This is a genomic window from Proteiniborus sp. (genome assembly GCF_040308045.1).
GTDB lineage: Bacteria > Bacillota > Clostridia > Tissierellales > Proteiniboraceae > Proteiniborus.
On the sequence record NZ_JAWRHZ010000023.1, the window covers coordinates 1 to 41,665 of the forward strand.

The window sequence follows — 41,665 nt, forward strand, 5'->3', positions numbered from 1 at the left end:
TTTTGAGTTCCCTTCGCCCTTGTTAATTTTTCTTTAGCATTTTCTTATTTTTGTCAAGGGTGGCGGGAGAACCTACTAGAAATTTGCTTTAGATGCACTATTTTTTGACTCTTATTTTTTCATAGAACTTTTTACATTACCTTTCTATTTCTGTTTTTGGATTAATCCGCAGTCTCGCAGTACAAATTTATTTGTTCGCTGTCGCTCACATAAATTTGGTGCTCGTTGCGTTTGACCTACCATCGATTTCCTGATAAAAACATTCAGGAAATCGGGTTAGGTCATAAAAAAAACAGTCCAAAAGGACTGCTTTAAACTGGTGACAAAAAATATATTAAATATGTTGCCAACAGATTAAAACTTTCCTTTCCAAATACGGGAGGCATAAGAATTTCTCCTTATACCCATCGGCTAGTCTTCTTGGCCACTGGCTTTAGAAGTTGAAGCTCGGAAAATTTGAGTAGATATTCATTTTTTCTCCTCTGGCAAAGCCTATGAGAGTTATATTAAGCTCTTTTGCCAACTCTATAGCAAGGCTTGTTGGTGCTGCTCTAGATACAAGTATAGGTATTTCTCTTTTAGCTGTTTTTATAAGCATTTCAGAGGATATTCGTCCGCTAACTAAAAGTATTTTATCAGTTAATTTCACATCATCATTCAATGCTCTTCCTAATACTTTATCTAATGCATTATGTCTCCCTATGTCTTCTTCAAATATAAGTATTTCATTGTTATTACATAACGCGCAGCTATGAACTCCTCCTGTACTTAAAAAAAGCTCTGAGTTTTTACTAAAACTTTTTACAAGATTTTTTATCTCATCTAATGTAATAGACATTTTATTTTTGATTTTTTTAGATTTAAATGAGTCAAGCACATTATAAAAAAGAGTACCTTTCCCGCAGCCTGATGTTATAGTTCTTTTCCCATATAGCTTTTCTATTAAGGAGTTTTCATTTTTTATCTTTACATATGAAATGCCTTTTTCTTTATCGATTTTAATATCAATAATGTCTGAGGTAGAGTTAATAAAACCATCCGAACTAAGAAAACCTATTGTTAAATATTTGAGAGACTTAGGGCTACATAATAGTGTAATAAGTTCTTCGTCATTTACAAATATTGTAAAAGGATATTCTGAAACTACTATGTCCTCTTCCTCTAAAACATCGCTACCCTTCACTCTCAGTATCTCAATTTTCTTTGTGTCCTTCATATTTCCTACCTCATTATTTATTAACTATATTATTTAGATAATCATTTAAATCTTCTTTCGTATTTAAGTTGAGGAACATATCCCAATTAGGGCTATATTTTCTGGCATCTTCTTCTCTAATATAATGTACTTCTACTTTATCTAACAAAGAATTAATTGACCTTCGATTGTTTAATAAATGCTCTTCTATTTTTTTCTTTAGCTTCTTTGAATAGAAGGCATTAAAAGGCTCAATCCAATTCCCAAACCTAGTGATGCATGCACAAGCATCTAAGTTCCTAATTCTTTCCTTCATATATCTAATATATTCAATATTTATATTAGGCATATCACATGCTATGAAGTATACAAGCTCATTTGAGGATTCATTTAGCCCTGCGTGAATACCACTTAAAGGTCCTTTTCCTACTATTATGTCACTAATAATTTTGTCGCTAAGACCTTGATAGTATTCAGGCTTATTAGTCACGATAATGATCTCATCAAACTCCTGTCTAAGTTTACTTATGAGACTATCCATGAGCCTTCTTTCATTGATTTTTATAAACTGCTTGTCAAAGCCCATTCTAGCACTTTTCCCACCTGCCAATATAACAGCAGTACCGAAGTTTCCCATATGCATCACCTATCTGGCACACTCACCAGTTCTACCAGTTAATATTTCAAGTCCATGATGTAAGCTATCAATAATATAATCTAAAGCTTCTTTTACAGCTTTTGGGCTTCCTGGTAAATTAACAATTAATGTGTCTTTCCTGATTCCTGATACAGCCCTAGATAACATAGCTCTAGGTGTAATACTTAGACTATAGTATCTAATTGCTTCTGCGATTCCAGGAGCCATTCGATCGCAAACATTTATAGTAGCCTCTGGAGTCACATCTCTTTTGCTAAAACCAGTTCCTCCAGTTGTTAATATTAAATCTACCTTTAGATCATCAGACATATGAATCATTTCTCTAGATAAATCCTCTTCATTGTCTGGAAGAATTATATACTTTTCAACAATATATCCTTTTCTCTCTAAAATATCAGAAATAACCTTGCCACTTAAATCTTCTCTTTCACCTTTTGAGCCTTTATCGCTGGCTGTAATTATTCCAACTCTAAACATTTTATCCTCCCCACGGAAGATTCATGTATTCTTTCATTCTTCTATCATATTCTGATTTGAATAATTTTTCATGACCATCTTCCCACTTAGCTAGCTTTTCAAAAATTTCTTTTGCAATTTCATCATCAGCATTATCCGCTGCTTTTCTATAAAACTCAGCATAATCCCTTTCAATTAGATAAGCCATTCTTAACACAGTTAAATCTGGTATATCAGACTCCCTTAATGTTTCAGCTATGTGCTCAGATTTTTCTCTAGATTCAAAAATATTGCTTTCATCTCTATTGAACTTTTCTGAGTCTATTTTGAATGAATCTGTTTCAAGGTATTCATCAAGCTGTTCTTTAATAAAATAATAATGTTCCATTTCAACTTCTGCTAAATCTAAAAATAACTTTTCTGTAGTTGGATTACTGAACTTTTCAGCTTTCTCTTTAAAAAAGTTATGTCCATCAAGCTCCATCTGCATTGCATATCTCATTATTTGCTCGTACTTTTTCATAGATATCAGCTCCCTAACTTTTGAATTTTCACAGCGGCTACTTTTAGCTCAGGTATTTTTGCTATTGAATCTAGTTTACTGTTAGTAATATAGTTTGCCGCACCTTCCGCAAAGTGGAATGGCATAAAGAGTACACCTTCCTCTATTATATCAGTGACCTTTGCAATTGTAATTACTTCACCACGTCTTGAAGCTATTTTTATCTTTTCTCCATCAGATATGCCAAGTTTCATTGCAGTTACTTCATTTATTTCAACGTAGGATTCAGAAGATATCGCGTTTAATCCTTCTACTTTTCCTGTCATAGTTCTAGTATGATAATGATATAGTATTCTACCTGTTGTAAATATAAATGGATATTCTGAATCTGCAACTTCTGCACTAACTGTGTATTCTAGTGGCATAAATAATCCTCTACCTCTTGCTATAGAAGCTTTGTGAAGATACTTTGTACCAGGATGGTTTTTGTCTGGGCATGGCCATTGAATACCATTTCCATCTAATCTGTCATAGCTAATACCTGCATATGATGGAGTAACAGATGCAATTTCGTCCATTATTTCTGAAGGATTATTATACTTCTTAGTATATCCTAGTTCATTCATAATCTCCATTATTATTTGCCAATCTGGTTTTGAATCTCCAACTGGGTTTATTGCCTTTCTAACTCTTTGAACTCTTCTCTCTGTGTTAGTAAATGTTCCGTCTTTTTCTGCGAAGGATGCTGCAGGCAATACAACATCAGCAAGTTCAGCTGTTTCAGTTAAGAAAATATCTTGTACAACTAAAAAATCAAGATTATTAAGAGCTTTCTTCACATGATTTATATCTGGATCTGATACCATTGGATTCTCACCCATTATATAGAGAAACTTAACTTCACCTTTTTCTGACCCATCAAGAATTTCAGGAATAGTCAAACCAATTTTTGTTGAGAGTTTAGCATCCCATGCTTTTTCAAATTTTTCTATTACTTCTGGTTTAAACACTTTTTGATATCCTGTTAAGTCTGCTGGTAGTCCACCCATATCACAGGCACCTTGAACATTGTTCTGTCCTCTTAGTGGATTTACTCCTGCTGATTCTTTTCCAATATTTCCACAGAGTAGTGCTAGATTTGACACAGACATAACAGCATGAGTTCCTGTAGTATGTTGTGTTATTCCCATTGCATAATATATACCAGCTTTATCTGCTTCTGCGTAGATAAGTGCTGCTTTAACTATATCTTCTGAATTGACACCGCATATCTCAGCAACTGCTTCTGGTGTATAATCTTTAACAGCTTTCTCTAATTCTTCATAGTTTTCTGTTCTTTCTTCTATATAAGCTTTATCTTGTAATCCTCTTTCAATGATCACATTCATCATAGCATTTATTAAAGCAATATTAGTTCCTGGTTTAATTTGAAGGAATACATCTGCATAATCAGCTAATTCTATTCTTCTTGGATCTGCAACAATAAGCTTTGCGCCTTTTTTCTTTGCGCGCTTAATTAATGTTCCTATTATAGGATGGTTTTCGGTAGTGTTCGATCCAATTACAAACATTGCATCATTATTTAATACCTCTTCAATACTATTAGTCATAGCTCCGCTTCCAAGTGTAGTTGCAAGCCCTGCAACTGTTGAAGAGTGTCAGAGGCGCGCGCAGTGATCTATATTATTTGTACCTATCACTGCTCTGAATAGCTTCTGGAACAAGTAGTTTTCTTCATTGGTACATCTAGCAGATGTAAGTCCTGCAAATACATCTGCACCATATTCACTCTTTGTTCCATTTACTTTATCTCTTATAAGTTCATATGCTTCTTCCCAAGTAGCTTCCTCAAACTTACCGTTTCTTTTTATAAGAGGAGTTTTTAATCTGTCAGGATGATTAATAAATGGATATGCAAATTTACCCTTAACACATAAAAGACCATTATTTGATGGCCCCTTTGCTGGCTCCACTCCTACTACTTTATTGCCTTTCACTAACAAATCCATTTGACAGCCTACTCCACAGTATGAGCATGTTGTTCTTACTTTCCTTGTTTCCCATAGTCTAAATATTTCTTTTGATTTAGGTTCGAGTGCACCTACAGGACATACAGATACGCAGTTCCCACAAGAAACGCATTTAGATTCCGATAGTCCTTCATCAAAAGGAGTAGCTACTTTCGTAATAAATCCTCTATCGCTAAGGCCAATAGCATTTGTGCCTTGAAGCTCAGAACATACTCTCACACATTTACCACAAAGTATACATTTGTTTTGATCACTAATGTAAAAATGATTAGAGTCATCTATGGCATAGTTTTTCTTAGCTCCTTTATAACTCCCTTCAGTAATTCCATACTCATAGCAGTAATTTTGGAGACTACAAGATCCTGATTTTTTACAAGTAAGGCAATCAAGTGGATGATTTGAAATCATTAAGTCCAGAATATTTCTTCTCGCTTGCATTACTTTTTCGCTATGGGTTTGTATAACCATACCTTGTTCTACTTTTGTAGAACAAGCAGTCATAAGGTTTCTTTTACCTTCAATTTCTACTACACATAATCTACATGCTGCATGGGGTTCTAATCGATCATCATGACATAAGGTAGGTATATTTATCCCAATCTCTCTACACACTTCAAGTATTGTCTTACCCTCAGATGCTTCATATTGTTTCTTGTTTATGGTAATATTAACCATATATTATTCCCCCTTACCATTTTTCCCTTCAGCTAACTCAATCTTTTCAATAACCTTTGTCAGCTCTAACGCCTCACTCCAACTACTCTCAATAAACTTACCATCTTGCTTTGTAAAAGGCTGTTCGGGGTTGTCAACATGTATTAGTTCAGTAGTCAGCCTTCCTTTTAGGCATAAAGGTCTTCCAGTTCCCGGTTTCTTAGCTCTGATAGCAACTTTCTTTCCATTCTTTTTTATGACCTCGAAGTCGCAACCATATTGACAGCTTTTACATTTTACGTCCTCTATTTCAAACTCCCATGTTCTCCCTTTAGAAGTAGCTCTTCTATCAATTAAAGCACCAGTAGGACATACAGACACACATCTATTACAAGAAACACATTTGGATTCTTCTAAACTAAAATCTGCATCTGCTACTATTCTAGTTTCGAAACCTCTTTCTGCAAATGACAGCACTTGTCTATCAGACACTTGAGAACAAGTTCTTACACATTTGCTACAAAGTATGCATTTACTACTATCTCTTAAAATATAGGGACTAGATGTATCAGAAAACACCTTTCTTCTATCTCCATTATGCTCTCTGAACTTAACATCATATCTATATGCATATCTTTGAAGTAAACATTCTCCAGATTTTTCACAAGTTAAACAATCATTTGGATGGTTGTCAAGTAATAGCTGGAGAATAGTCTTTCTCATTTTTATTACTTTTTCGCTTTCCGTATATACTACCATTCCTTCTGACACAAGCGTAGAACATGATGTTTGAAGCTTAGGGCTTCCCTTAATCTCTACTATGCATAGTCTACATGATGAGACTATTTCTAAATCCTTATCATAGCAAAGTGCTGGAATTTCAATACCAAGCTTTTCAGCTGCTTGTAGAACAGTAAGGTTTTCAGGGACTGTGACTTTTTGGTCATCTATAGTCAACGTAATAAGGCTCATTTCCTATCCTCCTATTCTTTATTTTTTGATTATTGCATTTACTGGACATGCAGCTTGGCATGCACCGCACTTAATACATTTATCTGAATCTATTACATGGCGCTCTTTTACTTTTCCAGAAATGCATGATGCTGGACAATTTCTAGCACATTTAGTACAGCCAATACATTTATCAGTAATGAAGTATTGTAATAATGCTTGGCATGCTCCTGCTGGACATTTTTTGTCATAAACATGAGCTTCATATTCATGTCTGAAGTATTTTAGTGTAGATAATACAGGGTTTGGAGCTGTCTGGCCTAATCCACAAAGTGATGCTGCTTTTATAGTTTCAGCTAAACTTTCAAGTTTTTCTATATCTCCTGGTTCTCCTTCTCCTCTAGTTATTTTTTCTAGTATTTCTAGCATTCTCTTAGTACCTTCTCTACATGGAGTACATTTACCACATGACTCATCTACAGTGAAATCTAAGAAGAATCTTGCTATATCAACCATACAAGTGTCTTCATCCATTACGATCATTCCACCTGAGCCCATCATGGAACCAAGAGCAACAAGAGTCTCATACTCTATTGGAGTATCCAAGTGATCAGATGTAAGGCATCCGCCAGAAGGACCGCCAGTTTGAACTGCTTTAAATTTCTTTCCATTTGGAATACCGCCACCTATATCATAAATAACTTCACGTAAAGTTGTACCCATAGGTATCTCAACTAAACCAGTATTATTTATTTTACCACCCAATGCGAACACCTTTGTTCCAGGTGATCTTTCGGTTCCAACTTGTCTAAACCAATCTGCCCCATACAATAATATTTTTGGAACGTTTGCATAGGTCTCAACATTATTTATTAATGTAGGTTTTTGCCAGAGTCCTTTATTAGCAGGAAATGGTGGCTTATTTCTAGGCATACCTCTTTCACCTTCAATAGAAGCTATAAGAGCTGTCTCTTCACCACAAACAAATGCTCCAGCTCCAAGTCTTATCTCCATATCGAAGCTAAAATCAGTACCAAAAATATTTTTCCCAAGTAAACCTTTTTCTCTTGCCTGATCTATTGCAATTTGTAATCTTCTTACTGCTATAGGATACTCAGCTCTTATATAAACATATCCTTGATCTGAGCCAACAGCATAGCCTGCAATAGTCATAGCCTCTACAAGTGAGTGAGGGTCTCCTTCTAGAACACTTCTGTCCATAAATGCCCCTGGGTCTCCCTCGTCAGCATTACATAAAACATATTTTTTATCACCTTTAGCATCAGATGTAAATTGCCACTTTAGCCCTGTTGGGAATCCAGCCCCCCCCCTACCACGTAGACCAGAAGCTTTAACAATATCTATAACTTGTTGAGGAGTCATTTCTGTAACAACTTTTCCTAAAGCCTCATAACCATTGTAAGCAATATACTCTGTAATATCTTCTGGATTGATAACTCCGCAGTGGCTTAGTACTATTCTCTTCTGTTTGCTATAAAACTCTACTTGATTAAGAGATTTAATTGTATCTTCATCTATTGCGCCTTTATACAGTAATCTCTTTACTATTCTACCTTTATATAGATGCTCTTCTACTATTTCATTTACATCTTCGATTTTAATATGACTATAAAACGCACCTTCTGGATATACTATTACAATAGGGCCTGCTTCACAAAGACCAAAGCATCCTGTTCTTACGACCTTTACCTCGTTATCTAGTCCTTTTTCTTTTAATATTTCATTAAACTTGATTTCAATTTGATCTGATTTTGAAGAAGTACATCCTGTACCTCCACATATTAAGACATGTGACCTAAACATTTCCATTATTTTTCCCCCTTGCTTTGTTTGTTTCTAAATAATTTAAACTTTACAACATATTAATTAGTTAAACAAGAGATGTTAATAATTTAACAAGTTAAAGCTTCAACCTGTTTCACCTTTTGAATTACTAGTGTTTGTTTAATTTGAGATAACAATCTAAATTGATATTTCCTGTAACGTTCTCCTAGAATTAGAAATAGTCTTATCATAAGCAAACTTTAGCAAAACTACTACTAAATATTTTCTTGAGCTCCAATAGTATACTCGGTTACTATTCTACCGTTTACTATATGTTCCAATACTACTTTTTTTGCTTTCTCAGGATCCATATTAACATAAGTTACTTTTTCCTCACCTTTTCTATAGACTTCCACTATAGGCTCAAGTCTACAAACACCTATGCAACCAGTTTGTGTTACTGTAACATCGTCTAACTTTCTCTTATTAACCTCTTCAACTAGCGTCATTAGTACAGGTCTTGCACCTGCAGAAATACCGCATGTAGCCATACCAACTACAATTCTAGTATTAGAATTTTGCGTCCTTAGGTCTATCTTTTCTAATGCCTCATCTCTAATCTTTTTCAACTCTTCTAATGATTTCATTAATACACCCCCGAAAACTAATAGTTTAAAATTTCTATTCGACTTTTGCTATTTTGTCTTTTGTTATTTCATATATTTATCAATAATACCCTCAACATCTTCTACTTTTAATCTTCCGTATACATCCTCATTTACTGTCATTACTGGAGCTAATCCACATGCACCTATGCATCTTGTTGCCTGTAATGAAAATTTCCTGTCTGGTGTTGTCCCTCCTACTTGAATATTCAACTTTTCTTTTATCTTGTCAAGTATTGCCTGTGAGCCTTTTACATAACAAGCTGTTCCTAAACAAACTCCCACCTGATACTGACCTTTTGGTATTAATGTGAATTGTGAGTAAAATGTTACTACACCATAAATTTCTGCCAAAGGTACATTTAGGCCTTCTGATATTATCGTCTGTACTTCAATAGGTAAATATCCAAATAGCTTTTGTGCTTCATGAAGTACAGGCATTACAGCACCTTTGGTATCTTTGTGTTTTTCAATGACTTTTTTTAATTCATTAATCTTTTCCTCGTTTTGCTTCCAGTCAAACTTAAAATCCATTGAACAGAGCCCCCTTTATTTTTTATAAAATTAAATCTCACTTATAGATAATTAAATAGTGAGTAAGTGTGATTAAATTTTCATTAGTTTATATTAGTTGTCTATAAAAATGGTTAAAGTCAAATAATTTTTGATTAGTTTAGATAAGATTTTGGCTTTACTTTATATCAAGAACTGCGTAAATGATAAGTATGATAACATTAATGTATATTATATGAATATTCTTTGGTATATGATTTAAAGACTACTCAGTTTTTAGTTTCTATTTATTATATATAAAGAGAAAATATAAACTTGTTAGTCCTTCAATTAGCTTTAAGAACACAAAGATATTATACATTAGTTTCTAATTACTGTCAATCTTCCTAGCTTCTTGTTTAGCTTTTTCAATTACTTAAAAACAAGTTAAGAAATATCAATAAAACAAGGTATATTTAGAGAGATATTTATTCTCTCTAAATGTTGAGTCATAAGGTTTACAATTATAATTTAATTATACCTTCTATTATAATTATAGCCTTGCCTCCTACCTTAACTATGTTTCTTTTCTCATTGCTTTCAATTTTACATAGTATTTTACTTGGTCTATTCATATATTCTCCTTGATTTGCTATCATTGTATCTAACTTTAATACATTGCTCTTTTTTAAGTAGTAAATAAGTGCACCATTGGCTGTTCCAGTTGCAGCTTCTTCATATATACCTACCGATGGTGCAAAGTTTCTACAATGTGTTATGCCTTCATTGAAATCATCTAAAGCAAATACATGCATTCCCACAGCATTTTTACTAGCACAAAAGCCATCCATTTTCCAGAAATCAATATTAGCCGATTTCAATATTTTTTCATCCTTTACAGGAATAATAATATCTTTTAATCCTGTACTTATGATTTCTGGCTTTAAATCATGGCCTTTTAAGCCTAGTTCTTTTTTATTAATTCCAAGTATTTTTGATATTTCATCTAAATTATCAATTTCACCAAATGATTTAGGACTATCTTGATGCATTAGTACTTCAACAACATCGTCATTATCAAAATACAATTCTACAGGAAGTAAACCTATTTTAGTTTTCTGTGTTACTTCAACTTTTGTTTTACCATCAGGTCTAATGTATCCTTTTTTCCCTAATGCATAAAAGGTAGCTATAGTAGCATGCCCACACAAATCAACCTCGCTTTTAGGAGTAAAGAATCTAACTTCAAAGCAGTTTTTGTTAATTTTATTTACAAATGCTGTTTCTGGAAGATTCATCTCATTTGCGATTTTTTGCATATCTTTTTCAGATAGGCCTTTAGCATCTGGAACTACCCCAGCAGGATTCCCCCCGAAAGGCTTATCTGTAAAAGCATCTACTTGATAAATAATAGCCTCCATTTTTTACCTCCTATAACGAAGTTAAAACCTTATACTGATATGTAATTATATCAAATTTACTTAGCTTTAAATATGGAATTAATTTACGGTTTGTTTTTATTATCAAGACAACATAGTTGACTTCATTTTTACGTGTATTTGATAAGTTGGTTTATTATGTTTCACGTGAAACATGATTTATAAAAAATAAAAACAGAAAATGTTTCACGTGAAACATTTTATTTTGAAAGTAGTTCCAAAATTCTTTCTAGATCATCTTCGTTATAATATTCAATTTCAATTTTTCCCTTTTTTCTTCCTTTAGAAATCAACACTTTTGTGCCAAAAACTTTTCTTAATGATTCTTCAATTTCTAATATAATTGGGTCCTTTGCTTTCTGCTTACTTTTATTGTCAGAGGTTTTTTTTCCATTTTCATCTAAAAATTTTTTCACAAGTTTTTCTGTTTCTCTCACGCTTAAATTATTTTTGATTATTGCCTGGCTTAGATGTAATCTGGCATCCCTGTCTTCAACAGACAATAAGGTTCGTCCATGTCCACTAGAAATGCTTCCTTCGACTATTAGTTCTATAATCTCATCTTCGAGATTTAAAAGTCTCATTATATTAGATATATATGACCTACTCTTACCAACAGCTTGAGATATTTCTTCCTGAGTTAGTTTGTATCTTTCAGATAAATTCTTATAAGCCATAGCTTCTTCAATTGCATTTAAGTTTTCTCTTTGTATGTTTTCTATTAAGGCAATTTGAGTAACTTCAGCTAGATTCAATTCTTTTATTAAAGCCGGGATCTCATTTAGTCCTGCCTTTCTAGCTGCCCTCCATCTTCTTTCACCTGCAACGATTTCATAACCATCTTTTCTCCTTCTTACAATGATAGGTTGAATTACGCCGTGCCTTTGAACCGATTTAACAAGTTCACCAAGAGTATCTTCATCAAAATCTTTTCTTGGTTGCTCTCTATTTGGTTCAATAAGAGAAATATCGATAAAATGAATTCTTTCATCATTAGATTCTGTTTCAGCAATATCAATTAAAGGTTCATCTGGAATCAAAGCAGATAACCCCTTACCTAACCCTCTCTTTTTCACAGACACAAATAATCACTCCTCAATATATTCTAAAAATTCATTTGCCAATTCCATGTATGCTTCAGCACCCTTAGATTTTGCATCATAATCAATTATTGGAAGTCCATAACTTGGAGCTTCAGCTAATCTAACATTTCTAGGAATTATTGTGGTATAAACCTTACCTCTGAAAAATTTTTTCACCTCATCTACTACTTGAATTGACAAATTCGTCCTTCCATCAAACATACTAAGTACGACTCCTTGTATTTCAAGGTTAGGGTTTAAGCTGGACTTTACCAGCTTAATAGTATTCATGAGTTGACTAACGCCTTCAAGAGCATAATATTCACATTGAATAGGTATTATAACGCTATCAGAAGAAACTAAAGCATTAATTGTCAAAAGGCCTAATGAAGGTGGGCAATCAACAAAAATAAAATCATAATCATCTTTAACTGGCTCTAGTGAATTTTTTAAAGTAAGTTCTCTATTTTTTACATCTGTAAGTTCTATTTCAGCTCCAGCTAACTCTGTATTTGAAGGAACTATATCCAAATTTTCTACGTTTGTACCTTGAATTATTTCCTTTATATTCACTCCATTAATTAAGGCATCATAAATAGAAAAACTAATATTAGTCTTATTTACACCAAAACCACTGGTTGTATTACCTTGAGGATCAATATCTATAACTAGAATTTTTTTCCCTAAACTCGCTAAACAAGCACTGAGGTTTACATTTGTTGTTGTCTTCCCTACTCCCCCTTTCTGATTAAAAACAGAAATTATCGTTCCCATATATTACACCTCACTTTCTAAAAATCTTATTAAGTATATTATAATAAAAAAGTTCAAATATTCTCCCTAGATTATATTTCGTCAATAAAAAAAATAATCCTTCTCATATATTAAAAGTATAATAAGTTAAATAGACAAAAAAAGAAAAAGCTCCTATTTTAAGTTAAGGATAAAAAAAGCTTAGTATATCATTTGATATACTAAGCTAAAAAAATAACGACTAAGCGTTTTTCGCTTTTGGTATCTTTACTGTTACTTCTATAAAATCGCCCATGTCCTTCTGCTCATACCTTGCATCTACTCCACTTTCTTTAATTGCAGCAAAAGCATTGCGTAAAGTATTTAAATAAATTTTAAAATTAATCATTCCTTTAATATTTTGTTTATGTATTGTCTCCTCTTCTTTAGTTAAATCTTCAAGGATGCTTTTTATCAAACTCTCAGTCTTTTTAACAGTTAAATCTTTTTTTATAACTTTGTCCAAAACTTGAATTTGCATTTCCTCGTCAGGTAGTTTCAAAAGTGCTCTTGCATGTCTCTCAGTTAAAGCATTTTCGATTATTAACTTCTTAACTTCATCTGACAGCCTAAGAATTCTAAGTTTGTTTGCTATTGTAGACTGATTTTTCCCTACTTTTTCAGCCAATTCTTGTTGAGTAAGTCCATGATCATTAATTAAACTATAATATCCTTCAGCTTCTTCTATAAAATTTAAATCTTCTCGCTGTAAATTCTCTATAAGGGCGATTACAGCAGAATCCTTGTCCACAAACCTGACAACAATGGCAGGTATGGTTTCTAGCTCGGCTATTTCAGCAGCTCTAAGCCTTCTTTCACCTGCTACCAACTCATAGCTTTCTTCTCCAATCTTCCTAACACTAACAGGCTGAATCACCCCATATGTTTTAATAGATTGACTTAATTCTTCCAATGCCCTTTTACTAAAGTTCTTCCTTGGCTGATAAGGGTTAGGTTTTATAGATTTTATCGGAATGTAGTTAATCTCATTACTTAAATTATTCATAGTATCATCCCTCTCATGTAAGGTAACTCAACATTATATATTGTATTTCTATATAAATGTATTCTTTCCTTCTTGAAATATTGAATTTCTTAGATTTTCGTTCTACAATATAACCTAATTTTTTATATATTATAACGGATTTTTCTTGATCTTCCCTGCTTGTCTAGGGTATTTTGTCGGAGTATGACTTATTTTTCTTATTACTAATAGACTATGTATAATATTACTTTTAGGAATTCTTATGTTTATTTTATCTTCTATCTTACCACCTAATACTTTAATAGCCTTTTCAGCCTCTTTTATCTCTTCTTCAGATTCTGACCCTTTCATAGCTATAAAGTATCCATTTATCTTTACAAAAGGTAAGCAATATTCAGAAAGAATGTTTAAAGATGCTACTGCTCTCGATACTGCCACATCAAATTTTTCTCTATAGTCTTGATTATTCCCAAGATCTTCTGCTCTTTCATGTAGAGTCTGTATATTATTAAGATTAAGCTCTTTTACTACTTCATCTAAAAACTTTAACCTCTTTTTTAAGCTATCCAACAGCACTACTTCGACGCCTTCTTCAACTATTTTAATAGGAACTCCAGGAAAGCCTCCACCTGTACCAATGTCTATGATCCGTTTGCTACCTGAAATCTTGCCTGTCTTAAAAATAGTTAAGCTATCTAAAAAATGTTTAATATCAATTTCATTATCATCAGTAATAGCTGTTATGTTGATTTTTTCGTTCCATTCTTTTAAAAGGCTCTTATATATTTTAAATTTATCCAATTTATCATTATCTAAATCTAAATTAAGCTCAGAAATACCACATATTAAAGTATCTATATTGCTCATTGTTTTCACCTCAAACATTTATTCAAAAGCAGTGAGTCATAAGGTTAACCCGACTCACTTATTTAATCTTCTTTGTTGCTCTAGATATATTAGTAGCACATTAATATCTGCGGGATTAACTCCAGCAATCCTAGAAGCTTGCCCAACAGATTCAGGCTTCATTGAATTAAGCTTCTGCCTTGCCTCAAGTCTTAACCCTTTTATCTGACTATAGTCAATGTCCTCGGAAAGCTTTTTACCCTCAAGCTTTTTAAATTGCTCTATCTGTCTCATCTGTTTATCTATATAACCTTTATATTTAATTTCTGTTTCCACCTGTAGCCTAATTTCTCTATTTAAATTAGGTCTTTCTAAGTCTATTTCCTTTAATGATTCGTAAGTAATTTCAGGTCTTTTTATCATATCATGAAGTGAGGTTGGGGTTTTAAGAGGTGCCGATTTTAATCCAGTTAAGAATTCATTCGTCTCTTTTGTAGGAGTTATAACCACACTTTTAAGTCTATTTATTTCTATCTCTACTTGATTCTTTTTATTCAACATTTTATTATATCTATCTTCTGAAACCAGACCAATATCATAAGCTTTTTTAGTTAACCTAATGTCAGCATTATCTTGCCTTAAAGTAAGCCTGTACTCAGCCCTTGATGTCATCATTCTATATGGTTCAGTGATATCCTTTGTGACTATATCATCTATTAAAACCCCAATATAAGCCTCCGATCTATCTAATATTAATGGTTCTTCTTCTCTAAGTTTAAGTACTGCATTAATCCCTGCTACAATTCCTTGAGCAGCGGCTTCTTCATAACCAGAAGTTCCATTAATTTGACCAGCAAAAAATAAATTATCGATTTCTTTATGCTCTAAAGATCTCTTTAACTGAGTAGCATCTATACAATCATATTCTATAGCATATGCGGTTCTCATAATTTTAGCATTTTCAAGCCCGGGTATTGTTCTAAGCATTTTTTCTTGAATTTCTTCAGGTAAAGTTGTAGACATTCCCTGCACATACATTTCACAAGTGTCCAATCCTTCTGGCTCAATAAAAACTTGATGGTGAGTCTTATCTGCAAATCTTATAACCTTATCCTCTATAGAAGGACAATATCTTGGTCCTACGCTTTCCATTACCCCAGCATACATAGGAGATCTATCTATATTATCTCTAATTATTTTATGAGTTTCTTCAGTAGTATAGGTTAAATAACATGGTACTTGCTCTATTTCTAATTTATCATTCATAAATGAAAAAGGAATTAATTCTTCGTCTCCAGGCTGTATTTCCATCTTGCTAAAATCAATAGAATCTCTATGTACCCTAGCAGGAGTACCTGTTTTAAATCTTCTTATCTTAAGTCCTAGATTTTTTAAACAAGGAGATAGCTTATTTGCAGGATATAGTCCATAAGGACCACTTTCAAAGTTCACTTCTCCTATAAATATTCTTCCTCTTAAATATGTTCCTGTACAAACAATAATTATATCTGCATCATATATTGCACCTGTATTTGTCAGTATTCCTTTTACCTTATTGTTTTCAATAAAAATATCGAATACTTCTCCCTGCCTCAGATCAAGATTTTCTTGCTTTTCTAATGTATTTTTCATTATAGATTGGTATTGCTTTTTATCAGTTTGCCCTCTTAATGAATGTACCGCTGGTCCTTTAGATGCGTTCAACATCTTAAGTTGTATCACAGATTTGTCAATAACCTTTCCCATTTCTCCACCTAGAGCATCTACTTCTCTTACTAAATGTCCCTTTCCTGTTCCTCCAATATTAGGATTACAAGCAAGTAATGCAATAGCATCAAGGCTTAATGTCAGTAATAATGTTTTTTTTCCCAGCCTAGCAGTAGCAAGAGCTGCTTCACACCCAGCATGACCTGCACCTATAACTATTACATCATATTTTCCAGCAAAATATTTATAATCACTTTTCATAATAAGGATACCTCCTACATATCACTTGTTTCCAAACTACTTTCCAATACAAAATTCAGAGAATATTTTATCTATGATATCCTCTCCAACAGTATCCCCAGTTATTTCCCCAAGGTTTTCCCAGCTATTTTTTATATCAACTTCTATACAATCCAATGGCATATTTAATCCCAAAGAGTTAAGTGCATCATCAATATTTTCTTTAGCTTTTAACAGTTGATCCCTATGCCTTACGTTTGTTATTATTGTATTATTACTTATTTTAACCTCAGAAGATAAAAACATATCTTCTATAATCTCTTCTAGCTTATCAATACCTTCATTTTTTGACATAGATGTATTGATAATTCTTTTACCAGGTAAATATTTATTCATATCTTTTTCATCTATCTTGCTTGGTAAATCTGATTTATTCAATAATATTATAACTTTTTTATCTTTAATCAAATTGATGATGTCAAAATCTTCTTTTGAAAGTTCTGTAGATGTATCAAATACTGCAATGACCAAATCAGCCTCATTTAATAATTCCTTAGCTTTATCTACTCCTAGTCTCTCTACTATATCTTCAGTCTCCCTTATTCCAGCAGTATCTACTATCTTTAATGGTACACCATTAATATTAACATATTCTTCAATAACATCTCTAGTAGTACCAGGTATATCAGTTACTATAGCTCTATTTTCTCTTAAAATTGCATTTAGAAGAGAAGATTTTCCAACATTAGGCTTGCCTAATATAACTGTTTTTAAGCCTTCTCTTAATATCTTTCCTGTATATACAGTACTTAAAAGCTTATTTATCTTTTCAAGTACTAGATTTCCATTCTTTTGGAGTTCGTTATATGTTAGGTCCTCTACATCATCCTCAGGAAAATCTATTGATGCTTCTACATGAGCAAGCATGCCTAAAAGCACATTCTGAATCACTCTAACTTCACTAGAAATACTTCCTTCAAGCTGATTTAATGAAACATCAAAGCTTGAATCAGTCTTAGCACTAATAAGATCCATTACAGCCTCAGCTTGTGATAGGTCTATCCTACCATTTAAAAAAGCTCTTTTAGTAAATTCTCCTCTTTCTGCAAGCCTAGCGCCATTCTCTAAAACTACTTCAAGTATTTTTCTTACAGGTATTGTTCCACCATGGCAGTTAATTTCTACCACATCTTCTTTGGTATATGTATAAGGTGCCTTAATATATACCATTAATACTTCATCAATTTTTCTACCATCTTTCGGATCAATTGCATATCCATAATTAAGCTTTCTCTCTTCACATTGCTTAAGACTTAATTGTTTCTTATTCTTAAATATTTTATCTCCAACATCTATAGCATTCTTCCCACTTATTCTAATTATTCCTATTCCAGCTTCACCTGGTGCAGTAGCTATTGCAGCTATTGTATCAAAATCCAAATTAATCACCTCTATTAATCTATATTAAAAGTACTATAAGTTCGCCTTATATACTGTGCATTATTAGTATACCAAAAAAAGCTACCAAGTAACATAAAACCCAGTATAAAAATACTGGGTTTATTTAACGTTTAAATTCTATTACAACTCTTCTATATGGCTCTTCGCCTTCACTATAAGTCCTTACACCAGGATTATTTTGAAGTGCAGAGTGAATAATCCTTCTTTCATATGGATTCATTGGCTCTAGCTTCATAGTTCTTCTAAAAGTTTTTGCTTTATCTGCCATTTTATTAGCTAGTCTTATTAATGTTTCTTCACGTTTTGCCCTATAGTTTTGAATATCAACTAAAACTCTCAAATATTTTTCTCTGTCTTTATTTACAATAAGACTTAATAAATATTGCAGTGAATCTAAAGTATTTCCCCTTTTCCCTATAAGTATTCCCATATCAGAATTAGAAATATTATTAATATCTACTATTAAATCATTATCCTTTTTCTCAATTGCTACGGTAGCTACTATGTTCATCTTTTCAAATATAGAATACAAAAAGTTCTCTGCTAAAGAAATAGGGTCATTAGTAAGTGTAACTTTAACCTTAGCTTCCTTAGTTCCTATAAAACCAAACAATCCTTTACTTGGCTCCTCTAAAACTTCTACAATAACGTCCTCTTTAACAGTATTTAAATCTGATAATGCTAAACTAATAGCTTCGTCTACTGTTTTTGCTATTTTCACTACAGATTTCATATTAATTTAACTCCTCCTTGATTTTACCTATGGACCTGTTAGTAAAATATTGCTGCACTATTTGGAATAAGTTACTTATAGTCCAATATAGAGTAAGCCCAGCAGGATATTTTGCTCCAATCCATAATATGAAAATCGGCATCACAATATTCATAGTAGCTTGAGTAGACTTTGCTTGATCATTTTGACCTGCTGGCTGAGCGGCAGTCATCATTTTGCTTGACAAGTATGTTGTAATAGCAGCTAATATAGCGAGTATAGGTATATTATATCCACCCAAGCTTACACCATTCATCACACCATCAATCATAGTACTAGGTGCCAGTCCAATATCTTTTATCCAAAGGAAACCTCTATTTAAGCCTTCATATATAGCTTCGTTGTTTTCAAAAACATACTTAATTGGCATCTGCATTACTCTAAAAAAAGCTATAATTATTGGAAACTGAATTAATAAAGGAAAGCACCCACCTAATGGATTTGCTTTATGCTCCTTATAAAGTTCCATTGTCTTTTGATTTAAAGTCTGTGGATCATTTTTATACTTCTTTTGCAATTCTTGAACTTTTGGCTGTATCTCTTGCATAGTTTTCATAGATTTCATTTGTTTAAAAGTAAGTGGTAACAACAAAAGTTTAAAAATAATAGTTGTAATAATAATGGCAATAGCATAAGCTGATAAACTATTTAAGTCTAAACCAACAGCCACCGTCATATCATATACAAATTTTAGTAACTTTCCTAATGGCCATGCAAATATATCTATCATTAAATAACCCCCTTCTTACTCTAGAGGATCATACCCTCCAGGGTTAAATGGATTGCATCTTAAAATTCTTTTAATACTTTTAAAACTACCCTTAATAAAACCATACTTTTCAATAGCTTGAATCGAATACTCTGAACAAGTCGGATAAAATCTACAAGTTTTTGGTTTCAAAGGAGATATTAGTTTTTGATATAGCTTTATAAAAAAAACAGCTAGTCTCTTCATACTCATTCACCTTTTTTAAGCAAATCTGCTAATTTAAGCAGATGTAAAACGGCACTTTCCAATTCCTTATAACCAACTTCTTTTGCACCAATCCTCGATAAAAAGATTATGTCGTAACCTTGTTTTACATTAAAATTATTCAATCTATAGGCTTCTCTAATTCTTCTTCTGATCTTATTTCTAACTACACTATTTCCAAGCTTTTTAGTAACAGCTACTCCAATCCTATTATTATTCAATCCATTTTTTCTAAAAAAAATCACTAGATACTTATTTGCAAAGGATTTCCCTTTGTCATAAGTCTTTCTAAAATCTCTGTTACTTTTTAATCTAAATTTTTTTTTCATAAAAATAACTCCCTAGAGAATTGCTCTTAATTGAATAAAAAGGCCACATAACGCGGCCTTATGCTGACAAGCTTTTTCTACCTTTTCTTCTACGTCTCCTTAATACTTCTCTACCTGACTTTGTACTCATTCTTTTTCTAAACCCATGCTCTTTACTTCTTTGTCTCTTTTTTGGTTGATAAGTCATTTTCATACTAAACACCCCCTTCGAATAATACCACTTATATAAAATCGCTGAATTTTCATTTTCATCCGGAAAATACAGACACTACTATAAGATTATATTAGCATATAATCACAATGTCAAGAATTATAAATATTTTTATAATTATATTAGAATCCTAGAAAATCAAACAAAATCTTTATTGTTTTCCACAATTTTTTTGTCTATATTCAGTTTAAAATTCATCTTTTTAATTATTAACCCTGTTGATAACATTATTCCACAACATGTTTTATCTGTGGATATCTTAATATAGTTGTTGATAATTCTATTAATTTTTGTTATTATAAATTAAAATGTGGATTGTTTATTAACAATTCAAATACTTATTAACAATCTGTGGATAACCTTGTGTATAACTTTTTCTTTTTTAAATTTGTTAACCTCTTTTTATTGATACTACTTATTTTTTTATCCACACAATTTTAAATTTAAACATGTTAATATCTATCTGTTTCATTGATTTTTTTATTAGATAGTTATAATTATCAACACATTATTCACATTTTTTATAATTACCATGTTGATAATTATTATTCATTTAACTTAGTGCATTTTTTAATTAATCTGTTGATAACATTGTTAATATTTTATTCACTATTATATATTTTACTGTATTAATGTTATAAAAAACAGATTATTTGACAATAATCTGTTATGAATAGGAGGGGAAAAAATGAGTTTAAAATTGGAAGATGTTTGGGGGAATGCCTTAAAACTCATTAAAAATGAACTAACAGAAGTTAGTTTTAATACTTGGCTTAAAACAATAGAGCCCATAGCAATAAATGATAATTACATACTGCTTGGAGCTCCAAACGAGTTTACTAAGGGAATACTTGAAGCTAGATATCTTACATTAATTAAAAATGCAATAAAACAAATATCAAATATTGATTTTGATATTAAATTTCTTATTCCAGGAGAAGAAATCTCTAAAGATATTGGACAAACTATTGCAGCCGATTTAGCTGAAAACAACTCCTCAAGGTCTCAGCTAAATCCTAAATATGTGTTTGATACCTTTGTAATAGGAAACAGCAACAGATTTGCACATGCTGCATCCTTAGCTGTAGCAGAAGCTCCTGCAAAAGCATATAATCCATTGTTTATTTATGGAGGAGTTGGACTAGGCAAAACCCATCTCATGCATGCAATCGGACACTATATTCTTAATCAAAATCCAAAGGCAAATGTTATATATGTATCATCAGAAAAATTTACTAATGAGCTAATAAATTCTATAAGAGATGATAGAAACGTAGAATTTAGAAATAAATATAGAAATGTTGATGTTCTATTAGTAGATGATATTCAATTTATAGCAGGAAAGGAAAGAACTGAAGAAGAGTTTTTCCATACTTTTAATGAACTACATGCATCAAATAAACAAATTATAATATCAAGTGATAGACCACCTAAAGAAATAGCCACATTAGAAGATAGACTTCGTTCAAGATTTGAGTGGGGACTTACTGCAGATATTCAGCCACCAGATTTAGAAACTAGAATTGCTATTTTAAGAAAAAAAGCAAAGGTAGAAAATATTGATGTACCTAATGATGTAACACATTATATTGCAACAAAAATTCAATCTAATATAAGAGAGTTAGAAGGTGCACTAATAAGAATTGTCGCGTATTCTTCCTTGACAAATAAGGAAATAACTTTAGAGCTAGCTAGTGAAGCATTAAAAGATATTATATCTAATACAAGACCTAAGGAAATTACTGTTAAATTAATCAAAGAGATTACAGCTAAAAACTTAAATGTAAAGATTGAAGATTTTAGTTCTAAAAGAAGGACAAGATCAATCTCTTACCCTAGACAAATAGCAATGTATCTTTGTAGAGAGCTTACAGATTTATCCCTTCCTAAAATTGGTGAGGAATTTGGAGGAAGAGATCATACAACTGTAATCCATGCTTATGAAAAAATATCTTCAGATATTGAAAATGATATAGAATTAAAGCAAAAAATAAATAATATGGTTGATGAAATAAAGGGTAATTAATAAAAGATAAATGTTAATAACATGTTGATATTATGTTGATAAAAAAATATGTAATTATAAATTGTTTATATTAAATCTAGTATGTGGATAAATTCATCAAACATACTAACATATTATTAACAGCTTATTTAACGAGAATATCAATAGATTTTCGACTTATCCACATATTAACTGCCCCTATTACTATTACTACTAATGTATTTATATTTATATATCTCAAATCAAACAAAAGGAGGTTATCCACAATTGAAAATTCGTATACAACAAAAAGACTTATCCAGATGCATAAATGTCGTACAAAAAGGAATATCTTCAAAATCTACATTGCCGATACTCAGTGGAATTTTACTAGAAACAGAAGAAGGTAAGCTTAAACTTACTGGAACAGATTTAGAAATAGGAATAAAATCATCGGTAAATTGTGAAATAATTGAAGAAGGAACTATAGTAATAACTTCAAGAATATTTGGAGATATTGTTAGAAAACTACCTGATTTACCTATAGATATAAATGTAGATGAAAATAACAATGTACATATTATCTGTGGGAATTCAAAATTTAATATAATAGGTCAGCCTTCCATAGATTATCCACAGCTACCAGAAATATTTGAAGGTAGCTATTTTGAAATACCAAAGGATTTATTAAAGTCTATGATTAGACAAACAATTTTTGCTGCTGCACAAGATGAGACAAGACCAATACTTACAGGAGCATTATTTGAAACTAGCAATAATAGTGCTTCTTTAGTAGCTATTGATGGATATAGACTTGCAGTCAAAAAAGTACCTGTAAATGTAAATGAGGATATTAAGGTTGTCATTCCTGCTAAAACCTTAAATGAAGTAAGTAAAATACTTGAAGATGATGATACAGAAGTTAAGATAAGCTGTACTCAAGGTAATGTAATTTTTAATTTTGGAGATACTATAATTACATCTAGATTATTAGAGGGTCAATTTTTAAACTATAATGATATAATAAGAAATGAATATAAATTGAAGATTAGAGTTAAAACTAGAGATTTGCAAGAATGCTTAGAAAGAGCTTCATTACTTGCAAGGGAAGGTAAAAATAATTTAGTGAAGCTAGATATATCAGATGACAGGCTTGTAATAACTTCAAATTCAGAAATAGGTAATGTATATGAGGAACTACCAATAGAGTTAGAAGGAAATGATATAAGAATAGCTTTTAATTCAAAATATATTCTAGAAGGAATAAAGGCAATAGATAGCGAAGAAATAGTGATGGACATGATTTCGAATGTTAATCCTTGTATTATTAGGCCAGCAGAGGATAATAGTTACACTTACTTAGTATTGCCTGTAAGGCTTGCAGCTGAAGATTAATCAGATTGCCGAAATCTTTTTATGACCTAACCCGATTTTTTGAACGCTTTTATCATAAATCGTAGGTAGGTCAAATGCAATGAGAACCAAATTTGCACGACCGTAGGGAGTGAACAAATTTATGTTTCGAAACTGCTGATTTCGTGCAAGTAGCTTATGCAGTAGCTTAGACATAAAGACACCTATACTTATAGGTGTCTATTAAATTTAGAGAGGAGTTAGATAGAATGAATGAAATATCTATAAGTACAGAATTTATAAAACTTGATCAGTTCTTAAAATACATTGGCGTGGCAGAAACTGGTGGTCATAGTAAGGAAATAATTAAAAATGGTGAAGTTAAAATTAATGGTGAAGTTGTACTTGAAAGAGGAAAGAAAATCAGAATTGGCGATATAGTGGAAATTGACGGAAATGAATCTTATATTATTAAATAAGTAGTACATTAGACTAATTTTTAGATAGTATTATTACTAGTGTTATAAAAAAATGATATAATATATAAGATATAGTTGCAGTCTAAAGGAGTGCTTCATGTGTATGTAAAAAAAATAAAGCTCATTAATTTTAGAAATTACATGAATCTTGATATGGAGCTAAATAAGACCTTAAATATTTTTGTTGGAGATAATGCACAAGGCAAAACAAATTTGTTAGAATCTATATATATTTGTTCAAATGGAAAATCATACAGGACAAGCAAAGATAGAGAATTAATAAATTTATCTAAATCTAAGGCATATATAGGTTTAGATTTAGTAAAAAAAAATTTTACAAAATTTATAGAAATAAAGTTTGAAAAAGATACTAAAAAAAGAATAAAAGTAAACAAAGTAGAGCTGAATAGAGTTTCAGAGTTAATAGGTGTATTTAACGTAGTTGTATTTTCTCCTGAAGATTTAAGACTAGTGAAAGAAGGACCTAGTGAAAGAAGGAATTTTTTAGATGGAGAAATATCCCAAATTAGACCTAAGTATAAGTATAATTTGGCTAAGTACAATAAAATCCTTATGCAAAGAAACAATTTGTTAAAGAACCGAATGCATAATAATTGCGAGAATCTATTTGATGTATGGAATACTCAGCTTTCTCAATCAGGAGCAGATATTATAGTTGAAAGAATTAAGTTCGTAGAAAAGCTTGCAATAATATCAAAAGACATTCATAATAAATTAACCGGAGGCATTGAAAATCTTAAACTTGAATATTTGCCTTCATTTCAAATAGATGGTTTAAGTAAAAAAGATATACAAATTAGGCTAAAAAGTATACTTGAAAAGAATATTGAAAAAGATATACAAAAGGGAAGTACTGAATTTGGACCTCATAGAGATGATTTGGACATAATAATAAATGATGTATCTGCAAGAACATTTGGCTCACAAGGTCAGCAAAGAACATCAGCCTTGTCCTTAAAGCTAGCGGAGGTAGAACTAATAAAATCAGAGATAGGAGAATATCCTGTTCTTTTGTTAGATGATGTATTTTCTGAACTTGATTTAAATAGAAGAAAATACTTAATCTCAACTTTTAAAGACATACAGACAATAATTACTTCAACTGATGATATAGACCTAGAGGAATTAAAAGAAATAGAAAAAAAAGTATTTTTTATTAGACAAGGAAAAGTTTTGATGGAGGAGGAAAGTTAAGGTGTTTCTTCATATTGGAAAAGACTTAGTAATACCACTTAAAGAGCTTATAGCTATTATAGATGCAGAATCAGCATTAAAATTAGAAGATACAAAAAATTTTTTAAAAGTTGCTGGAGAAGAAGGATTTATATATGATATATCTGAGGGAAAAATAAAATCTTATATAATTACTGAAAAAGTAGATAAAGATAAAGATAATTTTTCAGAAGTTAGAAAAAGTGTAATATATGGTTCTAATATTTCATCAACAACTCTTTTGAAAAGAGCAGGCTTATTGATAATATAGAGTAATACTAATTATAAAACTAAGTAAAAATACAATGGATCGGGGGACAGTCAATGCACGATAATCAAAATAATAATAATTATGGGGTTGAACAGATTAGAGTTCTTGAAGGCCTTGAAGCTGTAAGATTAAGACCTGGAATGTATATAGGTTCTACAGGGCCAAGAGGATTACATCACTTAGTATATGAGGTTGTAGATAATAGTATAGACGAGGCTTTAGCTGGAAGATGTGATATTATAGGAGTAAAAATAAATAGTGATGGGTCAGTTACAGTTGTTGACAATGGAATGGGTATACCGGTAGAAACACATCCTAAAACAGGAAAATCTACTGTTGAAACTGTTTTAACAGTTTTACATGCAGGTGGAAAATTTGATAGCAATGCCTATAAAGTCTCTGGTGGACTTCATGGTGTAGGTGTATCTGTAGTAAATGCTCTTTCAGAATGGCTTGAAGCTAGAGTAAGAAGAGATGGTAAAGAATATATGCAAAGATTTGAAAGAGGAGTAGCTGTAACTGAACTTAATGTGATTGGAAAGGCAGAGGATTCAGGAACAACTATAACATTTAAACCAGATGCTTTAATTTTTGATGATACTAATTTTAAATATGAAACATTAGAGTATCGATTAAGAGAATTGGCTTTTTTAAATAAAGGTATAAAAATAATATTTGAGGATGAAAGAGCAGAGAAGAAGAAGGAATTTCACTATGAGGGTGGTATTAATTCTTTTGTTGAATACTTAAATAAAAATAGAGACCCAATTCACAGTAATATTATTTATTTTGAAGGTGAAAAAGATGGTTGTACTGTAGAAGTAGCAATGCAATATACAGACGATTATAATGAAAATGTATTTAGTTATGCAAATAATATAAATACCCATGAAGGTGGTACACATTTAAGTGGATTTAGATCAGCCATTACTAGGGTTATGAATGATTATGCAAGAAAAAACAATATAATTAAAGAAAAGGAAGAAAATCTTTCAGGAGAAGATGTTAGAGAAGGTCTAACAGCAGTTCTTTCAGTAAAATTAACTGATCCTCAATTTGAAGGACAAACAAAAACCAAGCTTGGAAACAGTGAAGTAAGAGGAATAGTAGATAGCTTAGTAGCAGAATATTTGAACGCATTTTTAGAGGAGAATCCAAAAGACTCAAAAAACATTATTGAAAAATCCTTAAGATCACAAAGAGCTAGAGAAGCAGCTAGGAAGGCAAGGGAGCTTACTAGAAGAAAAAATGTTTTAGAAAACTCAGCACTTCCTGGAAAGCTGGCAGATTGCTCAGAACAAGATCCTAGTAAATGCGAAATATATTTAGTCGAAGGTGATTCTGCAGGAGGTTCAGCAAAGCAAGGTCGTGACAGAAAAACTCAAGCTATACTTCCATTAAAGGGTAAGATAATGAATGTTGAGAAGGCAAGATTAGATAAGATGTTAGGCTCTGATGAAATAAAGGCTATGATAACAGCATTTGGATGTGGAATAGGAGAAGAATTTGATATATCAAAATTAAGATATGGAAGAATAGTTATTATGACCGATGCCGACGTTGATGGTGCTCATATAAGAACTCTACTATTAACATTCTTCTACAGATACATGAGACCGTTAGTAGACAATGGTAATATTTTTATTGCTCAGCCACCATTGTATAAAGTTAAAAAAGGTAAAGTAGAAAAATATGCATATAATGAAAGAGAATTAGAAAGCGTACTAAATGAAATTGGAAGAACTGGATATACAATCCAAAGATACAAAGGTCTTGGAGAAATGAATCCAGAACAGCTTTGGGAAACAACTATGAATCCAGAAACAAGAATAATGCTACAAGTAAATGTAGAAGATGCAGTTGCTGCAGATGAAATATTTACAACACTTATGGGAGATAAAGTAAAACCTAGAAGAGAATTTATAGAAGAAAATGCTAGGTATGTTAGGAACCTTGATGTGTAATTAGTTTTTTAAAACTGCAAATTATAAGGTAATAGCGAAAAAGGCAAAGTATTGTGTACTAATAATAGATACTTTGCTTTTCTTTTTTTATTTATAAGTATGTTATTATCACTACAATTTTTATCTAGCTATAATCAAAGTTTGTAATAATAAATAGCCAACTGAGTCCTATCCCTAAGGGATAATTTCTCTAACATAGAAGAGATGTAGTTTCTAACAGTACCTTCACTTAAATATAGCTTATCAGCTATTTCCTTGTTATTTAGTCCTTCAGCTACTAAAAGTAATATATCAAATTCTCTATCTGTCAAATCCGTATTAATATTTTTTTTACTATGATGCTGAATGCTAGATACTATTTTAGAATCAAAAACATGGTTCCCTGAGTAAACTGCATTAATTGCAGGGAGAATGCCTTGAATATTCTGTTTTAGTATATACCCCTTACACCCTAGTGACAATGCCTCAGATATGTATTCATCATCCTGGAAGGTAGTAATAAGTAGAATTTTAGCGTCAGTATCTATTCTTAAAATTTCTTTTGAAGCTTCAATACCATTCATTTCTTCCATTCTTATGTCCATAAGAATTAAATCAGGACTATATTCCTTATAAAGCTTAATAGCTTCCATGCCATTATGACCCACAGCTAAAACATCTATTCCACTAGCTGTTACAATTGTTTTTAAAGAATTAACTACTAAATGATCATCATCTACAATAATAACATTCACAAAATCACCCCTTCATTAAAGTAAGATGAATTTTAAAGCCATTATCAAACTCATAGTTTAAAAAGCCATTATATTTATGAGCAATTTCTTCCATGGAAAGAAGTCCTATACCCTTTGAAGAAAACCTGTCTATTTCATTGTAATCACTGCCATTATCCTGGATTATAATTGAATAAAATTTTGGTTGATTTAATAATCTGATTTTAAGCTTTGTTGCGTTAGAATGCTTAATACAATTAGTTATACCCTCCCTAATAACAGATAAAATGTCAAACTTCAGGTCATAGGGAAGGTTGTCTTCAAGCTGAAACTCAAGCTGAATATTTAAGTTAGGTGTGTCATCACATATTGCCTGAATTCTACCTTCCAAATCAAAGGATTCATTATATAGATTATGTATGCTGTTTCTTATATCATTCATTCCATTATTTAAGGTATTTTGGAGTAAGTTTAAGCTTTCAGACAAACTATTATCTGACACTACCTTCAAGGCTTCAACTTGTAAAATACTACTACTTAAGGCATGACCTATAGAGTCATGTAATTCCCTTGCAATCCTATTTCTTTCTGTAAGTATGGCAATATGTATATTTTTTTCTCTATCAATTTTTAATTGTTCGTTATATTTTTTTAAGTAAATGGTGTCTTCTTTTAGCTCATCTCTTACAGCCTTATTTTGATTTTGAAGGTGATTAAAGCTTTTTGTCATAATAGACAAGTAAATTGATATACAGGAAGTAAAAATACCTAATAATGATAAATCCATTAAAAGCAGTGGAATTGAGAGTAATATATATAAACCATAATCTATATATAGATTATATAGTATGAGCGGTAAATAATATAAAAATAACGGGAAAGAAAAAGAAAGAAAAAAGAATATGAAATAAAGAAAAATCCTGACTTTCTTATGAGAAAACAAATCTAGGGCAAGGGAAAGCATGAGAGCTATTAGGAAATAAATCACCAATTCTCCAGTGGGTCGAATTTTATATGTATTATATAAGCAAAGGGCAACAATAAATAACTTTTCAATGAATTTCCTCATAACAATCCCCCATTTCTCATAATCAAATTATACTAAGATTTTACAAAATAAACAAATGAATATATGTCATAATTTCATATGACAAATGTCATATAAGATTATGATTCTATACACTACAAGAAAATCCCAAAAGTAAATATAATGGAATCAAGATAAGAATGGGAGTGAAGATTATGATGGTAAAAGTTAAAAATCTAGTAAAAAGATATAAGGAGTTAATCGCATTAGATCATTTTAATATGGAGATAGAGGAAGGAGAAATACTAGGACTTCTTGGACCTAATGGTTGTGGTAAAACTACTGCCATAAACTGTATTCTATCATTATTAAATTTTGACAAAGGTGAGATAGAGATATTCGGAAAAACTATGACTCCAAACTCCTATGACATAAAGAAACAAATAGGAATAGTACCTCAGGAGGTTTCAGTTTTTGAAAATCTAACTGTAGAAGAAAATATAGATTACTTTTGTGGTCTTTATATTGAGGATAAAAGCACAAGAAAAAAATATGTTAAAGAAGCTATAGATTTTGTAGGATTGAAGGATTATAAAAAATTTCTCCCAAAGAAATTAAGTGGAGGACTTAAAAGAAGATTAAATATTGCCTGTGGAATAGCTCACAAGCCTAGGCTTATTTTTCTTGATGAGCCAACAGTAGCAGTAGATGCTCAAAGTAGAAACTTCATACTAGATGGCATTAAAAGATTAAATCACGAAGGAAGCACTATAATTTATACTACCCATTATCTAGAAGAGGCGGAGCAGCTATGTAATAGGATTATTATTATGGATAAGGGAAAAAATCTAGTATCTGGAACTAATGAAGAACTAAAGGCTATGATAACTACTACTGAAAAAATGGTGGTAGGGTTTGGAAGTAGCATAGAGGATATTATACAAAAATTAAAATCTCTACCTCATGTAATAGACATAGAGAAAAAGGAAGATGATTATATAATAAAATTTGAAAATGGTCTGAACAATTTATCTAATCTTTTAGACTTTATAAAGGAAAACAATCTAACCTATACTAAGCTTTATAGTCAATTGCCTACTCTAAACGATGTATTTTTGGAGCTAACAGGGAAGGAGCTGAGAGATTAGATGGGAAAAATATTTAGAAATATATTATACCAAGGAAGAAACTTCTATAGAGATAAGAGCTTTATTTTCTGGAGCTTGATTTATCCCATTATTATGGCAATATTCTTCTATACTGCCTTTAGTGGAATCATTGATATGGAATTTAATAATATTGAGGTAGGGATTGAAGAAGAAAACCCTGCTAGACCCATATTTGAATCTATCGACATACTGAATATTAATATAATAACTGAAAAAGATAGTGTTGATAAACTCAACAATGGAGATATTGAAGGATTTATAGATAATAATCTAGACCTGTCTGTTAAGGCATCAGGAATTAATCAAACTATAATCAAGGAAATACTTGATCAAATAAAGCAAATGGGCGAACTTAAAGTACCATTTGAAAGATTTGATTTTGACACCAACTATATTATAGACAGAAATCAAAAGGCAAACTCAATTATTATATTATTCTATTCATTAATTGGAATGGTTTCTGTCTATGGAGTGTTCCCAGGCATTGAAATAGCTACTATTATTCAAGCTAATCTAAGTAATGTAGCTAAAAGAATGAACATATCTCCATTAAGAAAAAGTGAATTTTTATTTTCAGGTATAATAATATCTTTACTTTTAAATATAGCCTCCAATATATTATTATTGTTATTTATAACTTATGTACTTAAGATAAAACTATTAACTGACATTGGCCCTTCTGCCCTATTAATATTTGTTGGCAATTTATTTGGCATAACATTTGGTATATTAGTAGGAGTATCCAATAAATTAAAGCTAAATGCAAAGATTATACTAAGCATTGCTATTACATTAGTTCTTTCATTTTTCGCAGGAATGATGAATCCTGATATAAAGGTAATGGTGGATAAAAGCTTTCCTATAGTAGGTAAGCTAAATCCTATTTCCATAATAACAAATAATCTATATAGGATAAATCTATTAGGCAACACAAATGAAGTAGATATAGGAATTTATACATTACTAGGATGGATTATAGTACTAAATCTTATATCCTATGGATTTTTAAGGAGGAAGACCTATGACAGTATTTAAGTACTTTATTAAGATAGCCTTAAGAAATAAGGGAGTAATTCTATCCTATACAATAATTTTCTTTATACTCTCAATAATTAATGGCAATACAAATTATAATAAGGAAACCAATTTTATTGAAAAGAAGCTTGATATCGGGATTGTAGACAATAGCAATAGTGAGTTATCTAGAGAATTGGTAAGCTATCTAGAGAAAAAGAATAATATAATTCCTACAACTTCAGATGAAAAACATATTAGGGAGCAGATATTTTTAGGAATAGCAGATGCAGTTCTAATAATACCACAGGATTTTGAGGAGAAAATAAATAGTAAAGAAAGTGCTATTGAATTATATAAAGATGATAGAACGGCAGAAGCCTATCAAGTTGAAAATCAAATAAATAAATTTATTTCCTTTGCTAAAGCTACTTATAAAGATAATAAATATGACTTATCAATGGTAAGCAATGCTTTAGACGAGGGTATAGAAGTAAGTCTAGTAGCAACAGACGAAAAAGATATAAATCAAAAAATAGATACTTGGTTTAGAATTTACTTTAACTTTTCAAGCTATATAATACTTGCAGTATACATTTCTGTAATAGGCTTTGTAATGACCGATTTTACATCAAAGGAAATTGAAAATAGGAGAAAAGTATCATCTATTAAGTTTTTAAAATTTAATAGAGAAATGTATTTAGGACAATTAGCCGTAGCAGCCTTTATTACATCAATATATTTACTAGGATGCATCATATTAAGGGGAAAATATATAGGAGAAGTAGATTTCACAAAATACTTAGTCAACACAATAGTATTTTCATTTGCAGCCTTATGCCTTGTGTTTTTAATCAACAACATAACTAGTAATAAATTTGTATTAAGTGGAGTGAGCACAGTATTATCCCTTGGCACTTCCTTTATATCAGGAGTAATGGTACCACAGGAATTTTTAGGAGAGAATGTATTAAGAATTGCAAAGTTCTTTCCCACATATTATTTTGTAAGAATAAATGAAATGAATATAAATTCTTTATTAGATGTTAAATATGAGCTATCTATGCAATTATTGTTCGCCATGGCGTTTTTGGTTGTAGGACTATATCTTTCTAAGATTAAACTTAGAAATCAGTGAGTAGGTTAAGTAATATTAGTGACTCCTTAGGGGAAATATAATAAGAAAAAAATTTGTTAAATAATTCAAAAAATAATCTTGATTGAAAAATAAATATCAAGGTTATTTTTTATTTTGTTTCTAGTGGGCAATTTTGGGCATAAATCAATTAAGTTGTATTATTTATATTAGTAGTGACAATGATTAAATTTCAAACAAACCACGGGGGTGATTTTTTGTCATTAATTAACACTAAAAAATATTTTACTCCTCAGAAGATGATGAGAACAGTGATATTATCTCTAATTCCTGTTATATTATCATCAATATACTTTTTCGGATGGAGATCCTTCATTCTACTCTTATGGGTAACACTATTTGGGGTAGTTACAGAATGGATTTTTGAGAAAAAGTATGGGAAAAAAGCTTCAGAAGCAGTTTTTGTGACATGTATACTTTATGTGCTTACTCTTCCAGCACGTACACCATTTTGGATAGCAGCTGTGGGTATTATCTTTGGAGTCATTTTTGGAAAAGAAGTATTTGGAGGATTCGGGAGGAATATTTTTAATCCTGCTTTAGTGGCAAGAGCATTTGTATATGTGTCCTTTCCAGAGCAGCTGACTATACAATGGTCAAAATCAGCCTTAGGATTTCCGGGTGGATTTACTACATATCTAACAGAAAATGTTGATGCTATTTCGCAGGCTACTCCAATGCTTATATTCCGCGAAACAGGAGAAGTGGTCTCCTCAATAAAGCTGTTAATAGGTAATGTTTCTGGTTCCCTTGGTGAAACTAGCGCAGTATTAATAATCCTAGCAGGCATATATTTGATTTACAAAAAAGTAGCATCTTGGGAGACTATGACAGGAGTGTTAATTGGTTTTACGGGTCTTAGCAGCGTATTATATTTACTAGGTTTTAGTCAAATACCAAATCCTATCTTTGGTATTCTATCAGGAGGGTTTTTATTTGGAACAGTTTTCATGGCTACAGATCCAGTTTCTTCTCCAAAAACTAAAGAAGGAAAATGGATATATGGTATTTTAATAGGAGTTGTAACAGTAATCATACGAGGATATGCATTATTCGCAGGTGGAATGATGTTTGCAATACTAATCGGCAATACCTTTGCACCAATAATTGATGAGGGAATTAATTATTATAAAAAATCTAATAAGGCATCTAAAAACGAAGGGAAAGAGGTGACAGTGTGAAAAAGTCATTTAGTTTTCCTATAATATTTATGGTGTTAATTACAGCTTTTTTCACAGTCATATTGGCATTTCTTAACTATAGTACTACTGATGTAATTGCTTATAATCAAGAGACAGAATTGAGAAAAACGCTATTATACGTTTTTAATATAGAAGCACCATATCAAGAATCTAAAACAGTAGAAGAGACTTTTAATAAGTATATTAGTGAAGGAACCTTAAAAGGAAAAAAAGTTTATATATCCAAAGAAGAAGATAATATCATAGGGTATGCTTTTCCTATAAGGGGAACTGGTCTTTGGGGAACTGTTGAGGGCTTTGCAGCAGTTTCTGATGACTTTAGCGAATTGTTAGGAATTGACTTTGTATCACATAGTGAAACACCAGGATTAGGTGGTAGGATTTCTGAAGATTGGTTCAAAGAGCAGTTTAGAGGATTAAAGTTAACTGATACTAATAACGGAAATTACATAATTTATAAGCCTGCACCTGGAGGCAATGTAGATGCTATAGCGGGTGCTACTCTTACTTCAAAGTCTGTGAGCAACTTTATGAATGAAGATATATACAATTTCATAAAAGAAAATAAGGATAAGGGGGGAAATTAATGGCAGGAGATAGTCCAAAAAAGATTTTCATAATGGGATTGTGGAAAGACAATCCAATATTTAGACAAATCATAGGCATATGTTCTGCTCTAGCAGTTACAAACCTTATGCTTAACTCCCTTATAATGGGCCTTGGTTTAATATTTGTTACAGCTTTTTCTGAGCTTACTATTTCAATAATTAGAATTTTTACTCCAAAACATATACGAATGATGGTGCAAGTTTTGATAATTTCTGTATTCGTGATTATATTAGATATTTTTCTAAAGGCTTATTATCCTGTTATGAGTAAAGCATTGGGTCCATATGTAGGATTAATAATAACAAACTGTATAATAATGGGGCGCTGCGAAGCTTATGCTCAAAAAAATCCACCATTAAGTTCTTTTATTGATGGAATTGCTTCAGGATTAGGATATACATTAGTTTTACTAGCAATAGCTTTTGTTAGAGAGCTTTTAGGCTTTGGAACTATATTTGGATTTAAAGTACTTGGTGATTGGTGGACTAACTGGACAGTTATGATAATGCCACCAGGAGCCTTCTTTGTTTTAGCAGTAGTTATCTGGATAGCTAGAAGTATATCTTCAGAAGATAAAGAAAAAGAAGGGGAGGCGGTTAAGGCATGATAGAACTTAATCCTTTTATAATCTTTTTTGCATCTATTTTCACAAACAACATGATATTAAGTAACTTCCTGGGGATGTGTTCATTTATAGCTGTATCTAGTGAAATAAAAACTTCTTTGGGACTTGGCCAAGCAGTTACATTTGTCCTGACATTTACTACTATACTTAATTACATAATATACTATAACATTTTGGTACCCTTAAATTTGGAGTATTTAAGATTTATAGTATTCATTATTACAATAGCTGCTTTTGTTCAACTAGTTGAAATGATAGTAGAGAGATATCTACCAAACCTATATTATGCACTTGGAATATTCTTACCTTTGATTACAGTTAACTGTGCCATATTAGGAGTTTCACTATTTATGGTAATTCGTAAGTATACCTTACTTCAGTCAATTGGATTTAGCTTAGGTTCTGGTATAGGTTGGACATTAGCAATAGTAGCATTAGCAGGAATTAGGCAAAGACTTAAAAGAGCAAGAGTTCCAAAGGGTTTAGAGGGCCCTGGAATAACAATAATTGTAATAGGACTTATGGCTTTGGCTTTCGTAGGATTTTCAGGCATAGTGCAGATTCAATAAAGGAGGGCAGATATGGAGACTATACTAATTACAACTATTACAATAACATCAATAACTGGGATTCTCGCATTTTTATTAACTCTTGCTGATCGTACTATTAATAACTATGGAGAAATTAAAATAACAATAAATGACGAGAAAGAATATATAGTTGAAGGAGGTTCCTCACTATTATCCTCTTTAATGGAGCAGCAGATTTTTATACCTTCTGCATGTGGAGGAAAGGGTACCTGTGGATATTGCAAGGTGAAGGTCCTCGAAGGAGGAGGTCCAGTTCTTCCTACTGAAACACCCTTTCTTACACAGGATGAGCTTAAGCAAAATGTAAGGCTATCATGTCAATGCAAGGTTAAGCAAGAATTAAAGATTCAAATTCCTGAAGAATTATTTAATGTAAAAGAATATGAAGCTACAGTAGAATCTATTGAAGATATGACATCTGTAATTAAGAAGCTAAGATTAAGGCTCAAGGAAGGCGAAGAAATTAACTTTAAGCCAGGTCAATATATACAGTTAAAGGCACCAATTTATAAAGGAAATGACGAAGAAGTATATAGGGCATATTCCATAGCGTCACCACCAACTCAAAAAAATTATATAGATTTAATAATCGGATATGTTCCAGATGGAATAGTGACTACTTATGTTCATAAGTTCCTTAAAGAAGGAGATACAGTTTATCTTAATGGACCATACGGGGATTTTTGTTACCAAAAGGATAGTGACAGAGAAATGATAATGGTAGCAGTAGGCACAGGAATGGCTCCAATACTTTCTATTCTTCACTATCTAAAGGAAAATAACATAAATAGAAAATCTACATTCTATTTTGGAGCTAAAACACCAGAGGATTTATTTTTATTAGATGAACTTAAAGATTTTGAGGAAATATTATATGATTTTAAGTTTATACCTACTCTTTCTAGAATTACTAAAGAACATAACTGGACTGGAGAAAAGGGAAGGGTCAATACTGTCTTAGAAAAATATATACTAGATGGAGAAAATAAAGAGGCTTATCTATGCGGCAATCCTCCAATGATAGATACAGTAGTTTCTGTTTTACAAAAAATCGGAATAAAAGAAGAGTTAATATATTTTGATAAGTTTTAAACTGTGGGTCTAAACTCACAGTTTTTTTATGACCTAACCCGATTGTTTCGAGTGCTTTTTCGAAAGAATCGAAGGTAGGTCAAACGCAATGAGAACCAAATTTATGTGAGCGATAGCGAGCAAATAAATTTGTGTTTCGAAACTGCGGAAAATGACCTAACCCGATTTCTCTTTAGTACAAAATAACATAAATCAACAAAAACTCACTTCCTTATTTCAAATATTTGATTTTTATATGTAAAATGTTTATAATATAATTGGTAACATATAGTACAAGGACTATTCTTAGGAGGTTTTTTATGAGCAACGAAGAACGTAATATTTTACCGATAAATATAGAAGATGAAATGAAAACATCATATTTAGACTATTCAATGAGTGTAATAGTAAGTAGGGCTCTTCCTGATGTAAGGGACGGGTTAAAACCAGTTCATAGAAGAATACTTTATTCTATGAGTGATCTAGGGAATACACCTGATAAGCCTCACAGAAAATCTGCTCGTATTGTCGGAGATGTACTAGGTAAGTATCACCCTCATGGAGATTCAGCTGTTTATGGAGCAATGGTAAGACTAGCTCAAGATTTTGCAACTAGATATATGTTAGTAGATGGTCATGGAAACTTTGGTTCTATTGATGGTGATGGAGCTGCAGCAATGCGTTATACAGAGGCTAGGATGTCAAAAATAGCTCTCGAAATGCTTAGGGATATTGGCAAAGATACTGTAGACTATAGACTTAACTTTGACGAAACTTTAAATGAACCAGTAGTATTACCTAGTAGATTTCCAAATCTTTTAGTTAATGGTTCTTCAGGAATAGCAGTAGGTATGGCAACATCAATTCCTCCCCATAACTTAGAAGAAGTTATAGATGGAGTAATAATGATGATAGATGACCCAGATGTTCAAGTAGATGATCTTACAGATTGTATAAAAGGTCCTGATTTTCCTACAGGAGCCGTAATAATGGGGAAAGAAGGCATTAGATCAGCGTATAGGACAGGTAGAGGAAAAGTAATAGTAAGAGCTAAAGCTGATTTTGAACAAAATAGCAAAGGTAGAACTTCTATTATTGTTACTGAGATTCCGTATCAAGTTAATAAAGCTAGGCTTATTGAAAAGATTGCAGAACTTGTTAGAGAAAAAAGACTTGAAGGAATTTCTGATTTAAGAGATGAATCAGATAGAACTGGTATGAGAATTGTTATAGAAATAAAAAGAGATGCGAACCCAAATGTTGTATTGAATAATCTATACAAACATACTCAACTTCAAGATACATTTAGCATAATAATGATAGCAATAGTAGATGGTGAACCAAAACTACTAAATCTTAAACAAATGCTAAGATATTATCTTAATCATCAAAAAGAAGTAATAGTAAGAAGAACTCAGTTTGATTTAAACAAAGCGGAAGAAAGAGCACATATATTAGAGGGGTTAAGGATAGCGTTAGATAACATAGATGCTGTAATAAAGCTTATTAGGGGTTCGAAAACAGCACTTGAGGCTAAAGAAGGCTTGATGAATAACTTTAGTCTATCCGAAAAACAAGCCCAAGCAATATTAGATATGCGTCTCCAAAGACTTACTGGACTTGAAAGAGATAAGATAGAAGAAGAGTATGCAGCTCTCATAATAGAAATCAATAGATTAAAAGAGATACTTGCTAATGAAAGGCTTATATATCAGATTATTAAAGAAGAGCTTATCGAAATAAAAGAGAACTATAAGGATGAAAGAAGAACAGAAATAAGACCTTCTGCAGAAGAAATTGATATAGAAGATATGATAGAAGAAGAAAATGTAGCCATTACATTAACTCATTTTGGCTATGTAAAGAGAATGCCTGAAGACACTTATAAGGCTCAAAAAAGAGGAGGAAAGGGGATAACAGGTCTTACTACTAGAGAAGAAGACTTTGTTGAACATCTTTTTGTAACCTCAACCCATGATAATTTACTATTCTTCACAAATCAAGGAAGAGTATATAGCCTAAAAGCATATGAAATACCAGAAGCTAAGAGACAAGCAAAAGGTACAGCAATTATTAATCTCCTTCAACTAAATCCAGGAGAGAATATCTCAGCTATAATACCTATAAAAGACTTCCATCCTGAAGACTTTCTGGTTCTTGTTACACAAAATGGTATTATTAAGAAAACTAAATTAGATCAGTTTGAAAACATAAGAAAAAGTGGCTTAATAGCTATTAGTTTAAGAGAAAATGATGAACTTATAAGTGTAAGAAGAACAGATGGAAAAAATGATATAATACTAGTAACCTCAAATGGTATGTCAATTAGGTTTAATGAAGAAGATGTGAGAGATATGGGTAGAGCTGCAATGGGAGTTAAAGCAATAAACCTAAACAAAGGTGATAAACTAGTTGGAATGGGGACAGTAGAAGATAGCAAGGACTTACTCGTTATAAGTGAATCTGGTTATGGAAAAAGAACATCTCTTGACGAATATAGAGTTCAGTCAAGAGGAGGAAAAGGTATAAAGACTTATAACATTAAAGACAGGACTGGAGAACTAATTAGTGCTAAAATAGTTGAAGAAGATGACGAAATCATGATGATAAGTCTTTCAGGAGTTATCATTAGACTTAAGGTGTCAGATATTCCAAGGATGGGAAGATCTACTCAAGGAGTAACATTGATGAGATTTGGTAAAGACGACAGAGTAGTATCGGTTGCAACAGTAGTAGCAGAAGAATTAGAATAGCGTACTTTTAGTGCGCTTTCTTTCTCTAGATTAAGTTTACATTGGTATTAATATATTATAATATATTAATATATCTGAAATAAACTAAGATTCATTTAGAGGGGATTATTTCTACTTTGAATAGTTCCTACTGTATAATTAACTGTCAAAACTCAATGATTTTGATATATAAGTATGTTGTATGATTTCAGATGCTATACAGTTTTTACTTCTTCTTATAGGATAAGGATGAAGCCTTAGAATTGTTAGCTATCGGATAAAAAAGGAGGGAAATTATGTCAATAGAAATTATTAGAAAATTTGATGAAAACTTAGACTCATGGGCGATACATATTGTTGGTGAGTTGGATATTTATACATCGCCTAAATTCAAAGAAGTACTAACAGAGGCATTAGAAGAGAAAATGAGTAATATAATAATAAATGGTGAGAGCTTATCTTATATTGATAGCACAGGACTAGGGGTATTAATAAGTGCGTTGAAAAAAGTAAAAGAGAATAATAAAACTATAACTATCAAAAGTATTAAACCAAATATTAAAAAATTATTTGATTTAACAAGTTTAGATAAAGTATTTCTTATAAAGGAGTGATTAATAGAAATGGTAGATAAAATTGAAGACAAGTTTGATTGTATAAAGCTTAGTATTCCTAACAAAGCCGAATTTGTAAGTGTAGTAAGGCTTACTACTTCTGCTATTGCTAGCAGAATGGGATTTAATATTGAAGAAGTCGAAGATATTAAAGTTGCTATAGCAGAAGCTTGTACTAATACATTAGAACATGTTCTTAGTGATGAAGAAAAGAACTTTGATATTGATTTTGATATGTATTCGGACAAGCTAGTAATTACAGTAAAGGATTCTGGCAAGGGATTTAATATAGATAATATAAAAGACTTAAAACTTGAAGAATTAGGTGAAAATGGCTTAGGAATATTTATTATTAATTCTCTTATGGATGAAGTAGACATAATCAATGATAACGAAAATGGTACTAAGATAAGAATGATTAAGTATATAAAGGATGATATTATATGACAGATGATTTGACAAAAGTCAAAAGCAAAGAACTATTTAAGATATATAGTGAAAGCAAAGATAATTATATAAGAGAAGAACTTATAAAAAGGCACCTTTATATTGCAGAAATATTGTCCAAAAAATATGTAAACAGAGGAATTGATTATGATGATATTTATCAAGTAGCTTGTGTAGGACTTATTTATGCTGTAGATAGATATGATATCTCAAAGGGATATGAATTCTCTAGTTTTGCTACGCCTACTATAATAGGAGAAATAAAAAAATATTTTCGTGATAAAGGATGGGCCATCAGAGTTCCAAGAAGAATACAAGAGCTTTCAAAAAAAATTAATATATCAAAAAATACTTTAAGTCAAACTTTACAGAGAACTCCTACAGTTGATGAGTTAGCGGAATATTTACAATGCTCATCAGAAGAAATACTTGAGGCTATGGAAGCTAGCAAAGTATATACTCCTCATTCTTTAGATATGGCATTTGATTCAAATGGTGATGACAAAGATATAAATTTAGCAGAACTAATAGGAGAAGATGATAAGTATTTTACAACAATAGAAAACAATGATTTTCTAAAGAAAAACATAGAAAAATTAAACGACATGGAGAAAAAGATACTCTATGATAGGTACTTTAATAAAAAGACTCAGTTTGAGATTGCAAATGAATTAAATATATCTCAAATGACAGTATCAAGAATGGAGAAAAAAATCATTGAGAAATTCAAAAGAGAACTGAATAAAATATATAATTAAAAATACAATATGGAACAAAATAACACTTGAAAAAGATTTTATAAAATGATATATTATATTTTGTCGTCAGTTAATATGCTAACAGTAAAAAAACACTTGACATATCATAAAAAAATTGATATAGTAGTAAAAGTCAGCAACAATAAAGTTGGCGATAATGACCCTTCGGGGAGAAATTGATGATGGTCTTTGAAAATTGAACAGTGAGAAGAAAACACAAACATCCAAAATGTAAATTTTGAGATGCGCTTAAAATAAAGTCAACGTCATAACGAGTGACAGGAGACAAAAGAACTTTTATTTGAGAGTTTGATCCTGGCTCAGGATGAACGCTGGCGGCGTGCTTAACACATGCAAGTCGAACGAATTACTTTAAAAGAAGTCTTCGGATGGAAAATAAAGTAGTTAGTGGCGGACGGGTGAGTAACG

41 protein-coding genes, 1 rRNA gene and 1 riboswitch are annotated in these 41,665 nt (G+C 31.5%); of the genes, 19 read left to right on the forward strand and 23 right to left on the reverse strand.

Features of this window, described 5'->3' with window-relative positions; genetic code table 11:
* Positions 1 to 346: 346 nt before the first annotated feature.
* Positions 347 to 465, reverse strand: a riboswitch (molybdenum cofactor riboswitch).
* From fdhD to rpmH, 21 genes are all read right to left on the reverse strand, one after another.
* On the reverse strand, positions 434 to 1,216 hold the full coding sequence (gene fdhD / locus ABV008_RS04145) for a formate dehydrogenase accessory sulfurtransferase FdhD (protein ID WP_352418558.1): 783 nt from the start codon (positions 1,214 to 1,216) through the stop codon (positions 434 to 436). It overlaps the preceding riboswitch by 32 nt.
* Before the next feature lie 13 nt (positions 1,217 to 1,229).
* Complete coding sequence (mobA, locus tag ABV008_RS04150; RefSeq protein ID WP_352418559.1) at positions 1,230 to 1,832, reverse strand: molybdenum cofactor guanylyltransferase; 603 nt, start codon at positions 1,830 to 1,832, stop codon at positions 1,230 to 1,232.
* A gap of 9 nt (positions 1,833 to 1,841) precedes the next feature.
* Positions 1,842 to 2,330 carry a MogA/MoaB family molybdenum cofactor biosynthesis protein gene (locus tag ABV008_RS04155; RefSeq protein ID WP_352418560.1) on the reverse strand — a complete coding sequence of 163 codons (489 nt, stop codon included), beginning with the start codon at positions 2,328 to 2,330 and terminating at the stop codon, positions 1,842 to 1,844.
* A gap of 1 nt (position 2,331) precedes the next feature.
* Positions 2,332 to 2,832 (reverse strand): ferritin-like domain-containing protein, encoded by a 501-nt coding sequence (locus ABV008_RS04160; RefSeq protein WP_352418561.1) that lies wholly within the window; start codon positions 2,830 to 2,832, stop codon positions 2,332 to 2,334.
* Between the two features lie 5 nt (positions 2,833 to 2,837).
* Positions 2,838 to 5,516 (reverse strand): formate dehydrogenase subunit alpha, encoded by a 2,679-nt coding sequence (fdhF, locus tag ABV008_RS04165; protein WP_352418562.1) that lies wholly within the window; start codon positions 5,514 to 5,516, stop codon positions 2,838 to 2,840.
* A gap of 3 nt (positions 5,517 to 5,519) precedes the next feature.
* On the reverse strand, positions 5,520 to 6,467 hold the full coding sequence (locus ABV008_RS04170; RefSeq protein ID WP_352418563.1) for an NADH-quinone oxidoreductase subunit G: 948 nt from the start codon (positions 6,465 to 6,467) through the stop codon (positions 5,520 to 5,522).
* Positions 6,468 to 6,485: 18 nt separating this feature from the next.
* The gene (gene nuoF / locus ABV008_RS04175; RefSeq protein ID WP_352418564.1) at positions 6,486 to 8,276 is read right to left on the reverse strand and encodes an NADH-quinone oxidoreductase subunit NuoF; all 1,791 of its coding nucleotides are present in this window, start codon (positions 8,274 to 8,276) and stop codon (positions 6,486 to 6,488) included.
* A gap of 230 nt (positions 8,277 to 8,506) precedes the next feature.
* Positions 8,507 to 8,878 (reverse strand): (2Fe-2S) ferredoxin domain-containing protein, encoded by a 372-nt coding sequence (locus ABV008_RS04180; protein ID WP_352418565.1) that lies wholly within the window; start codon positions 8,876 to 8,878, stop codon positions 8,507 to 8,509.
* A 63-nt stretch (positions 8,879 to 8,941) separates the two neighbouring features.
* A complete protein-coding gene (locus ABV008_RS04185; RefSeq protein WP_352418566.1) occupies positions 8,942 to 9,430 on the reverse strand; it encodes an NADH-quinone oxidoreductase subunit NuoE family protein in 489 nt (162 codons plus the stop codon).
* A gap of 482 nt (positions 9,431 to 9,912) precedes the next feature.
* Positions 9,913 to 10,809, reverse strand: a complete 897-nt coding sequence (locus ABV008_RS04190) for a PhzF family phenazine biosynthesis protein (RefSeq protein WP_352418567.1) — start codon at positions 10,807 to 10,809, stop codon at positions 9,913 to 9,915.
* 218 nt (positions 10,810 to 11,027) lie between these two features.
* Positions 11,028 to 11,909 carry a ParB/RepB/Spo0J family partition protein gene (locus tag ABV008_RS04195; RefSeq protein ID WP_352418568.1) on the reverse strand — a complete coding sequence of 294 codons (882 nt, stop codon included), beginning with the start codon at positions 11,907 to 11,909 and terminating at the stop codon, positions 11,028 to 11,030.
* Positions 11,910 to 11,915: 6 nt separating this feature from the next.
* Positions 11,916 to 12,683: a ParA family protein gene (locus tag ABV008_RS04200; protein ID WP_352418569.1), complete on the reverse strand. Its 768-nt coding sequence runs from the start codon at positions 12,681 to 12,683 to the stop codon at positions 11,916 to 11,918.
* A 220-nt stretch (positions 12,684 to 12,903) separates the two neighbouring features.
* Positions 12,904 to 13,707 carry a nucleoid occlusion protein gene (gene noc / locus ABV008_RS04205; protein ID WP_352418570.1) on the reverse strand — a complete coding sequence of 268 codons (804 nt, stop codon included), beginning with the start codon at positions 13,705 to 13,707 and terminating at the stop codon, positions 12,904 to 12,906.
* Positions 13,708 to 13,836: 129 nt separating this feature from the next.
* Positions 13,837 to 14,553, reverse strand: a complete 717-nt coding sequence (rsmG, locus tag ABV008_RS04210; RefSeq protein ID WP_352418571.1) for a 16S rRNA (guanine(527)-N(7))-methyltransferase RsmG — start codon at positions 14,551 to 14,553, stop codon at positions 13,837 to 13,839.
* Between the two features lie 54 nt (positions 14,554 to 14,607).
* Positions 14,608 to 16,500 carry a tRNA uridine-5-carboxymethylaminomethyl(34) synthesis enzyme MnmG gene (gene mnmG, locus ABV008_RS04215; RefSeq protein WP_352418572.1) on the reverse strand — a complete coding sequence of 631 codons (1,893 nt, stop codon included), beginning with the start codon at positions 16,498 to 16,500 and terminating at the stop codon, positions 14,608 to 14,610.
* A gap of 36 nt (positions 16,501 to 16,536) precedes the next feature.
* Entirely contained in the window at positions 16,537 to 17,919 is a 1,383-nt protein-coding gene (mnmE, locus tag ABV008_RS04220; RefSeq protein WP_352418573.1) for a tRNA uridine-5-carboxymethylaminomethyl(34) synthesis GTPase MnmE, read from the reverse strand.
* 124 nt (positions 17,920 to 18,043) lie between these two features.
* Positions 18,044 to 18,673, reverse strand: a complete 630-nt coding sequence (gene jag, locus ABV008_RS04225) for an RNA-binding cell elongation regulator Jag/EloR (protein ID WP_352418574.1) — start codon at positions 18,671 to 18,673, stop codon at positions 18,044 to 18,046.
* A 1-nt stretch (position 18,674) separates the two neighbouring features.
* Complete coding sequence (locus ABV008_RS04230) at positions 18,675 to 19,442, reverse strand: YidC/Oxa1 family membrane protein insertase (RefSeq protein ID WP_352418575.1); 768 nt, start codon at positions 19,440 to 19,442, stop codon at positions 18,675 to 18,677.
* A gap of 15 nt (positions 19,443 to 19,457) precedes the next feature.
* On the reverse strand, positions 19,458 to 19,667 hold the full coding sequence (yidD, locus tag ABV008_RS04235; protein ID WP_352418576.1) for a membrane protein insertion efficiency factor YidD: 210 nt from the start codon (positions 19,665 to 19,667) through the stop codon (positions 19,458 to 19,460).
* 2 nt (positions 19,668 to 19,669) lie between these two features.
* The gene (gene rnpA, locus ABV008_RS04240; protein WP_352418577.1) at positions 19,670 to 20,014 is read right to left on the reverse strand and encodes a ribonuclease P protein component; all 345 of its coding nucleotides are present in this window, start codon (positions 20,012 to 20,014) and stop codon (positions 19,670 to 19,672) included.
* Between the two features lie 58 nt (positions 20,015 to 20,072).
* Positions 20,073 to 20,207 carry a 50S ribosomal protein L34 gene (gene rpmH / locus ABV008_RS04245; RefSeq protein WP_352418578.1) on the reverse strand — a complete coding sequence of 45 codons (135 nt, stop codon included), beginning with the start codon at positions 20,205 to 20,207 and terminating at the stop codon, positions 20,073 to 20,075.
* 706 nt (positions 20,208 to 20,913) lie between these two features.
* On the opposite strand from rpmH, the gene dnaA reads away from it, so the two are divergent.
* The 6 genes from dnaA (at position 20,914) to gyrB (ending at position 27,509) form a co-directional block, all read left to right on the forward strand.
* The gene (gene dnaA / locus ABV008_RS04250) at positions 20,914 to 22,251 is read left to right on the forward strand and encodes a chromosomal replication initiator protein DnaA (protein ID WP_352418579.1); all 1,338 of its coding nucleotides are present in this window, start codon (positions 20,914 to 20,916) and stop codon (positions 22,249 to 22,251) included.
* Between the two features lie 246 nt (positions 22,252 to 22,497).
* Positions 22,498 to 23,604 carry a DNA polymerase III subunit beta gene (dnaN, locus tag ABV008_RS04255; RefSeq protein ID WP_352418580.1) on the forward strand — a complete coding sequence of 369 codons (1,107 nt, stop codon included), beginning with the start codon at positions 22,498 to 22,500 and terminating at the stop codon, positions 23,602 to 23,604.
* A gap of 227 nt (positions 23,605 to 23,831) precedes the next feature.
* Positions 23,832 to 24,041 (forward strand): RNA-binding S4 domain-containing protein, encoded by a 210-nt coding sequence (locus ABV008_RS04260; RefSeq protein ID WP_352418581.1) that lies wholly within the window; start codon positions 23,832 to 23,834, stop codon positions 24,039 to 24,041.
* A 99-nt stretch (positions 24,042 to 24,140) separates the two neighbouring features.
* Positions 24,141 to 25,256, forward strand: coding sequence for a DNA replication/repair protein RecF (gene recF, locus ABV008_RS04265; protein ID WP_352418582.1), 1,116 nt, complete (start codon positions 24,141 to 24,143; stop codon positions 25,254 to 25,256).
* Position 25,257: 1 nt separating this feature from the next.
* Positions 25,258 to 25,545, forward strand: a complete 288-nt coding sequence (gene remB / locus ABV008_RS04270) for an extracellular matrix regulator RemB (protein ID WP_352418583.1) — start codon at positions 25,258 to 25,260, stop codon at positions 25,543 to 25,545.
* 53 nt (positions 25,546 to 25,598) lie between these two features.
* The gene (gene gyrB, locus ABV008_RS04275; protein WP_352418584.1) at positions 25,599 to 27,509 is read left to right on the forward strand and encodes a DNA topoisomerase (ATP-hydrolyzing) subunit B; all 1,911 of its coding nucleotides are present in this window, start codon (positions 25,599 to 25,601) and stop codon (positions 27,507 to 27,509) included.
* Between the two features lie 134 nt (positions 27,510 to 27,643).
* On the opposite strand, the gene ABV008_RS04280 is transcribed toward gyrB, so the two are convergent.
* Both ABV008_RS04280 and ABV008_RS04285 read right to left on the reverse strand, forming a co-directional pair.
* Complete coding sequence (locus ABV008_RS04280) at positions 27,644 to 28,243, reverse strand: response regulator (RefSeq protein ID WP_352418585.1); 600 nt, start codon at positions 28,241 to 28,243, stop codon at positions 27,644 to 27,646.
* Positions 28,244 to 28,247: 4 nt separating this feature from the next.
* Positions 28,248 to 28,952, reverse strand: coding sequence for a sensor histidine kinase (locus tag ABV008_RS04285; RefSeq protein WP_352418586.1), 705 nt, complete (start codon positions 28,950 to 28,952; stop codon positions 28,248 to 28,250).
* A gap of 512 nt (positions 28,953 to 29,464) precedes the next feature.
* Between ABV008_RS04285 and ABV008_RS04290 the strand changes: the two genes are divergently transcribed.
* The 13 genes from ABV008_RS04290 to ABV008_RS04350 form a co-directional block, all read left to right on the forward strand.
* A complete protein-coding gene (locus ABV008_RS04290; protein ID WP_352418587.1) occupies positions 29,465 to 30,397 on the forward strand; it encodes an ABC transporter ATP-binding protein in 933 nt (310 codons plus the stop codon).
* Positions 30,398 to 31,453 carry an ABC transporter permease gene (locus ABV008_RS04295; protein ID WP_352418588.1) on the forward strand — a complete coding sequence of 352 codons (1,056 nt, stop codon included), beginning with the start codon at positions 30,398 to 30,400 and terminating at the stop codon, positions 31,451 to 31,453.
* On the forward strand, positions 31,440 to 32,570 hold the full coding sequence (locus ABV008_RS04300) for an ABC transporter permease (protein WP_352418589.1): 1,131 nt from the start codon (positions 31,440 to 31,442) through the stop codon (positions 32,568 to 32,570). The genes ABV008_RS04295 and ABV008_RS04300 overlap by 14 nt, the downstream gene beginning before the upstream one ends.
* Positions 32,571 to 32,785: 215 nt before the next feature.
* Positions 32,786 to 33,769, forward strand: a complete 984-nt coding sequence (locus ABV008_RS04305) for an RnfABCDGE type electron transport complex subunit D (protein ID WP_352418590.1) — start codon at positions 32,786 to 32,788, stop codon at positions 33,767 to 33,769.
* Positions 33,766 to 34,377, forward strand: a complete 612-nt coding sequence (locus tag ABV008_RS04310; RefSeq protein ID WP_352418591.1) for an RnfABCDGE type electron transport complex subunit G — start codon at positions 33,766 to 33,768, stop codon at positions 34,375 to 34,377. Before ABV008_RS04305 ends, ABV008_RS04310 begins: the two co-directional genes overlap by 4 nt.
* Positions 34,377 to 35,006, forward strand: coding sequence for an NADH:ubiquinone reductase (Na(+)-transporting) subunit D (locus ABV008_RS04315; RefSeq protein ID WP_352418592.1), 630 nt, complete (start codon positions 34,377 to 34,379; stop codon positions 35,004 to 35,006). Before ABV008_RS04310 ends, ABV008_RS04315 begins: the two co-directional genes overlap by 1 nt.
* A complete protein-coding gene (locus ABV008_RS04320; protein ID WP_352418593.1) occupies positions 35,003 to 35,593 on the forward strand; it encodes an NADH:ubiquinone reductase (Na(+)-transporting) subunit E in 591 nt (196 codons plus the stop codon). Before ABV008_RS04315 ends, ABV008_RS04320 begins: the two co-directional genes overlap by 4 nt.
* A 12-nt stretch (positions 35,594 to 35,605) precedes the next feature.
* Positions 35,606 to 36,706: an NADH:ubiquinone reductase (Na(+)-transporting) subunit F gene (locus ABV008_RS04325; protein WP_352418594.1), complete on the forward strand. Its 1,101-nt coding sequence runs from the start codon at positions 35,606 to 35,608 to the stop codon at positions 36,704 to 36,706.
* 299 nt (positions 36,707 to 37,005) lie between these two features.
* Positions 37,006 to 39,438: a DNA gyrase subunit A gene (gyrA, locus tag ABV008_RS04330; protein ID WP_352418595.1), complete on the forward strand. Its 2,433-nt coding sequence runs from the start codon at positions 37,006 to 37,008 to the stop codon at positions 39,436 to 39,438.
* A 275-nt stretch (positions 39,439 to 39,713) separates the two neighbouring features.
* Positions 39,714 to 40,031, forward strand: coding sequence for an STAS domain-containing protein (locus tag ABV008_RS04335; RefSeq protein ID WP_352418596.1), 318 nt, complete (start codon positions 39,714 to 39,716; stop codon positions 40,029 to 40,031).
* 9 nt (positions 40,032 to 40,040) lie between these two features.
* Positions 40,041 to 40,478: an ATP-binding protein gene (locus tag ABV008_RS04340; RefSeq protein ID WP_352418597.1), complete on the forward strand. Its 438-nt coding sequence runs from the start codon at positions 40,041 to 40,043 to the stop codon at positions 40,476 to 40,478.
* Positions 40,475 to 41,236 (forward strand): SigB/SigF/SigG family RNA polymerase sigma factor, encoded by a 762-nt coding sequence (locus ABV008_RS04345; RefSeq protein WP_352418598.1) that lies wholly within the window; start codon positions 40,475 to 40,477, stop codon positions 41,234 to 41,236. Before ABV008_RS04340 ends, ABV008_RS04345 begins: the two co-directional genes overlap by 4 nt.
* Before the next feature lie 297 nt (positions 41,237 to 41,533).
* Positions 41,534 to 41,665 (forward strand): 16S ribosomal RNA (locus ABV008_RS04350); the annotation flags it as partial.

What these genes read in the sequence shown, in the direction of transcription:
- noc (WP_352418570.1), bottom strand. Translation starts at nt 13,707, where the DNA reads ATGAATAATTTAAGTAATGAGATTAACTACATTCCGATAAAATCTATA.
- ABV008_RS04170 (WP_352418563.1), bottom strand. Translation starts at nt 6,467, where the DNA reads ATGAGCCTTATTACGTTGACTATAGATGACCAAAAAGTCACAGTCCCT.
- nuoF (WP_352418564.1), bottom strand. Translation starts at nt 8,276, where the DNA reads ATGGAAATGTTTAGGTCACATGTCTTAATATGTGGAGGTACAGGATGT.
- ABV008_RS04315 (WP_352418592.1), top strand. Translation starts at nt 34,377, where the DNA reads ATGGCAGGAGATAGTCCAAAAAAGATTTTCATAATGGGATTGTGGAAA.
- ABV008_RS04155 (WP_352418560.1), bottom strand. Translation starts at nt 2,330, where the DNA reads ATGTTTAGAGTTGGAATAATTACAGCCAGCGATAAAGGCTCAAAAGGT.
- ABV008_RS04340 (WP_352418597.1), top strand. Translation starts at nt 40,041, where the DNA reads ATGGTAGATAAAATTGAAGACAAGTTTGATTGTATAAAGCTTAGTATT.
- ABV008_RS04335 (WP_352418596.1), top strand. Translation starts at nt 39,714, where the DNA reads ATGTCAATAGAAATTATTAGAAAATTTGATGAAAACTTAGACTCATGG.
- ABV008_RS04200 (WP_352418569.1), bottom strand. Translation starts at nt 12,683, where the DNA reads ATGGGAACGATAATTTCTGTTTTTAATCAGAAAGGGGGAGTAGGGAAG.
- ABV008_RS04190 (WP_352418567.1), bottom strand. Translation starts at nt 10,809, where the DNA reads ATGGAGGCTATTATTTATCAAGTAGATGCTTTTACAGATAAGCCTTTC.
- ABV008_RS04285 (WP_352418586.1), bottom strand. Translation starts at nt 28,952, where the DNA reads ATGACAAAAAGCTTTAATCACCTTCAAAATCAAAATAAGGCTGTAAGA.
- dnaA (WP_352418579.1), top strand. Translation starts at nt 20,914, where the DNA reads ATGAGTTTAAAATTGGAAGATGTTTGGGGGAATGCCTTAAAACTCATT.
- rnpA (WP_352418577.1), bottom strand. Translation starts at nt 20,014, where the DNA reads ATGAAAAAAAAATTTAGATTAAAAAGTAACAGAGATTTTAGAAAGACT.
- gyrA (WP_352418595.1), top strand. Translation starts at nt 37,006, where the DNA reads ATGAGCAACGAAGAACGTAATATTTTACCGATAAATATAGAAGATGAA.
- jag (WP_352418574.1), bottom strand. Translation starts at nt 18,673, where the DNA reads ATGAAATCTGTAGTGAAAATAGCAAAAACAGTAGACGAAGCTATTAGT.
- fdhD (WP_352418558.1), bottom strand. Translation starts at nt 1,216, where the DNA reads ATGAAGGACACAAAGAAAATTGAGATACTGAGAGTGAAGGGTAGCGAT.
- ABV008_RS04320 (WP_352418593.1), top strand. Translation starts at nt 35,003, where the DNA reads ATGATAGAACTTAATCCTTTTATAATCTTTTTTGCATCTATTTTCACA.
- gyrB (WP_352418584.1), top strand. Translation starts at nt 25,599, where the DNA reads ATGCACGATAATCAAAATAATAATAATTATGGGGTTGAACAGATTAGA.
- mobA (WP_352418559.1), bottom strand. Translation starts at nt 1,832, where the DNA reads ATGGGAAACTTCGGTACTGCTGTTATATTGGCAGGTGGGAAAAGTGCT.
- ABV008_RS04300 (WP_352418589.1), top strand. Translation starts at nt 31,440, where the DNA reads ATGACAGTATTTAAGTACTTTATTAAGATAGCCTTAAGAAATAAGGGA.
- ABV008_RS04295 (WP_352418588.1), top strand. Translation starts at nt 30,398, where the DNA reads ATGGGAAAAATATTTAGAAATATATTATACCAAGGAAGAAACTTCTAT.
- ABV008_RS04180 (WP_352418565.1), bottom strand. Translation starts at nt 8,878, where the DNA reads ATGAAATCATTAGAAGAGTTGAAAAAGATTAGAGATGAGGCATTAGAA.
- mnmG (WP_352418572.1), bottom strand. Translation starts at nt 16,500, where the DNA reads ATGAAAAGTGATTATAAATATTTTGCTGGAAAATATGATGTAATAGTT.
- ABV008_RS04160 (WP_352418561.1), bottom strand. Translation starts at nt 2,832, where the DNA reads ATGAAAAAGTACGAGCAAATAATGAGATATGCAATGCAGATGGAGCTT.
- ABV008_RS04260 (WP_352418581.1), top strand. Translation starts at nt 23,832, where the DNA reads ATGAATGAAATATCTATAAGTACAGAATTTATAAAACTTGATCAGTTC.
- yidD (WP_352418576.1), bottom strand. Translation starts at nt 19,667, where the DNA reads ATGAAGAGACTAGCTGTTTTTTTTATAAAGCTATATCAAAAACTAATA.
- rsmG (WP_352418571.1), bottom strand. Translation starts at nt 14,553, where the DNA reads ATGAGCAATATAGATACTTTAATATGTGGTATTTCTGAGCTTAATTTA.
- ABV008_RS04290 (WP_352418587.1), top strand. Translation starts at nt 29,465, where the DNA reads ATGATGGTAAAAGTTAAAAATCTAGTAAAAAGATATAAGGAGTTAATC.
- rpmH (WP_352418578.1), bottom strand. Translation starts at nt 20,207, where the DNA reads ATGAAAATGACTTATCAACCAAAAAAGAGACAAAGAAGTAAAGAGCAT.
- ABV008_RS04325 (WP_352418594.1), top strand. Translation starts at nt 35,606, where the DNA reads ATGGAGACTATACTAATTACAACTATTACAATAACATCAATAACTGGG.
- ABV008_RS04230 (WP_352418575.1), bottom strand. Translation starts at nt 19,442, where the DNA reads ATGATAGATATATTTGCATGGCCATTAGGAAAGTTACTAAAATTTGTA.
- ABV008_RS04345 (WP_352418598.1), top strand. Translation starts at nt 40,475, where the DNA reads ATGACAGATGATTTGACAAAAGTCAAAAGCAAAGAACTATTTAAGATA.
- ABV008_RS04185 (WP_352418566.1), bottom strand. Translation starts at nt 9,430, where the DNA reads ATGGATTTTAAGTTTGACTGGAAGCAAAACGAGGAAAAGATTAATGAA.